Genomic DNA, 57,671 nt, shown 5'->3' on the forward strand with positions numbered 1-57,671 from the left:
GCAAAATACACGGAAGGTGCTGGCCAGCCATCGCTTTGAGGTACGTTTGGCAAGCCCGGAGACGGATATAAAATCCATTGTCCGATCATTCGGCTCTGCCTGTGACAAGCTGACACAGGAAATGACGGCGTGGACAATCCATATTCTGCAAAATCAACCTCGTGGTGATAACCATGATTGATCAGGTCACAGCACGTTTTATCCGCCGGATCATTATCAGCCTGTTGCTGGGCGGACTGGTTCTGCTTGGTTATATCGTCGTACAGCCATTTATCGTGCCTGTGGCCTGGGCAATGATCATTGCCTATGCGAGCTGGCCATTGCATGTGCTGGTCCGGCGGTATGTAAAACAGCGGACGACACTGAGCGCTTTGCTCACGACCTTGCTGCTGGCAACTGCTTTCATATTGCCTACGTTATGGATCATCTCTCTGCTGCGTACTGAAATCGGTTTTGCCTATACCCACTTCAGCGCACAAGTTGCGATGGGGCCGCCCAAACTCCCCGACTATATGCGTAACCTGCCGTGGCTGGGCGAGTGGCTGAATAATCTGATATTGCAAAGTAATGATAACCCTCAGGCCTTTCAGGATAAAATTACTCTCTGGCTGCAGGAGAGCTCGAATCAGCTGATTTCTGTTTTAGGCGATGTCGGACGCAATGCAGCCAAAATAGGTTTTTCGCTGATCACCCTGTTCTTCATGCTACGCGACGGTGATCGGCTGTTCCGGCAGGTTCACAAGGTATTATTCCGTTTTCTGGGTGCCCGCATTGATAACTACCTGACTGCCGTCGGCAATATGACCACCGCCGTGGTCTGGGGGTTGATTGTGACTGCACTGGCACAAGGCTTTGTTGCCGGATTAGGCTATTGGTGGGTGGGGCTGTCTGCGCCGATGCTGCTGGGGACGATTACTGCGTTAGTCGCCCTGATTCCGTTTGGTGCGCCATTTGCGTGGGGAAGTATTTCGCTGTTTCTGCTGGTCAACGAACAATATTTCAACGGCGTGATCCTGCTCCTATGGGGCGCGCTGGCAGTCAGTTCCGTCGATAATCTGGTCCGGCCAATCGTCATCAGCACGGCGACCCGGATCCCTTTCCTGCTGGTGATGTTTGGTGTACTGGGCGGATTAGCGGCATTTGGTCTGATCGGATTATTCCTGGGGCCGGTGATTCTTGCGATATTGATGGCAATCTGGCAGGAATGGCTGGAAGAGTCAGAACTGGAGTCACAAACTGAAAATGATACCGCCTCACAGGATGATCAATCTCCGTGAGCAGCATTTGTGACAGACAAAAATAAAAAAGGCCACTTTGTTAAGTGGCCTTTCTGATTTGGTTGCGGGAGCAGGATTTGAACCTACGACCTTCGGGTTATGAGCCCGACGAGCTACCGAGCTGCTCCATCCCGCGTCAATACATTACTTTTTCGAATCTGGTTGCGGGGGCAGGATTTGAACCTACGACCTTCGGGTTATGAGCCCGACGAGCTACCAAGCTGCTCCACCCCGCGTCAAAGTGGGCCGAATCATAGTCATAACCTGTTATACATGCAAGCTTTTTTTCTTCATCATGGTTCTATCGGCGACAAAATGAACTATAACCAATCAAACAGCGATGACTCACTGCCCTACAGTCAAGGAACTCATTTCGGCTTGGACAAGTCGCAGAACAGATGGGATCATGACTTCCTACTTTCATCCCCGAGATAAGGCACATTATGAGCTACGAACTGACTGAACTGGAACGCAATGCCGCACTGAGATTAAATGCTGATTATCGTTATGACCACTTTGTCAGCAAAGTCGCGCGCAGTGGCGAATTATGGGCACTGAAAGATGAGAACGGACTGCTATTCTTAAATTCAGACAGTGATGAAAATTGTCTGCCAGTGTGGCCGCATCCTGATTATGCAAAACTGTGGGCCGTTGGCGATTTAGAACGTTATCAGCCACAAGCAATCACGCTGAAGATCTGGCTGGAACGCTGGATTGACGGACTGACACAAGACGGTATTGATGTCGCGGTGTTCCCTGTGCAGGGGGAAGAAAATATGGTGGAAACCCCGTCTGCGCTGGCTGAATCACTGACTAAAAAGCTGGAACAGTACGCGCAGGAAGTCTGATCCGAGATAAGACTGGCCATGCATAACCCCCGATAAGAGGAGTTAATATGATGAACCTGCTGGAAATAAACGATGCGCTGACAGAAATTCGTCAGCAGGAAGAATCTCTGCAATGGCCGGTATTTAATGAAGCGCTGGCCTGGGAACTCGGTTGCACCTTACAACGGGCGGCGGAACTGAATCAGGCCGCAGTGCATATTGAAATCGAAGCATTCGGCCGGACCCTGTTTGTCTGTGCGATGCCCGGTAGCGCCCCCAGTAATGCCGACTGGGCACGCCGTAAACGGAACGTCACCCAGCTGTTACAACGCAGCTCGCTCGCCATCGGTTTGGGTCTGAAACGTGATGAAACCGATCTGCAGCTGAAGATGGGCCTGCCTGACCGTGACTATGCCGCTGCCGGTGGCAGCTTCCCGTTACGGATTGCCGGTTCAGGTTGTATCGGTTCAATTACGGTTTCCGGTATGCCGGAATTTGATGACCATGCCATGATCGTGAATGTACTGGAAACCTGGCAGGAGAACGGCTGGGAAAAACCGACACTGGTGATGGAATAACAGCAGATAAAAAAAGACCGCCCCGGGGGGCGGTCAGGATTACACAGGGGGTGAATCATTTCTGTTTCAGCCACAGGAACTGGAATGGTTCCAGTGTCACGACGCCGTTTTCCAGTGCCACATCCTGCTGCTGATACTGGTCGTAAACATAGTGACCAAAACCAGTCTGCTCCAGAATCGCCTGTGACACCGTTTGCGGTTGTGCAGACATATTCATCAGCACCAGTGTCTTGTGCCAGTCACGGGTACGCAGGAATGAGAACACATGCTGATTCTCGTTTTTAACCAGCTGATAATCGTTTTCGTTATAGAATTCAGGAATCGATTTACGCAGCGCAATCATGCGTTTTAATGCGCTGAAGACCCGGTGTTCAATCGTCCCTTCTTCATTACGTTTTGCGGCTTTCTTCCAGTCAATGACCGGGCGGTTCAGCCAGCGGTTATCATCGAATTTCGTTGGATCATTCAGGAAGGAATAATCATTGGTACAGGCAATTTCATCACCGTAATACACCAGTGGAATACCGCCGAACGACATGATGCCGCTATGCATCAGCAAAATTTTGCGTACCGCCATTTCGGTCAGCTTCGCATCACCTGCTTCCAGCCCTTTTTCCAGCCCCAGTAACGTCGCTGTTGCACCGGTAATACGGGCATCTTTGGTTTTCGGGTTATACATGAAGCGCTGGCCTTTGGCCGGGCTGCCCTCAAACTCACCCACATAGTAGGAGATCATGAATTGCTTATGATCGAACGGGTTGTAGCCGGCAGCCAGAATGTCCTGATCGGCATAACCTAACCCGATATCATCATGACAACGGATGTAGTTGATCCAGGTTGTGCCTTTCGGCAGCCGTGGAATATTCTGTAAGCCATGCTCCAGAATCCGCTTGTTCTGTGTCGCCATCGCATCCCACAGATACACCATGTACGACGCGTTATAGGCAATCTCGCATTCATCGACGACGCCACCGCCAAGGTATTTGACGATCTCAACCGGCTGCACGATCGCTTCGGCCTTGAAGACCGCACCCGGTGCAGCGATTTTGCTACAGGCCTTAAACAGCTGCAGCAGGATATGCGCCTCTTCCAGATTCTGGCTCTGTGTGCCCAGTTTCTTCCACATGAAAGCCACGGCATCCAGGCGCAGAATATCCACCCCCTGATTCGCCAGATTGAGCAGGATCTTGATCATCTCAATAAAGACTTTCGGGTTGGTGTAATTCAGATCCCACTGGTAGGTATTGAAAACCGTGAACACCCACTTATTGATCGATGGCAGAAAGGTGAAGTTGCCCGGCGCATTTTCCGGGAAGATTTCCGGCAGGGTCTGCTCAAACGCATCTGGCATCGAGCGATCATCATACATGTAATACATGTCCTGATACTCTTTCTCGCCTTTCAGTGCTTTTTGCGCCCACTCATGCTCGTTCGAGGTATGGTTCAGCACCAGATCCAGTTCCAACAGCATATTTTTCGCACGGAACGTTTTCGCGATCTTGCGGATATCCGCCATTGAACCAAAACGCTTTTCCACCGCCCGGTAGTCACTGACGGCATAACCGCCATCATTGGCTTCCTGCGGCATTTTTAACAGTGGCATCAGGTGTACGTAGTTGACACCCAGCTCTTCCAGATAGTCGATCTTCTGCATAAAGCCTTTCAGGTTTTTGCTGAAGCGATCGACATACAACATGGTGCCGACCCAGTTCGGGCTCATGAACCAGCCTTTGTCTTCCTCACGCTGGCGATCCAGTTCGCGCAGTTCAGGATCACGCGCCAGATACATTTCTGCCAGCGCCAGCACCAGTTCGGCAACGCGGTTGGAAAAATCCTCCCGCTCACCATACAGGCGGGTAAATTTGGCGAACACCTCGCCAAACTGCGCTCCCAGACGAACCATAAATTCCGATAAATCCTTACCGGGATGTTTTTTACTCAGAAGGCTTACTACATCATGCAGTAATTTATCTTTATTCACTGGCATTGATTACCTCTCTCTGAAACTTATGCCGCAGACAAAATTTTCGCCACGACAGGCGCTTTCTGTTGCTGTAACAGGCTGGTCGCAGTATTGGTGTCAAACAGATGCACATGCTCCAGATTGAAGCTGGCAGTAATAGTTTTTCCACGTGGGATAATGTGGCTGCCATCAGTCACAACCACGACCTGATCTTCCCCGGCGTATTGGGTATACGCGAACGTCGTACCACCCAGCGCTTCCACCACATCCACTTTCAGCGAAATATTCACATCCCCGGAGGTATCCACCTCAAGATGCTCAGGACGGATCCCCATCAGCAGCACATCACCCACAGAAACCGGACGATCCAGGGTCATGGAGAACTGCTCACCGCCGGTCAGTTCCAGCGAGACTTTATTGCCATCCATCTGCAGCACTTTGGCATTCAGGAAGTTCATCCGCGGTGAGCCGATGAAACCGGCAACAAACTGATTCACCGGGTTGTGATACAGCTCCAGCGGCGCACCCACCTGCTCTACCCGACCATCACGCAATACCACGATCTTGTCGGCCATAGTCATCGCTTCCACCTGATCGTGCGTAACATAGATCATGGTGTTACCCAGTTGCTCATGCAGCTTGGAAATTTCCACGCGCATCTGCACACGCAGTTCGGCATCAAGGTTGGACAGCGGTTCGTCGAACAGGAACACTTTCGGGTTACGCACGATGGTACGGCCAATCGCCACACGCTGACGCTGACCACCGGAAAGCTGTTTCGGCAGACGATCCAGCAAATGTTCCAGTTTCAGAACACGGGCCGCTTCGGCCACGCGTTGTTCGATCTCTTCTTTAGGTTTCTTGGCCAGACGCAGACCAAAGCTCATGTTTTCTTTGACCGTCATATGCGGATAAAGCGCATAGGACTGGAACACCATCGCGATGCCACGATCAGACGGAGATACGTCATTAACAGTCAGACCATCGATGATCACTTCCCCATCAGAGATGGTTTCCAGACCGGCAATCATACGCAGCAGCGTCGATTTACCACAGCCGGACGGTCCGACAAACACCACAAATTCGCCATGTTTGATATCCAGATCCACACCGTGGATAGTCTGAACATCACCGAAACGTTTAATGACTTTATTCAGTTTTAAATCAGCCATTCTGGTAATCCTTCTTTAAATTCTTTGCTAATCAACTCGTAACTAACCGGTTATTGGTGAATGATTTGCGCTTGGCGTCTTATCAACCTTTCACACCGGCACTTGCCATACTTCTGACGAATTTTTTCTGGAACAGCAGGAACACAATCAGTACCGGGATAGTCACCATGCTGGCATAAGCCATGATTTCACCCCACTCGGTAGTCGTACCGAAGAACTGCTGGATACCTGGTTGCAGCGGGCGCGCCGCTTCGCCCTGCACCACCATGATTGGCCACAGATACTGGTTCCACATGTTCAGGAATTGCAGGATGGCAACGGTGGCGAACACCGGACCGGACATCGGCACAATCACCTTCCAGTAGATCTGCCATGGGGTAGCACCATCAATCGCCGCCGCTTCATCAAAGTCTTTCGGAATATCACGGAAGAACTGATAGAACAGGAAGATCGAGAACGCATTGGCCACCATCGGCAGGATCTGCACATGCAGCGTATTCAGCCATGAGGTTTCCAGAATGAACTGACCGTTCTCCCAGCCGATCCATGGCAGATGAGCAACCAACATCAGCAGCGGAACAGAGATCGCTTCAAACGGAATAATCAGCAGTGCAATGATCGCAGCCAGCACCAGCCCTTGCCCTTTCCAGCGCAGGCGTGACAGAGAGAAAGCGGCCAGACTGTTGACCAGCAAACCGAGCAGCACTGTTGAACCAGTAATGAACATGGAGTTCACAAACATGGTTTCGATAGCACTCTTCTCAAACACCGAGATGTAGTTGTGCAGAGAGATCTCGCCCACCGGCAACAAAGCTCGGATAGAGAACAAATCAGTGAAGATCTGCTGTTCTGGTTTAAATGACGACATGATCATGAAAACCAGCGGGAACAGGAAGATATACGCCAGCAACAACAGGGCTGCATACGTCAGCAGACGTTTATAGATAAAGCGAGGATCAACCATATTAGATGAGGAAACCATGATTATCTCTCCCGCTTGTCGAAGTAGTATTTCTGACCCAGCGCAATCGCCAGAATCACCAGGAAGTACACCACACTGATGGTGGCGCCGTAGCCGATATCCTGCTCACGGAAGCCTTTACGCACCGCGTGATACATAACCGTAGTCGTTGAATCAGCCGGACCACCGGATGTCATGACATCCACCTGAGTAAACAGACCAAATGCGGCAATCGTGGTGGACATGATGACGAAGATCGTCGTATTACGCAGACCCGGTAAGGTCACATTGACAAACTTCTGCCAGCTGTTGGCACCATCCAGAGAAGCTGCTTCATAGAGGTCTTCCGGAATATTCTGCAAGCCAGCCAGGAAGATCAGCATCTGATAACCTGCACCTTGCCAGGCAGACATGATGACGATAGCGGGCATTGACCATGCCGGATCGCCCAGCCAGTTGATCTTGTCGATCAGACCGAATGAGGCTTTGTTGAGGAACTCGTTCACCAAACCGATATCTTTGTGATAGAGGAACGTCCAGACAATGGACACAACGACCATCGACGTTACAACCGGCGCGAAATAAGCCGTCCGGAAGAAATTGGTCCCCTTAAGCCCCAGGTTGACCAGCAATGCCAGTAACAATGCCGCACCACACTGCAGCGGTATCACCAGAAAGGCGAATTTGATGGTATTGATGAAAGATTTAATAAACAGCGGATCTTTCGCTACAAAAACCACCCGTGAATCACTGAACGTGAGCGTAGAGAGTTCGCTGTAACCTTTATACGATGGATCTTTACGCAACACCGTACGCAGACGCTCGAACTGAGGTTCCCCTTTTACGTCAAGAACGAGATTATTCTGTTCATCACGTTGTGCGTCCTGCGTTAACCAGCTCACCGCCAGCAGGCGATCATAGTTGCGCAGCCCGATGCCTTCGGTCGGATTTGGCGACAACAAACGCTGATCGGTGAATGACAAAACAATTGCCATTACAAATGGAATAAAAATAAACAGGATCAATCCCAGAAATGCAGGACTGCCCATGAGCCAGCCGTAAAACCGCTGACGCCGCATCAGGCTGTCTTTCTCTGGTTTCCGCACCGGCGGAGCGGGAATGAAATCTGAATCGGTCATCATTTACGTCCTATCTGAACATCAGGAAGGGCCCGCATTGCGCGGGCCGTCTTGCAGAATTGCTGATTATTTCTTGAAGCCGTAACCGTTGTTGTCTTCAATGTTACGCTCAATCGCTTCTACCGCTTTATCCAGCGCATCCTGAACATCGCCGCCATCCAGAATGTCATTCATCGATTTTTCGAAGCTGCTGGTAATTACCGGATAGGCTGGTGTTTCCGGACGCATCTTGGCGAATTTCTTGGAGAATTCGTAGAACACGCGCCATTTACCACCGGTCTTGTAATTTTCAGTCAGCGCGGCAGCCGCTTCCGTATTCGGGATCAGGCTGGTCGCATTAGACATCGCAGCAATTTCTTCCGGTTGCAGCAGGAAGCTCAGCCATTTGGCCGCGCCGGCTTTGTCCGGACAAGCCTTGCTGATACCCCAGTGCCATGAACCGCCACCAATCACCGGACCATTGCCGAAATCAGGTACCGGCATGATGGCCAGATCATCACCATATGCGGCCGTCATATCACCTACCGCCCAGGAGCCGTTGTAGTGGATAGCCACTTTGCCTTGCAGGAAGCCTTTATCGTCGGTTGGTTTACGATCGATGTATTTGTTTTTAACCAGTGATTGCATCCAGTTACCAAATGCCACCGCTTTCTCACCATTCAGCACGCCTTCAGATTCGACATAATTGTCGCGGTTGATCTGATCGCCACCGAAGCTCTGCAGGAACGGCGCAAAGCCATAGGAATACCACTCACCGCTCCAGCTGGTGTTCACATCGAACGGATAACGGAACTCACCGGACTGTTTCAGTTTTTCCAGGATCTGGTTGAACTCTTCCAGAGTGTAAGGTTTATCCAGGGTTGCGATACGGATACCGTGTTTTTCCAGAACGCTCTTACGGCTGAACAGAGTCAGTGATACGTCATACTGACCAACGGAATAGACTTTACCTTTATAAGTACCTTTACCAACGTTGTTCAGCTGTTGCAGCTGATCCGCAGGCAGCAAGCCATCCAGCTCGACCAGGTTGCCGGCCCAGGCAAAGTTAGGCACAACCGGTTGGTCCATATCCAGTGCGCAAGGCAATTTACCCGCCAGCGCCGCCGCGTTGATGGTTTCGGTATAGGCCCCTTCCGGGATCATTTCCATCACCACTTTGTAATCATTCTGACTCTTATTGAAACGTTCCACTGCAGCCTTGGAAGCGGCGATCTCTTTCTCGTTGGTATCGTGACGCCATACTTTAATTTCAACTGGTGCTGCCATTGCTTGTGCAGAAGCTGCTGCAATCAATGTAGCCAGAACAGAGAAGCTTACCGTTTTCATGTTCATTTGATCATCCTTTGTTGATTTCCGCTTACCTGGCAGTGGAACACTGCATTTTTACGGCTGAAAAAGCCTGCACCCTTAATGAAACAGAGGGAAACAAGTTAAAAAACACCGCTTTGTTTCAATGGCGCTAACTATGCCGCTAAAACGTTTTAGCGTGTGTGATCTATGCTGTGAATTTGTAACAAACGCAACAATGTAACTGTTACATCAATGAAACATGAGCTGCATCACAAAAGCTCAAAACACCCCTGCTTTACTTCTGTTCCTGCTTTGGTTTGATGGCACATCACATTGCAGTTACAGAAAGAAGTATGGTTCAACTTTTCAGCTCTGCACGCGCAGGAACCTCTTCAGAGGGTGAGTCAGAACGGATTTGTTATACAGACTGAACAGAGTGCGCAGCGGATCACAAACACACCGCCCGCACTTAGTGGACTATTATTAATAGTAGGAAAATCAATAACGCGCCGGAGTGCATTACCATGAAATATCTGGTTATAGATGTAGGTGGCTCAGCCATTAAATATGCATTAATGGATAAACAAGCCACGATACTGGAAAGTGGTCAGGTAACGACGCCATCCGATAGCTTTGATACTTTCCTGGCCGAAATTGCCGGGTTATATCAGCACTATTCGGAACGAATAGCAGGCATTGCGTTTAGTTTGCCCGGCGTCATCGACAGTGAACAAGGCAGAAGTGTCACCGGAGGGTCACTGACTTACAACAACAACCGGGATTTCGTTGCCGATATACAGGCTATCTGTCCTGTGCCTGTAACCATCGAAAACGATGCCAAATGTGCCGTCCTTGCCGAAGCCTGGAAAGGTAGCCTTACGAACTGCAAAAATGGTGTGGTGGTCGTGCTGGGAACCGGCGTCGGCGGGGGTATATTCCTGAACGGTCAGCTTTATAAAGGCTCTCATTTCGCAGCCGGAGAACTAAGCTTTTTACTCACCGATAGTTGGCATTGCAAAGGCGATCCTTACCACTACTGGGGGCATGACGGCGGCGTCCGGGGTTTATGCCGTGCGGTAGAACACATCAAGCGTTTACCCCCCAAGAGTATTAATGGGCATCAGGTATTTGAATGGGCGAATGAAGGCGATACTGAGGTTTGCGAGGCGCTGGATGCATACACCTATCGTCTCGCTATCCAGTTCTTCAATCTGCAATCGCTGTTTGACCCTGATGTGATTGCCGTTGGTGGCGGGATCAGCGCACAGCCGCTGTTATTCCAGTATATCGAACAGAATATGAACTATCTGGAAGAACATCTGCCGATGCATCTGACCATCCCGAAAGTCGTTCGCTGTCATTTTATGAATGATGCCAATCTGGTGGGCGCACTGCAGCATCATCTGCAAATGACAGAAACTCCAGTTCCTTGATACAAACAAGCCCTCTTCACTGAAGAGGGCTTTGTTCTTCTAACTCAGATCCCCGACTTCCAGCTGCGCCAGTTCCGTTAATTCCTCGGGTAATTCTTTTTGTACCGAAACCCCCAGATCCTTGAACTCAGCGGCCTGTTTGATCAGGTTGCCCTTGCCGGAATAAAGCTGGGAAAACGCTTTTTCATAACTACCTTTGGCCTTATCCAGCTGTTTTCCCACATCCTGCATACTGAGCAGAAAATTGTTCAGTTTGCTGTAGAAACGCTCAGCCCGGTTAGCCAGTTCCGCAGTATGTTTATTCTGATCTTCGAACCGCCACAATTGCCGCACAATGTTCAGACTGGTCAGTAACGTCGTCGGAGTTGCGACCAGCACATTGCGTTCGATAGCCCGTTGGTAAAGCGTATTATCGTATTTCAGTGCTTCGACATACGCCGATTCGATCGGAATAAACATGATCACCACTTCCGGCGAATTCAGCCCCGGCAATTTATAATAATCGCGATCAGCCAGCTCATTGATCCGGGCCGCCACCGCCTGCGCATGTTCTGTCAGCGCCTGCCGGGACTCAAGCTCGTTTTCCGCATTCACATAGCGGGTATAAGCAGCCAGTGAGGTTTTCGCATCGATGATCAGATGCTTGTTCTGCGGCAGATAGACAATCACGTCGGGCCGCTGACGCCCTTCGGCTGTCGTGAAACTGACTTCCCGCTCATAGTCCTCTCCGAGGCGCAGACCAGAATTATCCAGCACATTTTCCAGCATCAGCTCACCCCAGTTACCCTGCATTTTCTTTTGTCCCTGCAGGGCATTGGTGAGCCTGTCCGCCTGGTCGGTAATCTGCCGGTTGAGGTTCTGCAGATTGATTAACTCGGCACGCAGTTCACTGCGCTGTTTCAGTTCTTCAACATGGATACTTTCCACTTTCTGCCGGAATCCCTGCATTTCGGTCTGTACAGGTTTCAGCAGGTGATAAATACTTTCCTGATTCAGTTCTTTAAAGGCCTTGCCTTTACGTTCCAGAATTTCATTCGCCAGATTTTCGAATTCTTTTTTGAGCGCTTCCCGGCTATCAGAAAGTAACTGTAGTTGTTCATTAAAATGCAGCTGTTTTTCATCCAGTGATGTACTGAGCGCCGCATGCTGACGCAGCAGTTCCGTATGTTTACGCTGGATCTGATTAAATTCATCTTCCTGCTTGTTCCGCAACCGGTCATATTCATCCAGCCGGTCCAGCAGCAGTTCCCGTTCGGTTTCCAGTTTTCCCAGCTGGATATGTTGCCGGGTAACGATTTGCTGTGATCGGACATAAGCGATAAACCAGCCGGCCACGCAGGCCAGCAACACGGTCAAAATCAGGACCGGGAGCCCGAAAACCATATCTGCCATAATTCTTCCTGTCTTTCTAACTGAATGCGGAATGCATTATTAAAAAAAGAGCGTGATAAATCACGCTCTTAAATGTCAGGGCACCTTTCGGAAAAGATGGTACAGCTTGCGATCTTTTTTCAGCATATGACCTTTCACCAGATCATCAATGATGAAATCGATTAATTGCCCTACGGATAACTGACGAGTGGTTATCGCCTGATATAGTTTGTTTGCCCGCAGAACCAGTTCCCGATGTAATCTGACGTGTTCCTCCAGATCTTCATATTCATAGGCCGCCAGGATCTGCTCTTCTCCGGCAAAATGTTTGATTGCATGCGCAAGTAACGCCTGAAACGCCTGTGCAAACCTGTCCGGATGATCATCCTGTTCCATTGCTGTATTAATCAGAACACTGGCCAGACGAAACAGCTCTTTGTGTTCTTCATCAATCGACGGTTCGCCACTCTCATAGGATTTTCTCCAGTTCAGACGTAACAATATCTCGTCTGACATGGCGGAACCTGTGTTGCCATGGTAAATAAAAACTTTGTTTCTGCCGGACTCTTTTGCCTGATACATCGCTGTATCACCATTTTTCATCAGCTGTTTTTCAGTCAATCCATGTTCCGGATACAGGGCAATACCAATACAGGCGGAGATATTCAGCAATTGCCCGCTGAGCATATAGAATGGCTGATTCAGTATGTCCCTGATTTTTTCAGCTACCGTCAGCGCATCAGCGCTGTTATTGATCTCTGGTAGCAGCACGATAAATTCATCCCCGCCAATACGGGCCGCAGTATCCGATTCCCGCAGACAACATTGCATTCGGTGCGCAACAGCCTGCAGTAACCAGTCGCCGACTTCGTGTCCGTACAGATCATTTACCGGTTTGAATTTATCCAGGTCAATAAACAACAGGGCCAGTGATATGCCTTTTCTTTTTGCCTGGGCGATGGCCTGTTCCAGTCTGTCCAGCAGCAGACGCCGGTTTGGCAGCCGGGTCAGAGAATCATAGAAAGCCAGATTCCGGATCACTTCCTCCGATTTCTTCCGTTCGGTAATATCCCGACTGATGCCGATGATCGACGTCAGTTGTCCTTCTGCATTCGTGTGTAATGTCGTCACCACCTCGGTTGAAACAAGGTGTCCGTCCTTATGCGGCTGATCCACCTCGGTGACTCGCCGGGTGTCTCCCCGCTCTCCGGCACTCCAGCGTTCCATGGCGTGTGTTAGCGCCCCGAAAGCTCGTTCCGCCGATTCCGGTGTCATCAACTCTTCGCGCGACTGCGCCATGACTTCTTCTACGGTATAGCCACGCAGGTTATACACCGAAGGACTGACATAGGTGAACTTGCCGGTAGCGATATCCATCGTCCAGATAACATCCGCAGAATTTTCGGTGATAAACCGGAAGTTGCGTTCTTTTTCCTCAAGCTCGGCCAGCGCAACCTGCCGGGCATTACTCTCTTCTTTCAGCTTGCGGTATAAATGAATAAAAATAGCCGCCAGTGCAACACACAATCCGCTGATAACCAGCGTGACCACATTGAAAATATAAAGATGAATAATACCGCTCTGCCCTGTTGCCTGATGGGCAGGACGAATGGCTCCCTCAGGTATATCAGCCATGTTCGCGACGGAAAACAGGATCAGCGACAAGATCAGAATCAGAATAAGGTACAAAATCCGTCTGTTGACACGGCTCGGCCTGTCAGAATCTTCAGGGGGGATCTTTCGCATTGATAGACAAATCCTTCTGTCAAACAAGAAATATTATAGCAATGGGAATATTGGTCTCTGATTTCAGATTAGCATGCCAGTGACGCCATACCAGTAATAAGATTCGTTTATTCCCTGATTTTTCTAATAATATGAACTGTCACTAATTTAAGAGCCCGGAATCCGTTCCGAGGGCTCTTAAACCGGTATTTACTTAATAAAAATTAAGGCGTTACAGGTTTGGCTGTGATTTTTTTATCACCTTCTCCCCTGATTAATAAACTGCCATCCGGCAGAATGGAATAATCGGTTACGTTATGCAGAATGCCAAGAAACTGGCTCTGTAACCGCATCAAGGACGGCTCACACGCCATCTTGGTGCTGGCGATCTGCGAGATTTCCAGCTTTTTATCCACCAACTGATACTGTGTCATGTAGTTATTACAAAACGCCTTACCGGCTAATCGTCCGTCGGCAGAGAAGTTCAGCGTCGCTACAGCATCCGACGTCACAACGCTGTCATTCAGACTAATCACGGTCCAGTGACTGTCTGCTAACTGACGACGCTCTTCCGGTTGCGTAGCGGCACAGGCATTCAGCATCAGACTGATGAATAAAGAGACGAAAGTAGACCTGATGTACATTTTCATTTTGACTATATCCGGAGATTTATGATGAATTAAAGGTAGCGGTAACTTGCGCCTTATGCAAAGCAGAACAGACTCAAAAGTACTTTTCACGATCATTTAACTGACTGTCTGCAGTAAGTTTTTTGCGCTTCCTCTAATTATCCCCGCTTTAATAAGTTTTGTAATTTTTAACTGATTTCTTCCTGCTCCTGCCTTTGAAATATTGAGCGCGATCGTAAGATCTTTTTCATAGGGAGAGCGATGTGACTAATGTGATTTGGTACAACCAACTCAACATGCAGGATGTGTGTCGGGTAGGTGGAAAAAATGCGTCTTTGGGCGAAATGATCACTAATCTGACCTCATCAGGCGTATCCGTGCCAAACGGCTTTGCCACTACGGCACAGGCTTTTGATACTTTCCTGGAACAATCCGGCGTTAACCAGAAAATCTACCCGCTACTCGACAAGCTTGATCCCGACAATATCAGTGCATTAACTGAAGCAGGCAAACAGATCCGCCAGTGGATCATTGATACCCCTTTTCAGCCTGAGCTGGAACAGGCCATCCGTGATGCCTATAACGAGCTGGCTGATGGTCAGCCTGAGGCTTCATTCGCCGTGCGTTCTTCTGCCACTGCGGAAGATATGCCGGATGCCTCCTTTGCCGGTCAGCAGGAAACTTTCCTGAATGTGCAGGGCATTGATGCGGTCATGCTCGCTATCAGGCATGTTTTTGCGTCTCTGTTCAACGATCGGGCCATTTCTTACCGGGTTCATCAGGGATATGACCATCAGGGTGTCGCCATTTCTGCCGGCGTACAGCGTATGGTCCGCTCCGATCTGGCCTCGTCTGGTGTGATGTTCACGCTGGATACCGAATCCGGTTTTGATCAGGTGGTATTTATCACGTCTGCCTATGGCCTGGGTGAAATGGTGGTACAAGGCGCGGTCAATCCGGACGAGTTCTATGTACACAAACCCACACTGAACAATGGCAAGCCGGCGATTGTGCGCCGCACCATTGGTTCGAAGAAAATCCGGATGGTCTATGCCGCCAGTCAAGAACATGGCCGCCAGGTGCAGATTGAAGATGTACCGGCTGAACTTACCCGCCAATTCTCCCTGACCGACGATGAAGTGGAACAGCTGGCCCGGCAGGCACTGCTGATTGAACAGCACTATGGCCGTCCGATGGATATCGAATGGGCTAAAGATGGTCACACCGGCAAACTCTATATTGTACAGGCTCGTCCCGAAACGGTCCGTTCCAATGAACAGGTCATGGAGCGTTACCACCTGGCTTCACGGGGGAAAGTGCTGACAGAAGGCCGCGCGATTGGTCAGCGTATTGGTGCCGGTCCGGTAAAAATCATTCATAACCTCAGTGAAATGGATCGAATCAAACCCGATGATGTACTGGTCACCGACATGACCGATCCGGACTGGGAACCCATCATGAAACGCGCTGCCGCGATTGTTACTAACCGTGGCGGGCGAACCTGTCATGCGGCCATCATTGCCCGGGAGCTGGGTATTCCGGCGGTAGTCGGCTGCGGCGATGCGACCGGCATTCTGCAGGAAGGGCAAAATGTCACCGTTTCCTGTGCCGAAGGCGATACCGGCTTTGTCTATCAGGATCTGCAGGATTTCACCGTGCGTCGTCTGCAGGTTGATGAAATGCCCGCATTACCCACGAAAATCATGATGAATGTCGGCAATCCGGATCGGGCCTTTGATTTTGCCCGCTTACCGAATGATGGTGTGGGTCTGGCCCGGCTGGAATTTATCATTAACCGCATGATCGGTGTACATCCGAAAGCCTTACTGAAATTCAGCCAGCAGAAGCCGGCATTACAGCAACAGATCCGTGAGCTGATGACAGGTCATGATGATCCGGTCGAGTTTTACATCAGCCGTCTGGTGGAAGGTATATCTACCCTCGCCGCTGCATTCTGGCCGAAACGAGTGATCGTCCGTCTGTCTGATTTTAAATCCAACGAATATGCCAATCTGCTGGGAGGCGATCGCTACGAGCCGGAGGAAGAAAACCCGATGCTGGGTTTCCGTGGCGCTGGCCGTTATATTTCCCCCGCCTTCCATGACTGTTTTGCGTTGGAGTGTGAAGCGGTTAAACGCGTCCGCAACACCATGGGACTGACCAACATTGAGCTGATGATCCCGTTTGTGCGCACCGTTGCTCAGGCCAAAGCGGTCATAGCCCAACTGGAACAGGAAGGATTGAAACGCGGAGAAAATGGTCTGAAAGTGATCATGATGTGTGAAATTCCCGCCAATGCCTTACTGGCAGATCAATTTCTTGAGCATTTCGATGGTTTTTCGATCGGCTCGAACGATATGACGCAGCTGACCCTCGGACTGGATCGCGATTCAGGTCTGGTCTCGGCATTATTTGATGAACGCAATGACGCCGTTAAGCATTTGCTGACACTGGCTATTCAGGCTGCGAAACGCCATGGCAAGTACGTCGGAATTTGCGGACAAGGCCCGTCAGATCATGCGGATTTCGCCCGCTGGTTACAGCAACAGGGGATCGACAGCCTGTCGCTGAACCCTGACAGCGTCGTGCAAACCTGGCTTGATCTGGCCGATAACACAACCGTGAACTAATCAGGTTAGTCCGTTTGCCACCGTCTGAATTCAATATGTATCGTGAGCCTCTACATCCGGACGGTGGCTTTTTTCGGTGGTTTTATTTACCGCCAAGGCCACTCAGAACAATTTCTTCAGGCTTTCAGACAGCGCATCACCGGCTTTTTTCTCCAGCTTTTGCTGTACTTCCTGTTTCTTCTCTTCCAGTTTGGCGCCCGCGTTTTCCTTAATAGCAGCAGTCAGATCAAGCGAGTATTTCGGTGCAGACGTAGCCCCTTTTATACGGATCGGAACCGTTACACCATGCAACTGATCCCGCTCCTTACCCATCTGACCTTTACTGCTATCCACCAGCACCGCCCTCAACAGATAATTGATGTTGTCTGTTTTCAGGTTAACGTCACCCTCACCACTGACCCGCAGTAACGGCGATTTCATTACCAGATCCTTGTTCGTCGCTATTCCCTGATTAAACAGCAGTGAAGCCGTTAACTCAGTAAAATCCGTTTTCTCTACATTACTTGCCGTCACTGACTGTTCCCCGCCTTTCAGGCCGGAGATGGCTGCCTTGGCTTCGCGGATAGTTTTCGCGATATTAATACCCCGCCATGCGCCATCATTGACCCTAGTGTTCAGGTTACCGGTCAGGCTGTTTTTCAGTGCCGTCGTATCGCCGCCCTGCATGGTCAGACTGCCATTCACATTTGCTTTGCCCTCGATTTTTTCGAACCCAGCAAATTGTTTGAGCAGCGCGTAAATATCAACACCGGTGATATCCGGTTTCACCGTGATCCGGGGGCTGGCCGTCGTGGTTGCGGTTCCACTGGCAGCGATAGCGCCACCGAACGCTTTCAGGCTGAACGCCGGCACCGAGAGCAATCCTTTTTGCGCTTTGACTGCTAACCGGACATCTCCCGCATCGACCGTACCATATTTCAACTGACCAAGGCTCAGCTGACCGTCCATATTCAGCGCATCCAGACCGGAAAGATCGACTTTGGTTGCCGGCACTTTGCTGCCTGCGCCTGCACCGGAATCAGCTTGATTGCCACTACCGCCCGTCGATTTTCCGGAAACTATATAACGGTTCAGATCCAGCGACTGCGCTTTTACATCGAAACGAATAAACGGATTTTTGAACCCTTTAACATCAGCACTGAAATCAAGCGGGTTACGATCCAGTGCCCCCTTCATCACCGTATTAACCTGCTGAGCCTTCAGATTCGCATTCAGTTTGCCCGACAGATCCACCGGCACTGCCTTCATCCCGCCACTGGTAACGTCACCTCTGATCGCCAGTTGCGCCAGGTTGATGGTCTGGGTAGCCAGATTGACGTTAACCGGGCTGTTTATGGTCATTTTTACTGCCTGATCAGCCTGATTCGCCGTCAAATCCAGTTTCAATGCCCTTGCTTTGATTTGCTGGCTATCACCTGAAACGCCGTCCAATTTGAAAATGGCATCGACCTTACGGGCTGTGCCGCTCAGTAGCGTGGAAACAGCCATCGTATCTGCCGTGGCAGTATTCCCTTTGATATATAGCTTAGGTGCCGTCAGTGTCAGTTTCAGTGCATCTTTATCTGCTTTGCCATCCAGCACATTATGCAATCCGTCCAATAGCCATTGACCGGTTTTCTGATCGAAATTCAGGCGATCCAGTTTCGTATTGAGAAGCAAATCCAGTGCTGGAGACGGGCTTTGCAGACGGGAGCTGAAATCAATATGCTCGGCTCCGGAAACCGTGATCCCATCGCCAAACAGAGACAAATCACTCAGTTTCAGCTGTTGCCCGGATTGCAGATCGCTGTAACTGACACTGCTCCCGGCAATATTAAATTGTGACAACTGAAAGCCCGGAACCGGAGAAGAGCCGGAAGTGGTTTCGGAATCTGTCAGAATTTCAGGCGTACTCTCTTTTGTTGCGGATGTGTTCTTTGTTTCCATCAGATCCGCAAAGTTGTATTGCCCAGTTTTATCTTTCGTCAGCTTAATCGTGGCGCCCTGTATATCCACTTCATCAATAACAAGCTGCTTCGATAACAGTGGCCAGAACTGCATCACCAGGCGGGCATCATTGATATGAGCGAACTGCACATCCGAATTTCGCTCAGACAAACTGACATCGGAAAGCGTAATACCCGGTTTAGGGAAGAGGGACAAACTGAGGGGGCCGTTGAATTTAAGCGTTCTCTGCTTTTCTGATTTAACCAGTGCTTCTAACCGCGGTTTCAGTGTATTGGCATCAAATGTCGCTGATACATACACGGCCCCTCCTGCAATCAGGGCAATAACCGCACCGATCGAATAGAGAGAATACTTTGTAATTTTATCCATATTTCAGCTCCCGTTTGGCAGCGCCCTGCACGGGAAAACTCAGCCTGAACCGGAGAAAACATCCTGCAATACCCGATCGGACAGGAGACATGCAAATGGCGCTGAATGAGTTATTACCTACAGTATTGATTTATACGGCATAAATCGCCAGTAAATAACGCATGCTATTGTTTCCATTCCTTCCGCATGCTTGGAGTCAGACTGAAATTCGCATCGCCGGCACTGATAAACAGTTGCCCTTCACTGATGGTCACCTGCCACTGCATATTACGTTCAGCCAGTGCAACCAGCGGCGTCAGTTCATCTTCCGGAAAATCAATGATGCGCAGATTGTCATGTTTACCGAGCAACGCCTCATTCTGCTGCCACCAGAGATCCACGTTCCGTCCGCCATAGGTATAAAGTGAAACCTGTTCTGAACGGTTACAGGCTTTTTTCAGACGACGCTCATCCGGCAGTCCGACGTCAATCCAGTGTTCAATGCCGCCATGCAGATTCTTCAGCCATAATTCAGGCTCATCATCCGCGCACAGTCCTTTGGTAAACGTCAGCGCTTCATCGGCATTCAGTACCCAGGCCAGTAAGCGGACAATCAGACGTTGATCCGTTTCAGAAGGGTGCCGGGCCAGTGTAAGGCTGGTATCAAGATAGACCGCCCGATCAATGTCGGCAATGTTCAGCGTTGCCTTGAAAATAGTGGCTTTAAGTGCCATGAAGAACCCTGATAATAATGATTAGGAAAGACAATAGTTTAAAACACCTGAACCTGATTTCGCCCGTTTTCTTTTGCCCGGTACATGGCCATATCCGCGTTTTTGGTCAATGTCCGCTCATCGGTAGCGTGCTCAGGATATAGCGCAATGCCAACACAGCAGGAAATGTTCATCTGATAACCCGCCAGTTCAAACGGCTGATTCAGTGCCAGACGTATTTTCTCGGCAACATGGAAAGCACTATTGGCATCAGCGACATCCTGCAGCAGGATCACAAACTCATCGCCGCCAATCCGGCTGACGGTATCGGAAGCCCGGACGCAGCTTTGCATCCGCACTGCCACTTCTTTCAGTAACAAATCCCCCACCGCATGCCCGAAGGAATCATTGACCGGTTTGAATTTGTCCAGGTCCAGAAACATCAGCGCCAGATTCTTCTTGTTCCGTTTTGCAGACCGGATGCTCTGTTTCAGACGATCGGAAAACAGCACCCGGGTCGGCAAGCCGGTCAGGACATCATAATGCGCCAGCCGACGATGCTTCTCTTCGCTTTGCCGTAAAGCCTCTGCGGCGTGATAACGTTCGATGGCGATTGCCGCCAGATTGGCCGAGGCTTCAATCAGACTGATATCTTCGGGCTCGGGCGAATGCCGGTCACGATGATAAATGGCAAAGGTACCTAATACTTTATTGGCCGAGCCATAGATGGGTTGCGACCAGCAGGAACCTAATCCGGCCCGGGTCGTCACTTCAAGATAAGATGCCCAGTACGGATGGGAGGCGATATCTTCCACAATGACACGCTCACCGGTAAATGCGGCTGTTCCGCAGGAGCCCGCACCGATACCGATCTCAATGCCATCGATCGCCTCATTATAAAAATCCGGCAAACTACGGGATGCGCCGGAATGCAGATGCTTCCCTTCTTTATCGAGCAGCAGGATTGAACACATCATCTCCGGATATTCGGTTTCAACGCTCTCGACAATAGCCAGCAGAATGACATCCAGTGACGCGCCGCGGGACAACAGCTCCAGCACCCGGTTATGAACCCGTTCATGCTGCTCACGCCGTTTTCGATCCGTAATATCCAGTTTGACGGCGACATATTGGGTAACCTTACCCTCAGTATTCAATATTGGGGAGATATGTGCCTGTTCCCAGTATATTTCCCCGTTCTTGCGCCGGTTAACAAACTCTCCCGACCAGTTTTCCCCGCGACTTAATTTTTCCCACATCGCGTCATAAAGTTCCGAACCGGTTAAACCCGAATGCAAAAGCCTGGGATTATGACCCAGCACTTCATTCAGCGTATAACCAGTCACCTCAGTAAAACGGGGATTCACATAACTGATATTCGCGTCCGCATCGGCGATAACAACCGAAGCCGGACTTTGCTCTATCGCGGTATAAAGCGTACGCAGCCGATCTTCATGCTCCCGGCTTTTCTGCAGACGCCTTTTTAATTTCCTGTTCTGAAAGAAAAAGTAGATTGCGGAGATCACCGCCAGAACAAATAACGCCCCCATAATCTGTGCGAATGCATGTAACCAGCTGACTAGGGATTGTTCCGTTTCCGGGATCAGACTGATCTCGGCACGAACATGCTCACTGAGAAAAGCCAGAGACAAAAAAATGAATAACAAGTGTGGACGACTATTATTTGTCTTGTTTTGCATTCGCCACCTCTCACACTACGGGGCTAATTTTCTCGCAATCTTTGCGCTGTATTAAAGTATGACCGATATCAGACAATGTTCATTATCTGTTTATTTTTTAAATAGAAACGGGACGTACACATCAACTAAACACAAAATATTCATCTAATGCAAGCAACCGGATAATCTCATCAACTAAAATCCCTCCAGCCTGTCCAAAGTGATATGATTCACTCTCATCTGTTATGTATCACTGATTGTCAAAGAGACCCGCATATGATCCAACTTGGCCGCATGAACTCCCTTCCTGTAATTAAAATCGATGAAAAAGGTGCCTGGTTGGATGCAGACGACTTGGGACAAGCTTTTGTTCCGCAAAGTCAGCTACCGGAACACATCAAAGAGGGCGACGTTCTGCCTGTATTCCCTTATCTGGATGGTGACGGAGAGCTGGTAGTCAGCACCGACAAACCTCTGGCGCAAGTAGGCGAATTCGCTGGAATGAAAGTGGTTTCTGCCAGCCGTATTGGCGCCTTCCTTGACTGGGGGATGAAGAAAGATCTGTTTGTTCCTGCCAATGAACAGGCCAAACCAATGCAGTCAGGCCACACCTATGTGGTTTACGTCTATCTGGATCGTGAAAGCCGCCCTACTGCTACCAGCCGTCTGGATCATTACCTGAGCATTGAAATGCCACGTTATGAGCCATGGGAAGAAGTTGATTTGCTGATCTGCGAACAGACCGATCTCGGCTATAAAGTGATCGTGAACAAGAAGTTCTGGGGTCTGATCTTCCGTAATGAAATTTTCGCTAACATCAAAATCGGTCAGCGTACCAAGGGCTACATCAAAAAAATCCATGACGATGGCAAACTGGATGTCACGCTGAACAAGCCCGGCCTCGCCCGCAAAGACGAAGCCGGTGAAAAAATTCTGGTCCGTCTGCAAAAAGCCGGCGGCTTCCTACCTGTTGGCGATAAAAGCTCACCGGAACTGATCTACTCGCAATTCAGCATGAGCAAGGGCACCTTCAAAAAGGCGATCGGCGGTCTGTATAAACAAGGGCTGATCACCATTGAAAACGATGGTATCAGACTGAATTAAAAGTATTTTTACTAAAATAGATTAGATTCCGGAACTTGCTTAAATGAGAACATTCCTGCTTACCGCGCTTGTTGCGCTCACATTTTCTTCGTTCAGCTTCAGCAGCACCGACATGTATCTCGCATCTAATGACGATTATGATGTGGGTGGCGGTGGTACTTATCATTCGCCTGACGGCCTGGCCCCTCAGAAGGAATGCACAACAGAATGCACCTCTGAATATCATGCTTGTACAGCTGATTGTTTCAGAGACGATATCCTGCTAATGGGAGGATGTATCGCTGGCTGCAAGATGAACAACTGCTCCACTCATTGTGAATAATCCAGTTCCGCCTTGAAACAGGGACACGATGTGCAGTTATTTATGATGAGAGCCGGTGTGGAAGCATAAGATGATGATCAGAACGCTTTATTTCTGATCGTTATCTTCGTCTTTTGTCTCGTTCTCTTTCTCATCTTCATCAAGTTTAGCAAGCTCCGCTCGCAGTCTATCCAGTTCATCACGGTAAGTCTCGGCATCACCGTAATCAACAAATCCATCATAGTATGGATGCGCCTGCATGACCCGGCGGGCATGTTTGATCGGACACCAGTATTGCTCGGTTCGTCCGACAATTTCCTTAATATAGGAAATTAACCCGTTCCCATAGGAACAATATGCGCAATTGATTTTTTCAATAATATTGAGATAGCCAAGATAAGCCCGGTCAAACACAAAATAATCCCGCCGGCGTACCCGGGGAATACCGTACAACGGAAAGCAGATGTATTGATAAATAGTGACGAAAAGATCCAGCAGCAACATGGGAACAAGCACTGAATAGATAATCGGTGCAGAGATAACATTACGAAATCGTGCCTGGCGCAGATATTTAAACAGCCCCATTTTGAACCGGCGTTGCTGCTCCAGCACTTCCCGTTCAAAACGAACACGCCTGTTTTCAAAATCGGTATGGAGCTCGGCACGCCGGCGTGCCATTTCCTGCTCGATTTCATCTTGTATCTGACGAATACGCTCCAGCAACTCTTTTATTTTCGGGTTCATAGTATCCCTTGTTATCTGTCTGGCGCTGTTTCTTTAAACGTATCAATGTTTTCTGTGGTTGTCGTTGCCTGCTGCAGATTCTGTTATGCCGATGTGAGCATTATCTGATTATTTTCTCCCCGGACAGCGTTTCCCGAATTTAACCTCTTGCACCAAACCGGTACTTGTCGCTGACTTCATCATTGGCATCTATTGTGGTTTTGTTCATCGCGCGGAGGAAATAGGCATGTTTTTCATTAAAGTAGGTCAATAGCTCCCGCAGTTGTAATGCATTATCAGGTTCGACTGATATGGACATCCACTCGGCAATACAAGCCAGCATGATCCGCTCCGTCCACGGATTCGAAATCGGAGTGGTCATTGCCTGTTCTCTAATGATCCGGGTGATAGCTTCATTTTTGCTCAGAATTTCAATCAATTGTTCTGTTGAATAATTATCTGAACGGGTCAGCGTTTTGACAGTCGCAACCGGCTTCTGTGCCAGAAATGACAGAAAATGAGCGGAAAGTTGATACTCCTCCGCGTATTCCAGAAAAAAACGGATTTGTGTTTCTTTATCCCATGCCCGAAGAGCAATCAACTCGTCATATTGTTGTTTTGCACCACTCATGCGCATTCTCCCTGATTATGCACATTAATAATACATGCATCAGTATCTATGCATCCGAGATAGTGCAAATGCAAATCCGGTGCCGTTCCGGCCTTAGGACAGGTTTACTTTTGCGGCATACCTACAATATGCGCATAGCGGGCGTACATGTTATCCAGATAATCATCCGGATTCTGCTTGTCATTCACCCCGGCCGTCGCATCATCATCTGGCTGGCTAAAAAAGGCATGCTTCAGATTAAAATAAGCCAGCAGTTCCTGAACCAGTTGTTTATTTTCCGGATCAATCGCAATTGACATGCAGGAAGCGACGCACTTAATCACATCCTGCACCGACCAGGGATGCATATCACGGGTAACCAGCGAGTTATCCTTAATCGCGTTCGTCACTGCTTCATCCTTGATGACCAGCCGTATGAGCTGTTCAAAAGAGTAGTGATCAGAGGCGGTCAGCACTTTAAGACCAGGAGCAGGTTTCAGGCCAAGATAAGATAAAAAATGTTCCCCGAGTTTATATTCCTGCGCATACTCCAGGAAAAAACGGATCTGGGTGTCTTTATCCCATGAACGGGCAACGACCATCTTTTCATACTGCTGCTTCAGATCACTCACAACCACTCTCCAAAATACAACTCGCCAATGTACAGCTTGCGTAAACGCAAACATTGCGCGTTATTATATTCCGTTCGACCCAAGCGCATCTATTAAGCCTGTCACATGCCCGCCATATTTTTACGATATAACTGTCCGATTTTGCTTCGGTTATTTCCCCGGTAGCGAAAGATTCTCGGATTCGGTATTCGCAATCCGGGTCACCAGCAGCTGATCTATCTTGTAACTGTCGATATCGACCACTTCAAATTTATAGCCAGCATAGGTCACAGAGTCGGTCCGCTTAGGTATTTTACGCAGCATAAACATCATAAAGCCGGCAATCGTTTCGTAATTCTCATATTCCGGAAACGTTTCAATATCCAGTACCCGCATGACATCATCAATAGGTGCGATACCGTCAATCAGCCAGGAGTGATCATCACGCTGGATGATCTGCTCTTCCTGATGCTGGTTCACCAAATCACCCATCAGGGTATTCATGATGTCATTCAGCGTGATGATCCCTACCACCAGCGCATATTCATTCAGGATCACCGCGAAATCTTCCCGGGACCCTTTGAACCCTTCCAGCGCTTCGGTCAGCGTTAAAGTATCCGGAATGATTAATGGCGTATGAATCAGCTTCTCATCAGTCAGCGATATTGGTTGTTTGTTCAGTACCCGCAGCAGAATATCTTTGGAATCCACATACCCCAGTACGGTATCAATGTTGTTATCACAGACCAGAAATTTGGAATGCGGATGTTCCGCTATCTTCTGTCTGATCTCCTCTTCTGTTTCCCTGCGATCAAAATAAATAATGCCGTCCCGGGATGTCATCGTGGATGGAACAGTTTTTGAATCCAGCTCGAACACATTTTCTATCAGATGATGCTCCTGTTCCCGTAATACCCCCGCCTGCGCCCCCGCCGACATCATGGCGTAAATATCATCCGGCGTGATCACTTCCTTATGTGTCGTCGGTAATTTGAACAGGCGAAACAACAGGTTGGCTAATCCGTTAAAGATAAAGACCAGCGGCTTGAAAACGGCCACGCAGAACAGCATTGGATTGACGATATGAATAGCAATCTGCTCCGGTGCCATCATGGCCAGTCGTTTCGGAATCAGGTCTGCAAAAAGAATAAACAGCGAAGTCACCAGCATGAACGATATCGCAAAACTGATGGTGTCCAGCAAAGGGGATGCAATCCAGTACTGCAGGACGTCGGAAACATAAGGCGTCAGCGCCGATTCACCGATAATACCGCCGAGAATCGCCACGGCATTCAAACCGATCTGCACGACGGTAAAGTAATGTCCCGGTTGCTCCTGTAAAGCAATCACCTTATTGGCCTGCTCACTCCCGGATTCAGCCAACTGCTGTAATTTCAGTCTGCGGGAGGCCGCCAGCGCAATTTCCGAGACAGAAAAAAAAGCACTGGCAATAATTAATACCGCTATAGAGAAGATACTGTTTGTCATGATGAGAACTCTGAAAAGAAAATTATGTCAGCCAGGCATGACATCTGTACCACAGTATGCCACTAAAGCACTGTTTTGTGACAGGTTTACCATCATGAGTCCGGTATTCCTGCCAAATTACAAGTGTAGTTCAGCTTTAGATACCGAGATCGGATAAGAAGGATGTTATCGATGATAGCCCGTATTTATGCCCTGCTCGCCGACATCACAACCTTACATGTGGATGCCATTGTTAACGCTGCAAATTCATCGTTATTGCCCGGTGGCGGGGTGTGTGGCGCCATTCATCGTGCCGCCGGCCCGGAATTACAGCATGAATGTCACATGCTGAAAGGCTGTGCAGCCGGCGACGCCAGACTCACGAAAGGATACCGGTTGCCCGCTAAATACGTTATTCATACAGTCGGTCCGGTCTGGTACGGCGGCACTCGTCAGGAACCGGAGCAACTCGCGTCCTGTTATCAGCGCAGTCTGCAAATCGCTGCTGAAAACGGGATTACTTCTATCGCTTTTCCCTGCATTAGTACCGGCATTTTTGGCTATCCGCCGGATCTGGCAGCACAAACGGCAGTGACCACCGTTCGTCAGGTTGCCCGTCAGTCCGATACACTGGAAGAAATTATATTTTGCTGTTTTTCACAGACAGATTTTGAGCTTTATCAGCAACTGTTATCACCGGCGGAGACGCCCTGATCACAGGTTCCGCCGGGAAGCACAGGAGTCAGTTTGCGAACTGTTGTTTCAGATAGCTGATAATATCCATTGATTCATACATCCAGTGGCTGTTGCCCTGCTCATCAATGATTCGCAGACAAGGAACCTGGCGTTTTCCGCCACCGGTCATTAACGCTTCCAGATGTGCGCCTTCAGCAATATTCCGGTTTTCCAGAGTAATACCTGCCTGTTGGCAGTAATCACTGACCCGGACACAATATGGACAGGACGGACGAATATACAGCGCCAGACGATTAAGATCAGATACCGCAGGAAATGACATAAGAAAACCCTCAGTCAGGAAACAAATATTCTATATATATTATTGTTTACGCTGGATATATGCCATCCATTAACAACATATATACCCACTTATTTTATGTGATACCTATCATAGGATGAGCATGCGTCATGCTTTTTATACATCCCTTATCTTAAGATGAATTTAGTCTCCTTATTTTCTTTTCAGGAAATGCTATGGCGCCGCGCAAAAATAATAATGATCAGATATGGGAAAAAGAAAATATTGAACAACTGATCACCGAGCTTTCCGTATTACAGGAAACCGTAATAGAAGCGCCGGCAGTCGCCCAGGAGTATCTGAAAGCCGTTCATCCTGATTTTTATGAAAGTGCGGTCAATCTGCTGCACTATCTGGCATTGCGCCGCCATGATTTACGCCCGCTGCAATGCAGACTGTCAGAGTTGGGGCTCTCTTCGCTTGGCCGGGCCGAAGCACATGTTCTCGCGTCTCTCGAAAAAGTACTCTATTTGCTGCATAACCTGAATCAGGACGCTCATTCGCCCCGGGAAAAACATTCCCGCCTTGATTTTTCAAAGGGACAAAAACTGCTTAAAGAGCATACCGATGCCCTGCTTGGACAGACTAATTCCGGTCGGGATGTACGAATCATGGTCACTATGCCCTCTGAAGCCGCAGACGACTACACGTTAGTCCATAGTCTGCTGAAACAGGGCATGGATTGCATGCGTATCAACTGTGCGCATGACAGTGCCGGTGTCTGGCTGAAAATGATCGAGAACCTGAAAATGGCACAGCAGGCGCTGGATATGCGCTGCCGAATAGTGATGGATCTGGCCGGTCCTAAATTGCGGACAGGTCCGATGGAAGCGGGTCCGGCAGTTGTGCATATCCGGCCTAAACGCGATGCTTATGGCAGAGTTGTGGCACCAGCCCGGATCTGGCTGACGGTTGATCCGGCTGTGACTCCGTCCCCTTCCCTGGCCGATGCTACACTCCCTGTACCGGCAAAATGGCTGCAACGGCTGCATAAAGGAGACATCGTCTCGTTCCGTGACACCCGCGAGTCAAAACGGCACCTTCTTATCATGGATGTCACCCAAAATGGCTGTTGGGCCGAAATAACGCAGTCGGCCTACATCGTCTCTGGTACCGTACTGCAGCTTGAGAAAAAAGGAAGCCGCGAAGATCGCAAGGCCGCCGTCGGTTTTTTACCGCACACAGAAAATACCATTACCTTGTTCCCCGGCGATTTGCTGCTATTAACCCGGGACCTTAAACCCGGGCGTCCGGCTACGCGGGATAGCGTTGGGCTGATTCTGACGCCGGCACATATTGGCTGTACCTTGCCGGAAGTGTTTGATGATATCCGTTCGGGAGAATCCATCCGTTTTGATGATGGTAAAATCGGTGGCATCATTGAAAAAGTAGAACCGGAGCAGGTGTATGTGCGGATCACGCATGCCCGTATGCAAGGTGAAAAGCTCCGCAGCGATAAAGGCATCAACCTGCCTGACAGTCAGCTGCATTTAACTGCATTAACTCAGCAGGATCTGGATGACTTGCCCTTCGTCATAAAGCATGCCGACGTGGTTGAGTTATCCTTTGCCAACAGCGCTGCCGATGTCGAACTGCTACAGAATCACATGAAAAGCCTGGGCGAGCAACAACCCGCTATAGTGCTGAAAATCGAAACGCGTCGCGGTTTTGAAAACCTCCCGGACATGCTATTAACCGCCATGCGGGCACCTAAATGCGGCGTCATGATCGCGCGCGGTGATTTGGCCGTCGAATGTGGTTTTGAACGGCTGGCTGAAGTGCAGGAAGAGATCCTCTGGATCTGCGAAGCAGCACATATCCCGGTTATCTGGGCCACCCAGGTTCTGGAAACGTTGGCCAAGGAAGGTATGCCTTCACGAGCTGAAATCACGGATGCGGCAATGGGACACCGTTCGGAATGTGTGATGCTGAACAAGGGACCATATGTCCTGAATGCAGTCCAGGTGCTGAATGATATTTTACGCCGGATGCAGACTCATCAATCGAAAAAACAGTCCATGCTGCGCGAACTGCATTTGGCCCATATCTTCCCGGATTAGTGGCACCCTCCGGTTCTGAACTTAGTGCTTGTGTGAACTGGCATACTCATCAATGTAATGCCAGATAGTCAGGATCGGATGATAAATCATCATGCGGGGACCGGAGAAACGCATGACTTTACGGATTTTCTCCCGCATTTTGCTCTGATAGCAGTGGATCGGACATTTGGCACAGGTCGGCTTATCTGCCTTGAAGCGGCATTTATCAATACGATTCATCGCATAATCCGTCAATGTCTGACAGTCCGGGCAAAGCGGCTGGCCGGCATGCTGACTTCTGCAATAGATACCAATCATAAAACGGATGGTTTTACGTTCCCGATCCAAGCGATTCTGCTTATTAGACATCCTGATTCCTCATTTCCTGCCCGGATGCCATTATGCAATAGTCTCGCAGCTGGCACCAATCCCCTGTCCACTGCTATTGTTTCTATAAGACACTATTCACATTATCCATGTCACGGAGTCTTGTTATGAGCATGCTTGTCTATCAGGAAACAGAACCTTCTCTTGCCGAAGCAGAATCCTGGTCCGGCCCGGTTGTGATTGAATTCGGTAACGCCTGGTGTGGCTTCTGCCAGGAAGCTCAGCCTTTCATTTCAGCCGCCATGGCTGAACATCCGGAAATAAAGCACCTGCATATCGCCGATGGCCGGGGTAAGCCGCTCGGGCGGGCATTCAAGGTGAAATTATGGCCAACGCTGATATGTCTTCTCAATGGTAAAGAAGTCGCCAGAGTAGTACGTCCGGACGATACCGATACCGTCAGGGAAGCATTAGCCAAAATCAGTACTGTTAATTAACATCTGAACTATAAGTTATTAACAGCACAAAGATAATGTTAAAATAGACGGCTAATTTGCTGTCGGAGTACTGTTTTGTTTCGTTTTCATTGTGAAGGGTTTAATGGCGAACGGGCTGATGTTTCGGTACTTGCGGTGGATTGGTCAATCCCGGGTGATGTGACATTTTCCTGTAACGACGATACGTTTGCCTGCCTGCTTCTGAGCGGATGCAAGAGCGATAGTGGTGGTTTTTTCAACCTGCTGGCCGGAACCAAGCCCATGTATGTGGAACAATGGCTGGAATATCTGCAGGAACAACAGAAGATCCGCCAGGTTAGTCTGAAAATCACGTTGCCGGATGATGAAGCCTACAACGAAGCGCTGGGTTTGACCGAAGAAAAGATACAGCAACTTTTGCCGCTGATTTTTAAGGTTGGCGGTTTCAATCGCCTGCAATTAAACCGTTACCTGAAACAACGCAGCAATCCGGCCACATTATCTACCCGATACGGGCCGGCCGAATTGCAGCGTTACCGGATCCTGAATGACATTATCCGTTTACTGAACAAGCTGCGCCGCTGAACTATTTACAATTGGGACGTGCAGTGTGGGCAACGGGTTGCCTCGAGAGCAATCTCAGAACAGCAATGCGGGCATTTTTTAGTGGTAACGGGTGCCGGTGCCTCTTCAGCACGCAGTTTATTCATCGCTTTTACAATCATAAACAGGGCAAAGGCGACAATAGTAAAGCTGATGATGGCATTTACGAACAAACCGAAGTTGATTGTGACCGCTCCCGCGGCTTTCGCTTCAGCCAGAGTATGATACGGCGCAGCTGCTTTCGCGCCCTCTTTCAGTACAACAAAAAAATCGGAAAAATCCACGCCCCCCAGCAACAAACCGATTGGTGGCATCAGTACATCATCCACCAGACTTTTCACTATCGCCCCAAACGCCGCACCGATAACAATACCGACGGCCATATCAACCACATTGCCCCTCATGGCAAATTTTTTAAATTCATTGAACATATGGTTTCTCCTGTCACTGCCGATATAACACTTAACAAATGAATCCCTTATAAGAGTAAACTAGATTCAGATATTTGTATGGGAGATAACAAATGAAAGCCGGTGTTATAGGCACAAACTGGGGCCGCGTCCATGTTCAGGGGTTACGGAAAGCGGGCTGTGAAGTCACCGCCATGATGGCACATGATGCGGATCTGGTTGCCAGAATAGCTGCGGAGGAAGACATCCCCCGGCACGGAACCGAGCTCGCCGTATTACAGGACTGCGATGTTGTTGCGATAGCGACACCTACCGCCAGCCACCTCGGTTATCTGCAGGCTCTGCAGGACAAAATCATACTCTGTGAGAAACCACTAGGCCTGACGCCTGATAATCTGCCGCAATTTCAGGCTCTCAACGCCGAACGCAGTTATATCAGTTTCCCGTTTCCTTTCCTCGACTCTGCCAGACAATTACAGCAACTGATCAATGGCGGTGATTTTGGCGAACTGATGCGGATCACAGTGGTAACCGGAGTTAATCTGCCCTATCCCAAGACGCCGGTTGAATGGTTCATGGAGGACATGATCCATCCATTTTCCCTGTTGACACATTTGTTTGGTGATATGACGTTTCTGGGAGCCTGTCAGGGAACTGGCTGCAATATCTCCGCACAGTTGCAATGCCATCATGCGCTGGTTGATCTGCTGCTTTGTCCCTGGCCCCATCCCGGGCTGCACTTTGACATTACACTAATCGGCAGTAAAAATGCCTACCAGCTACGCGGCGGATTCCGTCCTGACCGTCAGTGGTGGATGGAGCCATTAATGATCGATGATATTGCTCAGGGTACCGGAGAGGAAGCAAAAGACGCCATCTGGATTCGCGCCAATCATCGTGTCGCCAACACATTGATTAAATTGCAAAAAGGTGAGATCAGCTCACAGCAGGCACAGGAACTTGGTTTATTCCCGCTGCAACGTGCTTTGGCGATGGAGCAAAGCCTGTTACCCTTGTGGCAAGCACTGTCTCAGTATGACCAGCGTCCGACATTAGCCGGAAATATGGTCTGGCAAACAACGTAATATTTGCAGGAATGTTTAGCTGTTATGTATCAATGGATTTTAGTCGCCGCCATGAGTAATCCATGGGCACAGCAGGTTACACCCAGTCATGGTTCAGCAGAAGCAATCGGCGGCTACGCTGCCGGTTGCCTGCAAGGCGCCGTCGCACTGCCTGAAAACGGCACCGGATACCAGATTCTGCGTCCTCGTCAGAAACGTTTCTATAGCCATCCGGTGATGGAACAATACGTTCTCGATTTAGCCCGGCAATCGAAAAAGGTCGGTCTGCCCGACATTCTGGTAGGTGATATGGCCATGGCCAAAGGTGGCCCATTCAGCACCGGACACCGCAGCCATCAGAGCGGACTGGATACCGATATCTGGTTCCGGTTCGCCGGCAAACCGCTAAGTGCTGCGGCACGTAATAACATCAAAGCGCAGGAAATGGTCGATTTCCGACGGAACAGAGTAAATAAAAACTTTAGCTCTCAGCAAATGACATTACTGAAGCTGGCCGCACAGGATCCCCGTGTAGAGCGTATTTTTGTCAATCCGCCGATCAAAAAAGCCATGTGCGAGCAATTTGCTGCCAGCGGCCCCTCCTGGTTGGGTAAATTACGTCCCTGGTTTGGCCACAGCGCACATTTCCATGTCCGTTTACATTGTCCGGTCGGCAGCAGAGATTGCGAACCCCAGAAACCATTCCCGCCGGGCGATGGCTGCGGAGCAGAACTGGATTCATGGCTGACCAAACCAGCCAGGGTAAGCAGCAAACCGGTGCCCAACCGGATGCCTCAGTTGCCAGAACGCTGTGAACTATTGCTCTCGGGCAAACAGCGATGACGCTAATCTGGCAATTAGCCTGGTTTTTCCGCGCTCACTGGCAGCGATATCTGCTGACCGTGAGCGTACTTTGCATTATCGCGGTTATTCAGACCAAAGTGCCCGCGCTGATTGGTTCCATGATCGATACCGTTGTTCACCCCGCCCCCGGCTCCACGATCTGGTCCGGATTTCAGCCGTTGCTCATCTCTCTTCTTGCTATCGGCTTTCTGGTGTATGCACTGCGCTATATCTGGCGGGTCGCGTTATATGGTGCCGCCTACAGACTCGGCTATTTACTGAGGCAGCAGCTATACCGGCATTATCTGGCGATGGATCCGGATTTTTTCCGGCAACACCGGACCGGTGAGCTGATAGCGCATGTCAGTAATGATATTCAGGCCGTAGAAATGACGGCCGGTGAAGGCATTCTGACGTTGGTGGATTCGTTGTTTATCGGTTGCCTGGTGCTCTGGATCATGGTGACACAATACTCGTTACCGCTGACCCTGCTGGCATTGCTCCCGTTGCCCATCATGGCATTTCTGGTCGCCCGGATCGGCAGAGAAATCCACCAGGCCTTCGGTAAGGCTCAGGCTGCTTTCGGGGATGTGAATAACATTGCACACGAAAATATGAGTGGTTTACGGACATTGCGGTTATTCGCGGCAGAACACTATGCCGAGCAGCAGATGCAGCAAAGTGCTGAATCCGCTAATCAGGCCAATATGCAGGTAGCCCGGGTTGATGCCAAATTTGATCCGGTAATCTATCTCTGTATCGGCAGTGCCTATCTGCTGGCGATTGCCGGAGGCAGCTGGCTCGTCATGCGGCAGGAATTGACTATCGGTCAGTTAACCAGTTTCAGTCTTTATCTGGGTCAGTTGATCTGGCCGATGTTTGCTATCGCCTGGCTGTTCAACATCCTGGAACGCGGTAATGCCGCTTATCAGCGAATCCGTTCCGTGCTTGCGACCAAACCACAGTTAACTTCAGGCCAGATGGTCTCGCCACCCTCTTCTGCCGGTCAGCATGCGCTCGGAATCCGGCTGGCGCGGTTTGAAAATGAAAACGGCGTAGCATTGCTGCAACATATCAGCCTGCAGATTCAGACGGGCGATTTTATTGGTATTGTCGGACCAACTGGTGCCGGGAAAAGTACTTTGCTGAAACTGTTGCAGCGATTTGCCGATCCTCAGCAAGGCACGATTCACCTCTATGACAAGGCATTACCCGACTGGCCGTTGCAGGAATTACGTCAGCAATTCGCCTATGTGCCGCAGGAACCCTATCTGTTCTCATTGTCGGTGGCAGAAAATATTGCGTTAGGCTGTCCGGAAGCAACGGAAGAGCAGATCATTGCCGCCGCCAAGCTTGCCGAATTACACCGGGATATTACCGCCCTGCCGGAAGGATATCAGACCGCAGTCGGTGAACGGGGGATCACGCTGTCTGGCGGTCAGAAACAGCGCCTTGCGCTGGCCCGTGCCTGGCTCACTCAGCGGCCGTTCTTATTACTGGACGACGCCCTCTCTGCCGTTGATGCCAAAACCGCGTCCCGGATTCTGAAAAACCTGCTTTCCGCGTCAAATACCGTCACTGTGCTGATGGTGACCCATCGCCTGCAGGAAATAGAACAGGCTGATCAGATTATTGTGCTGGAACAGGGTGAACAGCGGGAGTCCGGTACACATCTTTCGTTACTGGCACAGGATGGCTGGTATGCCCGGACATGGCATTACCAACAACTTGAACAAGCATTGACAGAGGAAGTGAATGAATAACACCCTGCTGCGTCTGCTCGCCTATTGCCGGCCTCACGTGAAGATTATTCTGGCCGGGTTGTTTTTCCTGTTTCTGTCAGCACTGGCGGAAATCAGTGGTCCGCTGCTCATCAAGCATTTCATCGATACCCGCCTGGCCGCTGGTCTCTGGTTCGTCAATGAAATCAGCCTGTTCGTTCTGACTTATTTGTCCCTGCAGATCATCGCCGCCTTCAGCAGTTACAAACAATCTCTGCTGTTTAGCAAAGCGGCTCAGGCGATCATCAAGGGGCTCAGACAGCAAACCTTCTGTGCCGCACTCCGTCTGCCAGCCAGCTACCTTGACCGGCATCAGACCGGGCATCTGATCTCAACCATCGGGAACGATACTGAAACCCTGCTGCAACTTTATATTCAGGTGATCGGCCAATCCATTCAGAAGATCGTCTTACTGACCGGCATTCTGGGAGGCATGTTCTGGCTTAACTGGCAGTTGGCCTGTGCGGTTGCGTTAATGATGCTGGTTACCACGGGGATCATGCAGATTTATCAGCGCTGCTCCATGCCATGGTCACGGCAAGCCCGGCAATGTCTGTCAGACCTCAATCACCAGCTCAGCGAAACCCTGCAAGGGATCCCGATCATCCAGTCGCTGGTACAGGAAGCCCGTTTCGCTGATAAATTTGCCGCCACGAATGAGCAGCATCAGCAAGCCCGGATGAAAGTGTTGCAGCTTAACGGGCTATTACTGCGTCCGATGATTGACCTGCTTTATATCATTACGCTGGGATCACTGCTGAGCTGGTTTGCCCTGCAGGGCACCTCTCAGATCCAGGTCGGGGTTATCTATGCGTTTGTCAGCTATATGGGTCGCATGATCGAACCATTGAATGAACTCACCAATCAGCTGACACAAATCCAGCAATCGTTAATTGCCGGAGAACGTATTTTTAACCTGCTTGATACGGAGAAAGAATCATCAGGAACATACCAGCAGCGAATTCAGGGTCACGTCAGCTTCCGGGAGGTCTGTTTCCGTTACCAGGATGACGGCGGACTGGTGCTACAGGATATCAACCTGGAGCTGCAGCGCGGCAAAATGATGGCGCTGGTTGGTCATACCGGCAGCGGCAAATCGACCATACTGCATCTGCTGAGCGGCATGTACCCACCGGTGTCCGGCGACATCCTCATTGAACAGCACCCGCTCAGAGACTGGGACATCAAACAACTGCGTTCACAGATCGGTGTTATTCAGCAGGATCCGTTTATCTTTGCCGGGACAGTGGCAGAAAACATTCGCTTCGGACGCGCTCAGATCAGTGATGATGACATCAGACAGGTGTTAACGCATGTACAATGGTTTGAGAGCATGAATGCGCAGGATGCGTTATCAATGCCACTCCAGGAGGGAGGCAAGAATCTCTCGGCCGGACAGCGACAATTGCTCTCTTTTGCCAGAGCACTGGTGACTCATCCGCCTATCCTGATTCTGGATGAAGCGACCGCCAACGTAGACTCTCAGACAGAGCATCATCTGCAGCAGGCTATCGCTTCTATTCGCCACCAGCACGCCTGGCTGATTGTCGCTCATCGTTTGTCTACCATAGTAGACGCTGACGAAATTCTGGTGTTGCAACATGGCAAGGTGATTGAACGTGGCAATCATAATGCGTTGCTGGCAGCCAACCAGCATTATGCGACGTTATATCAGTTACAGCAGATGAAAATCAGCTGACACGGCAGCCCGGAATCACCTCGTCACTATCTGGATCTGAAGTCATCCGGTTTTGCGAGAGCAAAAAAAAAGCGCCTTAAGGCGCTTTTTCTATCTGTTGCTGTATAAATTACAGTACAGTTACGTTTTCAGCCTGTGGGCCTTTCTGGCCTTGAGTCACAGTGAACTGAACGCGTTGGCCTTCAGCCAGGGTTTTGAAACCGGTAGAGTTGATAGCGCGGAAGTGAACGAACACATCCGGACCTTCGTCCTGCTGAATAAAACCAAAACCTTTAGCTTCGTTGAACCACTTTACTTTGCCAGTACGTACGGACATAACACATTTCCTAACACAAAATACTTGAGCCTTTCGGCCATTAACGCTGAAAGGGGTTTACTTAAATGGACAACGATGACTTTCTTGTAGGAAATGACGCCGTATGTCACGTAAGCGCTACCGCACTATCAGTTGGTAACCAATCTAAAGCATTCCAAGCCGAAGTCAATTAAAAACAGTAATGAAAAAAATAATATTTCTTTTACAATTGACTAGCATTTAATTTTTATACCCCATTCAGGATAACAAACATGAAAAACGGGATTTTATATGCAGCGATCGCGTCTGCTATCGCTGTCGGGGCTTACTATGCCGTTCAGCAAAAAAACGATAATACTTCAGCCAGTCTGACCTACGTTCCTGCTGACACTCTGGTATTTATGGGCGATCTTGAGCCCACATCATGGCAGGACACCATTTCTCCGCTACAGGCCCGTTTTTCTCAGTTGTTCACTGGCGGAACAGCCGCATCCGTTCAGGAAATAGAGCGTCTGCAACAAGAAATTGAAACAAAACCTGAAGAATGGAATAACGGTTTAAAAATTATCTTCGGACTTTATGCCGAATATGTGACCATGCTCACTAAAGGAACAATTAATCCTCAAAGTTTTGGTTTTGCTGATAAATCAGACGCCGCTTTTTATACCGTTGGCGCCTTACCGGTATTACGTTTTAAATTAGAAAACGAAGCTAATTTCGACAAATTAATTGCGGCGGCTGAATTACGTTCAAAGGCCAAGCCTGAAACAGCAAAATTTAAAGAATTTACATATAAACGCTATTTCTTTAACCAGGGCAACCAGCCGGTCGCCTTTGCCATCGGTAAAAAAGACGGCTTTGCCATCCTCACACTGGATCTGGGAAATATGGTGCCGGAAGAAGATATGGCAATCGCTTTCGGTATCACCAAACCGGCTCAATCGCTCAAACAGGCCGGCACACTCGACAAGCTGGTACAGGACTACGGTTTCCGTAAAAACGCGCTCGGCTTTATTAACAATGAAATGCTGGTCAAAACCCTGACCCGCGCAGACAGCTCGCTGGCCAGATTACTGGATAAGCTCACCGAAGGTGAAAGCACAAAGAATCTGGCTGAATACCGCACCCCCGAATGTCAGAAAGATATTGAAGGCATTGCAGCGCTCTGGCCCAAAGAAGTATTCGGCTATACCAATCTGGATACCAAAAGTAATCCGAACCGTTTTGACAGTGTGTTTAAAATCGAATCCAAAGATGCGGCAACAATGACCTCGCTGCAAAAACTGCGTGGATTTATACCTGACTATGCGGCAGATAATAAATCGCTGGTCAAAATCGGCATTGGTCTTAACGTCGACGAACTGGCACCCGTGATTACCGATTTATGGACACGGGCAACACAGGCTGAAGTCACCTGTGCCGCATTAAAGGATGTGCAAAGCAGCCTGAAGATGAGCAATCCGTCAATGCTGGCGATGGGGACCGCTCTGGTCCAGGGCCTGCAGGGAGCCAGCTTTAGCCTGCAGGAACTGAAACTGAAAGATGACACGGCAGACATGCCGGCCACCATTGAAAAACTGTCCTTTGTGGCTTCTGTTTCCGGGAAACAGCCTCAACAATTATGGGGCATGCTGAGCATGGTAGATCCGGAGCTGGCAAATATGGTGAAACTGCCAGCCGATGGTCAGAGTGTCGACTTGCCAGTGCTCCCGTTGCTGCCGTTACCGGAGAAAATAAAGCTGGGTTTATATGGTCAGCACATTACTGTCTTTACCGGCGAGTCAGGTGCTAAACTGGCCGCTTCGCTGACTAAACAGCCTCTGGCTGCTAACGGATTCTACCAGTTAGGTCTGGATTACAGTCTGCTGGCGGACATGGCACAGATCGGACGCAATCAGTTTGAACAGACTGTGACAGAGAATGCAGAACAGCCAGAAACAGCGACCTCTGCTGCTGAAATGACTGCAGAACCATCTACCGCTGCATCCGGCAGCATGACCGATGAACAGGAAGAAGTGCAGCAAGTAGTTAATATGCTGGAAGAAATGCGTGGGGTTCGTCTGTTTACCTCTCTCGACTTCGAACCAAACGGCATTACCGTGAAAGGCAATATGGAATTGCCGCAGAAGAAATAAGCATTCATGTATAGAAAATTGGCCTCGTTATTGAGGCCAATTTTTACATACCAGATCCCATCTGCAAGATTAAATTTTAATCGCCTCGATCGCCTGCAATACCCGCTTGTCAGACACCGCATATGGTGTTCCCAGAACCTGAGCAAAATAAGAGATCCGTAACTCTTCAATCATCCAGCGGACATTACGAACCTCTTCCGGTATCGCCTGCCCTCTTGGCAGCTTACCCAGTAATTGCTGATAAGCCTGTTCCACATGCTGGACCTTCAGCATATACATACGATCCCGGTTGGCATCGACCGGAATTTTCTCCATACGCCGCTCAATCCCTTTCATGTAGCGCAGCAGATCCGGTAAACGCGCCGCACCGGTTTCCGTCACAAATCCTTTGTGAATCAGGCGATCCAGCTGTATCTGAATATCCGAATGGGCAAATGCCAGCTCCAGCGTCATCTTGCCTTTGAAATGTTTGCGGATGCCGTGTGCCGCAGTCAGGATCTGTTCCACCTGCGCCGCAATTTTTACCACAGCTTCATTAAGCTCACCCCGGATGACCTCCTTTTGCGCCTGGAAGGCATCGCCATCCCATGACAGGCCACCGTGCTGTTGCATCAGCTGATCGCAGCCACAGGCAATACAATCGTCTATCAGGTCCGTCACCTTGCCAAACGGCGTAAAATACAGCCCCAGCTTGGCTTTATTCGGCAGTTTTTCCTGCAGATATTTAATTGGGGACGGCACATTCAACAACACCAGTCGGCGCTGCCCCTCCCACATAGCCGTCTGCTGTGCGGCCGGAGAGTCAAACAGCTGAATCGCCACGGAGTCTTTCTGATCCACCAGCGCCGGATAGGCTTTAACTTCAAAGCCGCCCCGTTTCTGACTGTATTGCTGCGGTAGCGGACCGAAGCTCCACAGCGTCAGGCCTTCCTGCTCGATATCATCATCTGCCACCTGAGATAATGTCTGCTGCACCTGCTCCCGCAGTTGTTCTTTCAGCAGCAGTAAATCCTTGCTCTCCGCCACTTTGCGCCGTTTGTCATCAATAACACGGAACGTCATTTTCAGGTGATCGGGTATCGCATTCCAGTCCCAGCATTCACGGGGAACGGTCAGCCCACTCATTCGTTTCAGTTGCCGTTCTATCGCATCCAGCAAGGGGCCCTGCTCCGGAGAAACAGACGCCATCAGCGCATCCGCATAATTTGGTGCCGGAACAAAGTTCTTACGCCACTGCTTGGGTAATGATTTGATCAAGGCAACCAGTAACTCGTGCCGCATACCGGGGATCAGCCAGTCAAAGCCCACCGGTTCGACTTGGTTCAGCAGAGGCAACGGAATATGGACCGTCACACCATCCGCCTCTTCGCCCGGTTCAAACTGATAGGAAAGACGGAACTTCAGGCGTCCCTGTGTCCACTGGTTCGGATAATCATGTTCATTGATGTGTGAGGCATCGCCTTGCAGCAACATTTCCCGCTCAAAATTGAGCAGCTCAGGATTCTTTTTACTGGCCTCTTTCCACCAGCTATCGAAATGACGGGCAGAAACCACGTCGACCGGGATATGCGAGTCATAAAACTGATAGAGCGTTTCATCATCGACCAGAATATCGCGGCGGCGGGATTTGGCTTCCAGTGCTTCGACTTCAGCCAGCAACTTGCGGTTTTCCGCAAAGAAGCGGTGGCGGGTATCAAAATCCCCTTCCACCAACGCACGGCGGATAAACAGCTCCCGGCTCACGACCGGATCAATCGTGCCATATTGCACCTCGCGATCCGCCACCAGCGTAATGCCATATAAGGTCACTTTCTCGGAGGCCAGCACCGCGCCCGCTTTTTTCGACCAGCGGGGATCACTGTAACTCTTCTTGATCAGATGGCCGGCCAGCGGCTCGATCCATTCCGGCTGAATACGGGCCACAATACGACCATACAGCCGCGACGTTTCCGTCAGTTCGGCTACCATGCTCCATTTCGGCGGTTTTTTGAATAAACCAGAACCCGGGAAAATCATGAACCGGGCGTTACGCGCACCGATATATTCTGATTTATCACCATCTTTAACACCGATATGACTCAGCAAACCGGTCAGAATGGCACTGTGAATCGCCTGCTCCGCCGCTGGAGTCTGATTGATGATGAGCCCTAATTCACGGGTGGACTGACGAACCTGATAATGAATATCCTGCCATTCACGCAGGCGCAGATAGGAAAGAAACTCTTTCTGACACTGTTTACGGAACTGGTTCTGACTCAGCTCGTTCTGCTGTTCCTGCACATAGTTCCACAGATTGATAAAGGCCTGAAAATCAGAGTCTTTATCCTCAAAACGCTTATGCTTTTCATCCGATGCCTGCTGTTTCTCCATCGGACGTTCACGCGGATCCTGAATACTTAACGCCGAGGTAATAATCAGGATCTCATCCAGACAGTCAAATTTAGGCGCAGCCAGCACCATACGGGCAAGACGCGGATCGAGCGGAATACGGGACAGCTGACGCCCCAGTGGCGTTAATCGTAACGGTTGTTTGCCTTCAATCGAACCGCTGACTGCTCCCAATTCCTCAAGCAGACGCAAACCATCTTTGATATGGCGACTGTCCGGCGCTTCGACAAACGGGAACCGGCTCATATCACCCAGCCCCAGCGCGAGCATCTGCAGAATAACGGACGCCAGGTTGGTACGCAGAATTTCCGGATCGGTGAATTCCGGACGGCCTAAAAAGTCCAGCTCAGAGTAAAGACGAATACAGATACCCGCCGCAACACGGCCACAACGACCTTTACGCTGATTTGCGCTGGCCTGAGAAACCGGTTCTATCGGCAGGCGCTGAACCTTGGTACGGTAGGAATAACGGCTGATACGGGCGGTACCCGGATCGATGACATAACGGATACCAGGCACGGTTAATGACGTTTCCGCGACGTTGGTCGCCAGAACGATACGGCGCCCGGCATGTGGTGAAAAAATCCGGTTTTGTTCTGCGTTGGATAAACGCGAATACAACGGCAGGATTTCTGTATCGCGCAGATTTCGCTTCCGCAAGGCATCGGCGGTATCCCTGATCTCGCGTTCACCGTTCATGAAGATCAGGATGTCACCCAGCCCTTCCTCGCATAACTCATCAACGGCATTAAACAGCCCCTGCAGCGGATCGCCGTCTTCCTCTTCCTGCCATGGGCGATAGCGCACCTCGACCGGATAAGTCCGGCCAGATACCTCAATAATTGGTGCATTGCCGAAATGGCGGGAAAAACGCTGCGGATCGATCGTCGCTGACGTAATGATCAGTTTCAGATCCGGACGTTTCGGCAGCAGCTGTTTCAGATACCCGAGAATGAAATCAATATTCAGACTGCGCTCATGCGCTTCATCGATGATCAGCGTGTCATACTGCATCAGCATGCGATCATTCTGAATCTCCGCCAGCAGAATACCGTCGGTCATCAGTTTGATATAGGAGTTCTCATTAACCTGATCATGGAAACGGACTTTGTAACCGACATGAGAACCCAGCTCACAGTGCAGCTCTTCCGCAATACGGGCGGCAACCGTTCTCGCTGCCAGCCGACGGGGCTGAGTATGACCAATCATGCCCTGATGGCCCCGGCCAGCCTCAAGACAGATTTTAGGTAATTGGGTGGTTTTACCGGAACCCGTTTCCCCCGCGACGATGACAACCTGATGCTTGCGAATCGCGTCAGCAATGTCGTGACGTTTATCCGTAACCGGGAGATCGGGATAATGCAGCTGCGGAATATTTTGCTGACGCAATACGGCCCGTTGACGGGCTTTTTCAAGCTCCTGCTCAATAATGGCTAAAACGGCGGTTTGCTTATTAGCCGGCAACCGCTGCACACCTTGTAAACGGCGCTGTAACTGAACTTTATCGGCAGGCAGACATTCAGACAGTTGGTTTTGCAGCGAATGAAGAATTGCATCAGACAAAACATGACTCCAGATCGGTTAACACAGTCAGACACTTAGTCAGCTTGGTTTTATACTGCAAATGCTAACAGGTCAGGCCCGATCCAGAAACAACAGAAACCAATATTCCCGGATTCTCTATTCAGACGCAGGACTGATATTTAACATTTTTTCGATAACCGCCCAGGCATGCGACACATCAAACGGTTTGATTAACGCATAAGTAAACCTTAGTCCGGGTGTCGCGTGCAGTGATAAAGACATGATCTCATCCGTTATGGCAATCACAGGCGTAGCCCGGTTCCTCTCGGTACCGCGCAGATGCCGGAGCAACGTATAAGCGTTCATATCCGTCCGCTGAATATCCGCCAGTATCAGATGGATATCATTCTGATTGAGCATGCGTAATGCGTCTGCCACTGATGTAACAGAAGAAATAACCACAGGCCCCTTCCCGGATAACAATGTCAATTGCCGGACTGATTCCGGTTCACAACCAATGCATAGTATGTTGTATGTCGCAGCCGCCATCCGCTCAGACTCATCCCCCTGCACAGTTTTCACCGTATCAACAGATTCAGGTACCCGCTCTGATTCAGATACGGTGGCGGGCTGGTCAGCTAATGGCAGCTCAATCCAGAACACGGATCCCTTATCCATACGACTGCTGAACCCAATCCGGCCATTCATGGATTCCATCAGTTGCCTTGAAATGGACAATCCGATTCCTGTGCCTTTTATTCCCGACGTCTCGTGTCCCAGGCGATTAAATGGCGTAAACAGTTCTTTTTGTTTCTCCGGCGCAATACCTTTGCCGGTATCATGCACATTGACACGCAAATAGTTATCGCTGATTTCAGCAGAAATATTGATTGCACCATGCGGACGATTATATTTAATCGCGTTGGAAAGCAAATTAATCAGTACCTGACGCAGACGCGTACTATCCGCCAATATCAGAACAGGATCTGCCGGTAAGTCTGCCGATAATATGAGTTGTTCTTTTACTGCGATAGGCCGCAGCATTTCGCTGCATTCCTTGATCACGCTGACTGCATCCAGTAATTCTATTTTTAACAGCGTGTTATTATTTTCTATCTGTGAAAAGTTAAGTACATCATCAATAAGCTTAAGCAGATGATCACCAGCGGTCATCATTTCATTGATGTAATTCTGACGCTCCCTGAATGACAGATTGTTATCATCTTTTTGCAATAACTGTCCAAAGCCGAGAATCGCATTGAGTGGCGTTCTGAGCTCGTGACTCATGCTGGACAGAAACAGGCTTTTGGTTTTATTCGCAGAGTCCGCCTCTTCTTTGGCCTGCTGGAGAGCACAGGTGATCTCATTCAGTTTTTGTCCCATGTTCACAATGGCAGTCGCTGTATCCTGCAGTTCCGCAATCCTGAATGCCGGTTTTTCCAGCTGGTATTCACCCTTGCCGATTTGATCCACCATCGCTTTCATGTGCAGTAATGGCTGTGAAACGGATTGACTCATAGAGCGCGAGCGCAGCCAGATAAAGAAAATAAAGATCATATAAAACAGACACAAACCCGCGATCATCAGATAGCCGATCCGCTCAAAATGCTTGGCCAGGGTATTCGTTTCGGTATAGACCTGATTCTCATCAGCAATCGTGATCAGCTTCCAGTGCGTTTCGGGAATGGTATCCCAGGCGATCAGTTTTTTGTTTCCTTTCAGAACAAGAAAACCTTTGCCGTTATGACTGTTTTTTATATCGCTAATGATCTGCTGTGAATCTTTGCGCAGGAAAAGATTAAACTGTTCCGGTTTGAATATTTCCTGTTTGATCGCTTCCTGATAGCTGTGGGTGGTTAACTCGTTTAATCCGAAATCCTCTTCCCCTTCCGGCGGCATCGCCATGATATTGCCATTCCCGTTCACCAGAATGGCATATCCTCCCCAGGGAATATCCAGACTCTGAATTTTCTCAATGATCGTGCCAACGGTAATATCCAGCCCGACGACACCTTCCAGAAAATCACCGTTATAAACGGGCGCAATACAGGATGCCATCCAGCCATGGCCCGCCGGATCGATATAAACATCTGTCCAGATTTCTGTACGTGACGGGTTATTTTTACCATCAGCCAGATAATAAAAATTGTAATTGGGAATCACCATATCAACAGGATACTGATCCGGCGTAAAAAACCAGGGATAAATCCGGTTATAGGAATCCCAACTATTAAAATAGAGAGAAGCTATCAGCGGATTGTTTTCTTTGATCTGTTTCATTAAGGGATCAAGCTGGGATAAGCGCCATACCTTCTCATGATCCTGTTTTGACGCAGGTGTTGACGCTGAATAGAAGGAAGCTGCGCCTCCCGTATCTTTTATCGAATGAAACACACCCTGCGGTGATACTGCATGATTTGATTTTTCTGCCTCAGAAACAAAATAATGCGCTTCTGTTAAAACCCGTTGTGTCTCTGCTCTGTATATTGCCGTCTGACGGGATACAGCCAGCACTTGTTCACGGATAATCCCCGATTCCCGCAACGCCGATATCTGCAATTCGTTATCGGCCTTCTGGTACAGGTAATCCATATTGGCTTCCCGAATCAGATTATTACTGATCAGATAAACGGCTATCAGCACGGTTTCAACGAGGACCAGCGGCACCAAAGCACTACGCACCATTGCCTGCCAGACCCATTTCTGAGCAGAAACGCCTGTTGAACGCCGCATAACCATCTCCCTAATATGAACCGCGGTGAGATTAACGTATTTTGCCATTAATTGCTCCGTATCCGGCAACAGCAAGCCCCGCCTAGGAGCTGAATCACACTAATGCTTTCCGGATGGCGAACTTTAAGGATGTCTTAACCCAACTCACGTATCATACCTGCACTTCGTTTTTTGCAGGTTTAGGTCGTTTGTGAAACCAGGCAGTTCAATCAGTCGTTACCACTTCGCTATTTGGTTAAGTTTTCTGTTTCTTGTGACCAATACCGTCAGCCGTATTGTGCTGACAGTCATGGCAACACAGAAAAATACATTGTCATTCATTGATCTCGGCTTCTCTTTCATCAGTGGCGTTGTCTATGATCTCGCCACCCTGAGTTACCTGCTGATCCCGGTGCTGCTCTGGCTGACAGTGATCCCGTTACGCTGGCGGCACAATAAAATATGGATCATCGCCGGCCGGATTTTCAGTCTCGTCACCGCCTATGCGCTGGTTGTATTAGCCGTCAGTGAATGGGTTTTCTGGGAGGAGTTTGAAAGCCGCTTTAACTTCATCGCGGTGGATTACCTGGTTTATACCAATGAAGTCATTGGGAATATACAGGAGTCTTATCCTCTGCTGACGTGGCTAAGTCTGTCTGCGCTGACGAGCGTCATACTCGTTGTCGCGATCAACCGTTTATCATTCCTGGCTCAATGGGGGCATACGCCACGCAGATACATGCTGTCCGGTCTGATCATCGTGCAGTTGCTGGTGAATGTTGCCTTGTCCGGACAGGCCAAAGATCTGCGGGAAAACCGTTATGCTAATGAACTGGCAGGCAGCGGGCTTTATTCTCTGTTTTATGCCTTCAATAATAATGAACTGAACTACCGTCATTTTTATCCAACAGAAAATGATATTTCTGCTGCATCGGTTGTTCGTGAACAGCTCGCAACACCAGAAGCACAGTTCGTCTCGACTCAGCCCAATGACATACAACGCAATATCCAACATGCAGGAACAGAACGTCGTTTGAATGTGGTTCTGATCTCTGTGGAAAGTCTTTCAGCCGACTATCTGGGTAAATTTGGCAATGCCAAAGGCCTGACGCCCAATCTGGATCGACTGGCAGATTCAGGAATGTTGTTCACCCGTCTTTATGCGACAGGAAACCGAACCGTCCGGGGGCTAGAGGCCTTATCACTGGCCGTGCCACCGACACCGGGGCAATCCATTGTCCGCCGTCCTGATAATGAATCCCTGTTTTCCCTGGCCAGCGTCTTCAACAGTAAAGGCTATGATTCTTCCTTCCTTTATGGCGGCTACGGTACGTTCGATAATATGAACTACTTCTTTGCGCATAACGGTTATAACGTCAAAGACCGTCTTGAGCTGAACAGTAACCAGATCACCCATGAGAACATCTGGGGGGTGGCAGATGAAGACTTGTATGCCATGGCATTGCGCGAGTTTGATGAGACCAGCCAGAAAGGGAAACCATTCTTTGCGCACATCATGACGACCAGTAACCATCGTCCATATACTTTCCCGGAAAACCGGATTGATCTCCCCACCGGCAGCCGACAGGCCGCCGTGAAATATACCGACTGGGCGATTGGCCATTTTATTAAACAGGCAAGTGAGCACAGTTGGTATAAAGACACCGTATTTGTGATCGTGGCTGATCACTGTTCATCCAGCGCCGGTAAAACCGATCTGCCGGCAGAGCGTTACCATATTCCGCTGATTGTCTGGTCCCCGGCCCATATACCGGCACAAAAAGTTGTTCGGTTAATGAGCCAGATCGATGTTGCCCCGACTCTGCTTGGTTTGCTGAATTTCTCTTATAAGTCGAATTTTATGGGAACCGATGTGTTTGCGACGCCAGATGGCCCGCAACGGGCATTCATCGCGACTTACCAGGGGCTTGGCTATATGACGTCGGATCGACTGGTGATCCTGCGACCACGCAAAGAACCTGAAGTTCAGCAACTGGACAAGGCTTTTGCCAAAACAGCAAAAAGCGATGACCAGCTGATAAAAGAGGCGATCGCCTGGTATCAATTCAGCAGTGATGCCTTTAGCCAGGGGCGAATGAAACTGAGTCACTGAAGATTTATAGCGGTGACAACCAGAGCCGGATTGCATCCAGAGAATCCGGCGTAAATTCTGACTCCCGGGCCAGCATTTCCTGTGGCGTCATCAATAATACATACTCGACTTCTTCCGCCTGCAGCGTCAACTCACCGTCATACTGACAGCTGAAAAGCGCGCCCCAGACTTTCCCCTCGGAATTGATATGCAAAAATGAACCATGCGGTGTCAGTGATACATCCCGGATCCCCATCTCTTCAGCCAGTTCCCGGTAAGCCGAAGACAGAATGTCTTCTCCCGCTGCTACCACGCCGCCGCAGCAGGCATCCAGCATAGAGGGGCAATAATCTTTTGTTGCAGTACGGCGCTGTACATACACTTGTCCCAGCTTATTAGTGATCACAATATATGATGCCCTGTGCAGTAATTTCTGCCGGCGCATCTCGGAACGCGGTGCGGTACCGATGACATTATTATTTTCATCGACGATATCAACCCACTCTTCGCTCACTATTCTTTCCTCGCTGATTCAGTCGTATCGACGTAAACTACACGTCTTGTAAAATAATGCTTAGTTTAATGATTATCCGCGCAATTAAAGAGACTGACTGGCCGGCAATCCTCCGTATCCAGAATGAAGTCTATCCGGACATTGTTCCCGAATCCGAAGCTGTCTTACGTTCAAAAACAAAACTGGGCCCGACAACCTGTCTGACTATCTGTGATCGGCAGAATAATGTGGCAGGTTATTGCCTGGCACATCCCTGGACACAAGACCCTGCAAGTCTGCACAGCATTTATGAAATGCCCTCAGCGCCACAATTACTCTACATCCACGATATGGCGATTGCACCCAGCTATGCAGGAAAGCGCCTTGGTAACAGGACGCTTCAATACCTGCAGTCATGGGCTAAAAAACATGGCTATACGACGCTGTCACTGGTGTCACTTGGTCAGGCTGTTTCATACTGGCAACAACATGGATTTCTGCACACCGGACTCCAGGTCGATACCGATCAGTATGGTGAAGGTGCCAGTTATATGCTGAAGCAGATATGACAAAGGCCGACAGTTCAGAACTGCCGGCCTTTTGTATTTACCCTTCAGGAACCGATTAATCAGTTCACAAAAATATAGGTACCTGCCCAGAACAGGCCCGCAGATAAGCCGATAGAAACAGGAAGTGTTAATATCCAGGCTAAAACGATGCTTTTCACTGTGCCGGACTGCAGGCCGGAACGGTTAGCCAACATGGTACCCGCAACAGCTGATGACAGAACATGCGTTGTAGATACCGGTAATCCGCTGATACTGGCAATACCGATAGCTGATGCAGCGGTAATCTGTGCCGCCATACCTTGTGAATAAGTCATGCCTTTCTGGCCGATCTTTTCACCTACGGTATAGACAATACGGCGCCAGCCGATCATGGTTCCGCCGCCCAGCGCTAACGCAACAGCGAAAATAACCCAAGTCGGCGCATACTCGGTGGTCTGAGTCAGATCTTTACGCAGCTTGTTCAGATCGGCGATTTCAGAAGCCGGGATACCTGGTAATTTACTTACCTTCTTCGCGGTATCATCCAGACACAGCAATAAACGACGAACTTCTCTGCGTTTCTCAATATCCAGCTGGTTGTAATGCTCGGTGGTACTCAGCATATTTGCAACTGTGGCAATAGAAGACATTGAGTCTTTTGTATCGCACTTAAAGACCTGCGGCATTTCAGCATTAGGCACTTTTTTAAGATCGATCATCTGATCCAGGTAAGCGCTGTTACGCTTATAGAAATCACCCATATGCAACGCGGCATCTTTAGTGCGACCAATCTGGTAGCTGGTACTTTCCATGTTCAGCACAAACTGGCCGGGAACAATACCAATCAGCACCAGCATGATCATACCGATACCTTTCTGGCCATCATTAGAACCATGCACAAAACTGACACCCATTGCAGAGGCAATCAGTGTGAAACGAGTCCAGAACGGCGGACGTTTTTTACCGTCCCATGTCTGTCGCTCTTCCGGTGTTTTGTGAATTTTGGAACCGGAAAAATACTTCTTCATCAGAAGTAATAATGCGCCGGCAATCATCAGACCCACCAGAGGAGATACGATCAATGACAGCATGATATCAATGGCTTTCTGCACATTGATGCCCTTGCTGACTTCAACTCCGGTCATCAGTGAGTTTGCCAGACCTACGCCCAGAATAGCGCCAATCAGGGTATGAGAACTGGAGGCAGGAATACCGAAATACCACGTACCCAGGTTCCACAGAATTGCAGAGCTCAGTAGGGCAAACACCATCACCAGACCATGTGCCGATGCCACATTGAGCAACAAATCAACAGGCAACAAGTGAACAATGGCGTAGGCAACCCCCAGCCCACCGGCTAATACACCGGCACAGTTAAAAATACCGGAAGCAACAACAGCCATATGCGGCGGCATTGCCTTGGTATAAATAACGGTTGCTACAGCATTCGCTGTATCATGGAAACCATTGATAAATTCATAGGCAAGAACAAATATCAAAGCCACAGCTAAACCGAGACCCAGTTCAAAGCTGAGTCCATTAAACATTTCTAGCATATATTTTAATCATCAGTGGATAGACGCGGCGCATTATGACAGAAAGATGACCAATCGACAGTCTTGACAAAAAAAAAGCCGAAATTTTTCACACGAAAGAGACTCTAACAAATCCCAACACTGAGTTATTTTTAACCATTTTTGGTGTCAGTCAGAAACTTCATGAAATCATTACTTTTATGTAACAAAAAAGACACTCACTGATGAAACCATAGCGTGGTCAAACAAGACCGGAGTTATGCTATGAAACGTTCATTTCGTGAACATCAGGCTTTAAAGATTGCCCAATACATTCGCAGCTATTATCGGGGCAGTTTTTACATTGAGCAGTCAGGTCCATTCCATTTCGAAGCCGGCAAAGCATGTTATGACAATGTCGATAACGTTAAATGGAGAAAACTGCTGTCCCAGATCAACAAAGAAATCAAAAATATGAACCCGCTGAAAGTCATTTCAGCCGGCTAACCCCGGGGACCATCAACAATGCGTGTAATGATGCCACCTTCTACTGTCACCATCTGTAAAAAGTGATCGGGTCCCATATACATAGTCCAGACTTCGCCGGTTCGGACAACCTGTCTGTGACCATACTCGTCAATGACAACCCTGCTTGTATCATCAACGGTCAGCGGACGACCGCACTTAATCAGCAATACCGCCGCCGGATCGCCCTCAGAGATCAACGCATTTCCACACCGGAATGAACCGTCTGCCCACGAAGATGGGGAGACTGCCAGCGCAATGAACGCCAGCACGGCAAAAACTGCTTTTTTCATGACTCACCTGAACCTTATCGGATGTGGAAGCCTTTATACACTTCTTATATTAATTTTACATCTCTGATAAAAAACAGGTCATTCTTTTCGAACGATACACTGAAACAAATTGAATTATTCTTAATTGCAGTTGCCAGTATCAGCAACAATCGTCACAATCGGAAAGAACCTATATGAAGCAGAGAGGAAGTCCATGAGCAGTGTATCTCTGGTCGCTAGTGCCCAATTACCTACCCCGTGGGGCGTCTTTACTATGACCGGATTCAAAGAAGAAGCGACGGGTAAAGATCATGTAGCCTTATCCATGGGTGATTTGACCACTGATGCTCCGGTATTAGCGCGTATTCATTCAGAATGTCTCACTGGTGATGCCTTATTCAGCTTGCGTTGTGATTGCGGATTCCAGTTGCAAGCAGCATTGCAGCGGATCGCGAAAGAAGAACGCGGTGTTTTACTGTATGTGCGTCAGGAAGGCCGTGGTATTGGTTTGCTGAACAAAATCCATGCCTACCATTTGCAGGATCAGGGGGCAGATACAGTAGAAGCGAACGAAGCACTTGGTTTTGCTCCGGATTTACGAGATTACACGATCTGTGCCGACATGCTGAAAGCGCTGGGTGTTAAATCATTACGTTTAATGACCAATAACCCGCGCAAGATTAAAGCCATGGAGCAATTCGGCGTCCATGTCGCGGAACGTATTCCGCTGGAAGAAGGTCGCAATGCCTACAATGAATTTTATCTCGCCACCAAGGCAGGCAAATTAGGTCATATGCTGCACGATTAACCTGATCTTCACGCAATAAAAAAGGGCTTACTGATTATCAGGCAAGCCCTTCTGAATATCCCTGATCGCATCATCCATGCTGACCATTACCACCCGCATTATAAAAATGCAGGGCGTCCAGTGGATCAGATACCCCTGAATTAATATAAACGCTTTCGAAATCAGCCGGCATGACACCCGTCTCCGGAGTATTCGCCACCGGTTGTGTCTCACCGATATTCTGCAATACCAGATCCAGCGTCGTATCTCCCTCATCCAGCAACATTGCCGGTGCAATATAATCATACTGATGATGAAATTCGTCTGGAGCCGGACTCTCAGAATGAACCTGCGAGATCGTGGCCAGAGACGACCAGAGCTCAGTATCGTCCTCCGGTGCCATCACATCATACAGTGTGGTGACACGTGGCAGTTGCGATAACTCGGCCACCGTCTCGGTTCCATCCACCGAATAATACACTGCCCCCCCGGAGATCTCGTCGTCCAGAGGTTCAAACGCCAGTGTCCCGGCAGCAAAATCAACAAATAGCCGTCCGGAAACATTATCCGCACTGCCATTTATTTCCAAACCATCCAGGTGATTGCCTTCCATCCTTGTTGAATAGCCAACACCGGTTTCACAGACAATTTCTTGTCCGTCCCACCGATAAAGCACTTCATCCACAGAGATCCAGTCAATCATTTGCGTAATTACCCGGTTAAAAATAAACAGGGAGCAGACATGCTGCTCCCGCCCGTTGTTTTAGTGGATAACTCCAGTTCCGGTCTGCAGATAGGTTTGTAATTCAGCCAAAGTATCTGTTGGATTCTGAATAACAATGGTCATGTCTGTAATGTTAATGTCTCCGGATGCATGAACAGAGACCTCAACACCATTGCTGGTAGTAGTAAATGTCAGATAGTTACTCAGATCATTTGCAGGTTCATTTGTCAGTACGTCGGTTAAATCCAGCATATCATGCTGATCTATAGAGAAATCAGTAATGGTATCCTCGAACGGAGCACCCGATGATGTGATATCGGCAGCCGTCCATTTGAAGATATCCGCACCACTACCACCCGTCAGGATGTCATCGCCCAGACCGCCGGTGAGCGTATCCGCACCGGCACCACCATTAAGCACATTGATGCCGTCATTTCCTGTCAGACTATCGTCGAAATTAGAACCGGTGATATTCTCAATATTCGAGAGAATATCAGTACCGTCACCACCAGTCGCTGAATTGGTGCTCAGGTTCACCGTCACTCCAGCAGTCGCATCTGCGTACATCGCAGTATCCGTGCCATCTCCGCCATTCAGGATATCGTTACTTGGACCACCCAGCAGAATATCATTACCGGCATCACCATATAACATATCGTTGCCATAACCGCCCACCAGGGTGTCATTTCCATCACCGCCATATAACTGATCGTTACCTGCTCGGCCGGCAATAAAGTCATGATCGTTGCCACCAGACAGAATGTCATGCCCGGTAGTACCGTAGACGATATCATCGCCACCATAGTAATGCTGAGTTACACCAGTCTGGAGTTCAATAGTACCGGTAGAGAATTCACCACCATTGACATTAGTGTCATCCATTGCGTAAGGACTCAGCCAATCCTGATCAGCCACAGTGTTATTTACAGTGACAGCGCCAGTATCAAAGACTAATGGACTGAGATAGTTTGTATTGTAGTTGTTGTGAGGACGGATAAACTCATCGGAGTTAAGCAGTACAATTGTTGGTCGTAGCCCATCCGTCCCATCAGCATCCACATTATGAAAATAGATATCAAACTGGTCAGACGGAGTGACCGTTGTACTTGCTGTCGCAGTTAAATAGACCCTGAATACCACGGTGCCATCCGCATTATACAGCTTGGTATAGCTAGGTATGATTGTATCCGGTAATTTACCAGTGCCAAATGTGATTGTTGCGTTATTGTCAGCATCTCTCACCAGAAAATCCCAGTAAATCACCCCGTTGGTAGCAAGTGTTACATTCCCGCCTTTCACTTTCATATCGAAGGAGTCAGAGCTGTCAATCTCATTCATGAGCCACCCAGTATCTGCATCCTGATAAGAGATCGGGGAAATATAGACAGTATCCGTACCGCTACTACCCGGATTTCCTGCCAGATCAGCGTAGCTCAGGCTATTGACTGTTACTTCGGCAGCACCTGAGTAACCAGGTGTAGGAGTGAAAGTGGCTGTCCAGTGGATCCCATCCCCGCTATCCACCGGCATAGAAACAGTACCACCGGTCACTGTCAGGTCTGTCTGAGTAAAACCGGTCACAGCTTCACTGAAGGTAAAGGTCACCTGACTGGTCTGATCGTCCGACATCATGTCCGAAACAATGTTGACATTAACATATGGATTTATGTCAATCGTTGTTGTGGCATGATTAGAATCAACATCACCGTCATTAACCACTACGTCAATGGTGCGGTTAATGGATGACAAATCATCCTCTGTGTTAGAGAAGGTGACCGCAGCAATTGCCTGCTCATAAGCATCCCGGCTGGCGCTGCCGGTAAGAGTAACTATCCAGCCATCCGGACTGATGCTGTAGTCAATGCCAGCAGGCAAAGTACCCACAGCCAGTACGTCGCCACTCTGAGGATTAGTCAATGTAATCGTTGCGCTAGTTATATCATCAGATACATCAGGATCTGTGATCACGATGTCATTGAAGTCACCAATTGATATTGGGGCACTGCCTGCAACATAGTGAGTATTGTAATTAAACCCTGTGGCTGTGGAGTCGTTTCCGTCAAGATCCAGTACTGGCGGGTCATTGTCCGGAGTGATGGTGATGGTTACTGTCGCGGTATCTGTACCACCCTTACCATCACTTACCTCGTAGACAAAGCTGTCGGTACCGTTATAGTTATCGTCCGGGGTGTAGGTAAATGTACCGTTTTCATTCAGAACCAGCGTTCCGTGTGCCACATCCGTCACCGGTGTGGTATTGACGGTCAGGGTATCTCCATCAATGTCACTGTCATTCAACAGCAGACTATCAAAGACGTTTCCGTCAACCGTCAGTGTATGATCCTCAAGCACACTGTAGTTATCTGCCAACGCGACCGGCGGGTCATTATCCGGAGTGATGGTGATGGTTACTGTCGCGGTATCTGTACCACCCTTACCATCACTCACCTCGTAGACAAAGCTGTCGGTACCGTTATAGTTATCGTCCGGGGTGTAGGTAAATGTACCGTTTCCATTCAGAACCAGCGTTCCGTGTGCCACATCCGTCACCGGTGTGGTATTGACGGTCAGGGTATCTCCATCAATGTCACTGTCATTCAACAGCAGACTATCAAAGACGTTTCCGTCAACCGTCAGTGTATGATCCTCAAGCACACTGTAGTTATCTGCCAACGCGACCGGCGGGTCATTATCCGGAGTGATGGTGATGGTTACTGTCGCGGTATCTGTACCACCCTTACCATCACTCACCTCGTAGACAAAGCTGTCGGTACCGTTATAGTTATCGTCCGGGGTGTAGGTAAATGTACCGTTTTCATTCAGAACCAGCGTTCCGTGTGCCACATCCGTCACCGGTGTGGTATTGACGGTCAGGGTATCTCCATCAATGTCACTGTCATTCAACAGCAGACTATCAAAGACGTTTCCGTCAACCGTCAGTGTATGATCCTCAAGCACACTGTAGTTATCTGCCAACGCGACCGGCGGATCATTATCCGGAGTGATGGTGATGGTTACTGTCGCGGTATCTGTCCCCCCCTTACCATCACTGATGGTGTAGGTGAAACTGGCAGGACCGTTATAGTCTGTGGCCGGCGTGAACACCACATTGCCATTGACCAGCGACACAGCGCCATTCACTGCATTCTGCACACTGACAATACTCAACGGATCGCCATCAATATCCGAATCATTCGCCAGTAAAGTCGCTGGCAGAATGGTCAGCGGAACGTCTTCTTTGGTGGTTAATGCATCAGGATTTGCCTCAGGATCATCGTTCACCGCATCCGGATCATCATTCACCGGAGTGACATCAATACTGACCGTCGCAGTGTCTGTCCCTCCCGCACCATCGCTGATGGTGTAGGTGAAGCTGGCTGGGCCGTTGTAGTCTGCGGTCGGCGTGAACACCACATTGCCATTGACCAGTGACACGGAGCCATTCACTGCATTCTGCACACTGAGAATACTCAGCGGATCACCATCAATATCCGAATCATTTGCCAGTAAGATACCAGGCAGAATGGTCAGCGGAACGTCTTCTTTGGTGGTTAACGCATCAGGATTTGCCTCAGGATCATCGTTCACCGCATCCGGGTTATCATTCACCGGTGTGACATTAATATCTAACGTTGAACTAGCACCGGTATTAGTGGTGTAAGTAACTTGAGGAACATCCCCATTCCAATCAGATACTGGAGTGAATGTATAACTACCATCTACATTAATTATTAATGAACCGATACCATCTAACGAAGCAGTGCTACCTGCTAAGAAATTTTGTCCATTAATAACAAAGTTAGCGACAGATAATGCATCATCCGGATCGCTGTCGTTAGCCAGCACATTACCGGTGGCCGGGGTGTCTTCCTTAACGGTATTGGTATCCGGAGCAACGAGTGTCGGACGGTTTTCCTCTTCCGGAATCAGTGCTGCAGGCTCATCAAAGTGAGCTTGCGGTGCAGCATGCTGTGCCGCTGTGTCATATCCGGCAGCTGCAATAGTTGCATTACCGACACGATCGATAGAGACAAACCCGCTATTACCACTACCCGGACCTCTGCCACCTGCATCGGCGGCCACACCGGCCGCGGCAGCTTCGAATGCCTCGGTCGGATCAGCCCCGGCCAGAATGGCTTGCTGTAATTGATTGATCTGGGCCAGCGTCTGATCATCCGCACTTCCCATTTCCGGACTGGCTGGTTGTTGATCGGCAGGAAGATCGCCCGCCGCAACGGCTTCTGGCGGCATTTGCGCACCCGTCGCTTCAGGCGCAGTCGCTTCCACAACGAAAACGGAGGCATCGGCCAGTATTACTTCCGTGCCTGGTTGCAGAATGTCTCCCACCTTCAGATCGTGTACCTCGCCATCAGGTGTGCGGACTTTTGCGACACCGGAGATAAACGTCACACGAGAGACTTCTGTGATTGTCTGATTATTCATAACCCACCCCCAACAGCGGAACACGAAGTTACAACTTTGTTGATTAAATTTTAGTAACCAAATGGATTATGTACGTTGAAAAGAATGCGCAAAGCGTGCGCCAAATGAAGATAATTGATGCAGAAAATCGAACAAAAAATGCAGCAGCAATGAAAAAGGGTGCCATTATGCACCCTTTTATCAGTGTTAAGCCCTGATAATCAGATCTCGCGGGCCGGATGGACAATCCCCTGATAGGCATCGACAAACAGCTGATTAATTATTTCCATCTGCTGTTCATTCTCGACCCGGGTCACCACAGTGATGACACCCGCGTTATGTGCTGTACGGCATACTGCGGCCAGAACACTTTGCGCATTTTCATCTTTACTGATAATGCTCATATATCCTTGATCAACCTTCACATATACGGGTGACAATTCCGTCAGATACTCCAGCGACTG

General features: G+C 49.3%; 47 protein-coding genes and 2 tRNA genes (2 of these 49 running past the window's edge). 20 read left to right on the forward strand and 29 right to left on the reverse strand.

The window, feature by feature from the left end; translation table 11 throughout:
• Positions 1-181, forward strand: partial view of an ABC-type transport auxiliary lipoprotein family protein gene (locus HNR75_RS08220; protein ID WP_188026500.1) — the end only. Its footprint begins 458 nt before the window's first position; the window shows 181 of its 639 coding nt (coding positions 459-639); the start codon falls outside the window, past its left edge; it ends in the stop codon at positions 179-181.
• The gene (locus HNR75_RS08225) at positions 174-1,277 is read left to right on the forward strand and encodes an AI-2E family transporter (protein ID WP_188026501.1); all 1,104 of its coding nucleotides are present in this window, start codon (positions 174-176) and stop codon (positions 1,275-1,277) included. The genes HNR75_RS08220 and HNR75_RS08225 overlap by 8 nt, the downstream gene beginning before the upstream one ends.
• Before the next feature lie 59 nt (positions 1,278-1,336).
• On the opposite strand, the gene HNR75_RS08230 is transcribed toward HNR75_RS08225, so the two are convergent.
• Together HNR75_RS08230 and HNR75_RS08235 are read right to left on the reverse strand one after the other, a co-directional pair.
• Positions 1,337-1,413: transfer RNA gene (locus tag HNR75_RS08230), tRNA-Met, on the reverse strand.
• Between the two features lie 23 nt (positions 1,414-1,436).
• Positions 1,437-1,513 (reverse strand) — tRNA-Met (locus tag HNR75_RS08235).
• Between the two features lie 207 nt (positions 1,514-1,720).
• Here HNR75_RS08235 and HNR75_RS08240 point away from each other — a divergent pair.
• Complete coding sequence (locus HNR75_RS08240; RefSeq protein ID WP_188026502.1) at positions 1,721-2,125, forward strand: DUF2750 domain-containing protein; 405 nt, start codon at positions 1,721-1,723, stop codon at positions 2,123-2,125.
• A 47-nt stretch (positions 2,126-2,172) separates the two neighbouring features.
• The gene (locus HNR75_RS08245; RefSeq protein WP_246358820.1) at positions 2,173-2,682 is read left to right on the forward strand and encodes a heme-degrading domain-containing protein; all 510 of its coding nucleotides are present in this window, start codon (positions 2,173-2,175) and stop codon (positions 2,680-2,682) included.
• Positions 2,683-2,737: 55 nt separating this feature from the next.
• Here HNR75_RS08245 and HNR75_RS08250 read toward each other — a convergent pair whose 3' ends face one another.
• From HNR75_RS08250 to HNR75_RS08270, 5 genes are all read right to left on the reverse strand, one after another.
• Complete coding sequence (locus HNR75_RS08250; RefSeq protein ID WP_188026503.1) at positions 2,738-4,669, reverse strand: amylosucrase; 1,932 nt, start codon at positions 4,667-4,669, stop codon at positions 2,738-2,740.
• Positions 4,670-4,689: 20 nt separating this feature from the next.
• The gene (locus HNR75_RS08255) at positions 4,690-5,817 is read right to left on the reverse strand and encodes an ABC transporter ATP-binding protein (protein ID WP_188026504.1); all 1,128 of its coding nucleotides are present in this window, start codon (positions 5,815-5,817) and stop codon (positions 4,690-4,692) included.
• An 82-nt stretch (positions 5,818-5,899) separates the two neighbouring features.
• On the reverse strand, positions 5,900-6,799 hold the full coding sequence (locus tag HNR75_RS08260) for a carbohydrate ABC transporter permease (RefSeq protein ID WP_188026505.1): 900 nt from the start codon (positions 6,797-6,799) through the stop codon (positions 5,900-5,902).
• A 2-nt stretch (positions 6,800-6,801) separates the two neighbouring features.
• Positions 6,802-7,920 carry a carbohydrate ABC transporter permease gene (locus tag HNR75_RS08265; RefSeq protein ID WP_188026506.1) on the reverse strand — a complete coding sequence of 373 codons (1,119 nt, stop codon included), beginning with the start codon at positions 7,918-7,920 and terminating at the stop codon, positions 6,802-6,804.
• A gap of 63 nt (positions 7,921-7,983) precedes the next feature.
• On the reverse strand, positions 7,984-9,249 hold the full coding sequence (locus HNR75_RS08270) for an ABC transporter substrate-binding protein (protein ID WP_188026507.1): 1,266 nt from the start codon (positions 9,247-9,249) through the stop codon (positions 7,984-7,986).
• Positions 9,250-9,731: 482 nt separating this feature from the next.
• Here HNR75_RS08270 and HNR75_RS08275 point away from each other — a divergent pair, with 482 nt between their 5' ends.
• Positions 9,732-10,640: an ROK family protein gene (locus HNR75_RS08275; protein WP_188026508.1), complete on the forward strand. Its 909-nt coding sequence runs from the start codon at positions 9,732-9,734 to the stop codon at positions 10,638-10,640.
• Positions 10,641-10,679: 39 nt separating this feature from the next.
• Here HNR75_RS08275 and HNR75_RS08280 read toward each other — a convergent pair whose 3' ends face one another.
• The 3 genes from HNR75_RS08280 to HNR75_RS08290 all read right to left on the reverse strand — a co-directional run bounded on the left by HNR75_RS08280 (position 10,680) and on the right by HNR75_RS08290 (position 14,386).
• Complete coding sequence (locus HNR75_RS08280; RefSeq protein WP_188026509.1) at positions 10,680-12,032, reverse strand: DNA recombination protein RmuC; 1,353 nt, start codon at positions 12,030-12,032, stop codon at positions 10,680-10,682.
• Positions 12,033-12,107: 75 nt separating this feature from the next.
• Positions 12,108-13,700: a diguanylate cyclase domain-containing protein gene (locus HNR75_RS08285; RefSeq protein ID WP_188026510.1), complete on the reverse strand. Its 1,593-nt coding sequence runs from the start codon at positions 13,698-13,700 to the stop codon at positions 12,108-12,110.
• A gap of 260 nt (positions 13,701-13,960) precedes the next feature.
• Complete coding sequence (locus HNR75_RS08290) at positions 13,961-14,386, reverse strand: META domain-containing protein (RefSeq protein WP_188026511.1); 426 nt, start codon at positions 14,384-14,386, stop codon at positions 13,961-13,963.
• Positions 14,387-14,628: 242 nt separating this feature from the next.
• Between HNR75_RS08290 and ppsA the strand changes: the two genes are divergently transcribed.
• Complete coding sequence (gene ppsA / locus HNR75_RS08295) at positions 14,629-16,995, forward strand: phosphoenolpyruvate synthase (RefSeq protein WP_188026512.1); 2,367 nt, start codon at positions 14,629-14,631, stop codon at positions 16,993-16,995.
• Between the two features lie 102 nt (positions 16,996-17,097).
• Here the strand turns inward: ppsA and HNR75_RS08300 are convergent, their stop codons facing one another.
• The 3 genes from HNR75_RS08300 to HNR75_RS08310 all read right to left on the reverse strand — a co-directional run bounded on the left by HNR75_RS08300 (position 17,098) and on the right by HNR75_RS08310 (position 21,703).
• Positions 17,098-19,311 (reverse strand): AsmA family protein, encoded by a 2,214-nt coding sequence (locus tag HNR75_RS08300; protein ID WP_188026513.1) that lies wholly within the window; start codon positions 19,309-19,311, stop codon positions 17,098-17,100.
• A gap of 164 nt (positions 19,312-19,475) precedes the next feature.
• A complete protein-coding gene (locus HNR75_RS08305) occupies positions 19,476-20,024 on the reverse strand; it encodes a YaeQ family protein (protein ID WP_188026514.1) in 549 nt (182 codons plus the stop codon).
• A 38-nt stretch (positions 20,025-20,062) separates the two neighbouring features.
• Positions 20,063-21,703 (reverse strand): diguanylate cyclase domain-containing protein, encoded by a 1,641-nt coding sequence (locus HNR75_RS08310; RefSeq protein ID WP_223157830.1) that lies wholly within the window; start codon positions 21,701-21,703, stop codon positions 20,063-20,065.
• Positions 21,704-21,958: 255 nt separating this feature from the next.
• On the opposite strand from HNR75_RS08310, the gene HNR75_RS08315 reads away from it, so the two are divergent.
• Complete coding sequence (locus HNR75_RS08315) at positions 21,959-22,786, forward strand: CvfB family protein (RefSeq protein WP_188026515.1); 828 nt, start codon at positions 21,959-21,961, stop codon at positions 22,784-22,786.
• A gap of 409 nt (positions 22,787-23,195) precedes the next feature.
• Here the strand turns inward: HNR75_RS08315 and HNR75_RS08320 are convergent, their stop codons facing one another.
• The 4 genes from HNR75_RS08320 to paeA all read right to left on the reverse strand — a co-directional run bounded on the left by HNR75_RS08320 (position 23,196) and on the right by paeA (position 26,519).
• Positions 23,196-23,831 carry a hypothetical protein gene (locus HNR75_RS08320; protein ID WP_188026516.1) on the reverse strand — a complete coding sequence of 212 codons (636 nt, stop codon included), beginning with the start codon at positions 23,829-23,831 and terminating at the stop codon, positions 23,196-23,198.
• Between the two features lie 139 nt (positions 23,832-23,970).
• On the reverse strand, positions 23,971-24,441 hold the full coding sequence (locus tag HNR75_RS08325; RefSeq protein ID WP_188026517.1) for a hypothetical protein: 471 nt from the start codon (positions 24,439-24,441) through the stop codon (positions 23,971-23,973).
• Positions 24,442-24,545: 104 nt separating this feature from the next.
• Positions 24,546-25,052 carry a hypothetical protein gene (locus HNR75_RS08330; protein WP_188026518.1) on the reverse strand — a complete coding sequence of 169 codons (507 nt, stop codon included), beginning with the start codon at positions 25,050-25,052 and terminating at the stop codon, positions 24,546-24,548.
• 150 nt (positions 25,053-25,202) lie between these two features.
• Entirely contained in the window at positions 25,203-26,519 is a 1,317-nt protein-coding gene (paeA, locus tag HNR75_RS08335) for a polyamine export protein PaeA (protein WP_188026519.1), read from the reverse strand.
• Positions 26,520-26,690: 171 nt separating this feature from the next.
• On the opposite strand from paeA, the gene HNR75_RS08340 reads away from it, so the two are divergent.
• Positions 26,691-27,212, forward strand: a complete 522-nt coding sequence (locus HNR75_RS08340) for an O-acetyl-ADP-ribose deacetylase (RefSeq protein WP_188026520.1) — start codon at positions 26,691-26,693, stop codon at positions 27,210-27,212.
• 28 nt (positions 27,213-27,240) lie between these two features.
• On the opposite strand, the gene HNR75_RS08345 is transcribed toward HNR75_RS08340, so the two are convergent.
• Positions 27,241-27,516, reverse strand: a complete 276-nt coding sequence (locus HNR75_RS08345) for a glutaredoxin family protein (protein ID WP_188026521.1) — start codon at positions 27,514-27,516, stop codon at positions 27,241-27,243.
• A 194-nt stretch (positions 27,517-27,710) separates the two neighbouring features.
• On the opposite strand from HNR75_RS08345, the gene HNR75_RS08350 reads away from it, so the two are divergent.
• Positions 27,711-29,594, forward strand: a complete 1,884-nt coding sequence (locus tag HNR75_RS08350) for a pyruvate kinase (RefSeq protein ID WP_188026522.1) — start codon at positions 27,711-27,713, stop codon at positions 29,592-29,594.
• A gap of 21 nt (positions 29,595-29,615) precedes the next feature.
• Here HNR75_RS08350 and HNR75_RS08355 read toward each other — a convergent pair whose 3' ends face one another.
• The gene (locus HNR75_RS08355; RefSeq protein ID WP_188026523.1) at positions 29,616-29,942 is read right to left on the reverse strand and encodes a nitrous oxide-stimulated promoter family protein; all 327 of its coding nucleotides are present in this window, start codon (positions 29,940-29,942) and stop codon (positions 29,616-29,618) included.
• A 125-nt stretch (positions 29,943-30,067) separates the two neighbouring features.
• Here HNR75_RS08355 and HNR75_RS08360 point away from each other — a divergent pair, with 125 nt between their 5' ends.
• Entirely contained in the window at positions 30,068-30,397 is a 330-nt protein-coding gene (locus tag HNR75_RS08360; protein WP_188026524.1) for a thioredoxin family protein, read from the forward strand.
• 75 nt (positions 30,398-30,472) lie between these two features.
• Complete coding sequence (locus HNR75_RS08365) at positions 30,473-30,961, forward strand: hypothetical protein (RefSeq protein WP_188026525.1); 489 nt, start codon at positions 30,473-30,475, stop codon at positions 30,959-30,961.
• A gap of 5 nt (positions 30,962-30,966) precedes the next feature.
• Here the strand turns inward: HNR75_RS08365 and mscL are convergent, their stop codons facing one another.
• Entirely contained in the window at positions 30,967-31,410 is a 444-nt protein-coding gene (mscL, locus tag HNR75_RS08370; RefSeq protein ID WP_188026526.1) for a large-conductance mechanosensitive channel protein MscL, read from the reverse strand.
• A 92-nt stretch (positions 31,411-31,502) separates the two neighbouring features.
• On the opposite strand from mscL, the gene HNR75_RS08375 reads away from it, so the two are divergent.
• The 4 genes from HNR75_RS08375 to HNR75_RS08390 are packed head-to-tail and all read left to right on the forward strand — an operon-like array spanning position 31,503 to position 36,776.
• Positions 31,503-32,474, forward strand: coding sequence for a Gfo/Idh/MocA family protein (locus HNR75_RS08375; RefSeq protein ID WP_188026527.1), 972 nt, complete (start codon positions 31,503-31,505; stop codon positions 32,472-32,474).
• A 24-nt stretch (positions 32,475-32,498) separates the two neighbouring features.
• Positions 32,499-33,296, forward strand: coding sequence for a penicillin-insensitive murein endopeptidase (mepA, locus tag HNR75_RS08380; RefSeq protein WP_188026528.1), 798 nt, complete (start codon positions 32,499-32,501; stop codon positions 33,294-33,296).
• Entirely contained in the window at positions 33,293-35,059 is a 1,767-nt protein-coding gene (locus HNR75_RS08385) for an ABC transporter transmembrane domain-containing protein (RefSeq protein WP_188026529.1), read from the forward strand. The genes mepA and HNR75_RS08385 overlap by 4 nt, the downstream gene beginning before the upstream one ends.
• Positions 35,052-36,776, forward strand: a complete 1,725-nt coding sequence (locus HNR75_RS08390) for an ABC transporter ATP-binding protein (RefSeq protein ID WP_188026530.1) — start codon at positions 35,052-35,054, stop codon at positions 36,774-36,776. The genes HNR75_RS08385 and HNR75_RS08390 overlap by 8 nt, the downstream gene beginning before the upstream one ends.
• A gap of 109 nt (positions 36,777-36,885) precedes the next feature.
• Here HNR75_RS08390 and HNR75_RS08395 read toward each other — a convergent pair whose 3' ends face one another.
• Positions 36,886-37,092, reverse strand: a complete 207-nt coding sequence (locus tag HNR75_RS08395; protein WP_012729494.1) for a cold-shock protein — start codon at positions 37,090-37,092, stop codon at positions 36,886-36,888.
• Positions 37,093-37,343: 251 nt separating this feature from the next.
• Between HNR75_RS08395 and HNR75_RS08400 the strand changes: the two genes are divergently transcribed.
• Positions 37,344-39,206 carry a hypothetical protein gene (locus HNR75_RS08400; protein WP_188026531.1) on the forward strand — a complete coding sequence of 621 codons (1,863 nt, stop codon included), beginning with the start codon at positions 37,344-37,346 and terminating at the stop codon, positions 39,204-39,206.
• A 69-nt stretch (positions 39,207-39,275) separates the two neighbouring features.
• On the opposite strand, the gene hrpA is transcribed toward HNR75_RS08400, so the two are convergent.
• Both hrpA and HNR75_RS08410 read right to left on the reverse strand, forming a co-directional pair.
• Positions 39,276-43,157: an ATP-dependent RNA helicase HrpA gene (hrpA, locus tag HNR75_RS08405; protein WP_223157831.1), complete on the reverse strand. Its 3,882-nt coding sequence runs from the start codon at positions 43,155-43,157 to the stop codon at positions 39,276-39,278.
• Between the two features lie 117 nt (positions 43,158-43,274).
• Positions 43,275-45,851, reverse strand: a complete 2,577-nt coding sequence (locus tag HNR75_RS08410) for a hybrid sensor histidine kinase/response regulator (protein ID WP_188026532.1) — start codon at positions 45,849-45,851, stop codon at positions 43,275-43,277.
• A 190-nt stretch (positions 45,852-46,041) separates the two neighbouring features.
• On the opposite strand from HNR75_RS08410, the gene HNR75_RS08415 reads away from it, so the two are divergent.
• Complete coding sequence (locus tag HNR75_RS08415) at positions 46,042-47,943, forward strand: sulfatase-like hydrolase/transferase (protein ID WP_188026533.1); 1,902 nt, start codon at positions 46,042-46,044, stop codon at positions 47,941-47,943.
• Between the two features lie 4 nt (positions 47,944-47,947).
• On the opposite strand, the gene yfcD is transcribed toward HNR75_RS08415, so the two are convergent.
• On the reverse strand, positions 47,948-48,439 hold the full coding sequence (yfcD, locus tag HNR75_RS08420; RefSeq protein ID WP_188026666.1) for an NUDIX hydrolase YfcD: 492 nt from the start codon (positions 48,437-48,439) through the stop codon (positions 47,948-47,950).
• A 65-nt stretch (positions 48,440-48,504) separates the two neighbouring features.
• Between yfcD and HNR75_RS08425 the strand changes: the two genes are divergently transcribed.
• Entirely contained in the window at positions 48,505-48,984 is a 480-nt protein-coding gene (locus tag HNR75_RS08425; RefSeq protein WP_188026534.1) for a GNAT family N-acetyltransferase, read from the forward strand.
• 59 nt (positions 48,985-49,043) lie between these two features.
• Here the strand turns inward: HNR75_RS08425 and HNR75_RS08430 are convergent, their stop codons facing one another.
• The gene (locus tag HNR75_RS08430; protein ID WP_188026535.1) at positions 49,044-50,519 is read right to left on the reverse strand and encodes an inorganic phosphate transporter; all 1,476 of its coding nucleotides are present in this window, start codon (positions 50,517-50,519) and stop codon (positions 49,044-49,046) included.
• Between the two features lie 243 nt (positions 50,520-50,762).
• On the opposite strand from HNR75_RS08430, the gene HNR75_RS08435 reads away from it, so the two are divergent.
• Positions 50,763-50,984: a DUF1107 family protein gene (locus tag HNR75_RS08435; protein ID WP_188026536.1), complete on the forward strand. Its 222-nt coding sequence runs from the start codon at positions 50,763-50,765 to the stop codon at positions 50,982-50,984.
• On the opposite strand, the gene HNR75_RS08440 is transcribed toward HNR75_RS08435, so the two are convergent.
• Positions 50,981-51,295, reverse strand: coding sequence for a DUF2845 domain-containing protein (locus HNR75_RS08440; RefSeq protein ID WP_188026537.1), 315 nt, complete (start codon positions 51,293-51,295; stop codon positions 50,981-50,983). The two genes, HNR75_RS08435 and HNR75_RS08440, sit on opposite strands and share 4 nt — an antisense overlap.
• 193 nt (positions 51,296-51,488) lie before the next feature.
• Between HNR75_RS08440 and ribA the strand changes: the two genes are divergently transcribed.
• Positions 51,489-52,082, forward strand: a complete 594-nt coding sequence (gene ribA / locus HNR75_RS08445) for a GTP cyclohydrolase II (protein WP_188026538.1) — start codon at positions 51,489-51,491, stop codon at positions 52,080-52,082.
• A 70-nt stretch (positions 52,083-52,152) separates the two neighbouring features.
• Here the strand turns inward: ribA and HNR75_RS08450 are convergent, their stop codons facing one another.
• From HNR75_RS08450 to HNR75_RS08460, 3 genes are all read right to left on the reverse strand, one after another.
• Positions 52,153-52,764, reverse strand: a complete 612-nt coding sequence (locus HNR75_RS08450; RefSeq protein WP_188026539.1) for a hypothetical protein — start codon at positions 52,762-52,764, stop codon at positions 52,153-52,155.
• A gap of 60 nt (positions 52,765-52,824) precedes the next feature.
• Positions 52,825-57,228: a retention module-containing protein gene (locus HNR75_RS08455; RefSeq protein WP_188026540.1), complete on the reverse strand. Its 4,404-nt coding sequence runs from the start codon at positions 57,226-57,228 to the stop codon at positions 52,825-52,827.
• Positions 57,229-57,428: 200 nt separating this feature from the next.
• Positions 57,429-57,671 carry the end of a bifunctional diguanylate cyclase/phosphodiesterase gene (locus tag HNR75_RS08460; RefSeq protein WP_188026541.1) on the reverse strand. The gene runs 1,680 nt beyond the window's last position, so the window shows 243 of its 1,923 coding nt (coding positions 1,681-1,923); its start codon lies off the right edge, out of view; it ends in the stop codon at positions 57,429-57,431.

Origin of the sequence: Tolumonas osonensis, assembly GCF_014202415.1 — a bacterium.
GTDB classification, from domain to species: domain Bacteria; phylum Pseudomonadota; class Gammaproteobacteria; order Enterobacterales; family Aeromonadaceae; genus Tolumonas; species Tolumonas osonensis.

What these genes read in the sequence shown, in the direction of transcription:
- mepA (WP_188026528.1), top strand. Translation starts at nt 32,499, where the DNA reads ATGTATCAATGGATTTTAGTCGCCGCCATGAGTAATCCATGGGCACAG.
- HNR75_RS08340 (WP_188026520.1), top strand. Translation starts at nt 26,691, where the DNA reads ATGATAGCCCGTATTTATGCCCTGCTCGCCGACATCACAACCTTACAT.
- HNR75_RS08360 (WP_188026524.1), top strand. Translation starts at nt 30,068, where the DNA reads ATGAGCATGCTTGTCTATCAGGAAACAGAACCTTCTCTTGCCGAAGCA.
- HNR75_RS08240 (WP_188026502.1), top strand. Translation starts at nt 1,721, where the DNA reads ATGAGCTACGAACTGACTGAACTGGAACGCAATGCCGCACTGAGATTA.
- HNR75_RS08320 (WP_188026516.1), bottom strand. Translation starts at nt 23,831, where the DNA reads ATGAACCCGAAAATAAAAGAGTTGCTGGAGCGTATTCGTCAGATACAA.
- HNR75_RS08430 (WP_188026535.1), bottom strand. Translation starts at nt 50,519, where the DNA reads ATGCTAGAAATGTTTAATGGACTCAGCTTTGAACTGGGTCTCGGTTTA.
- HNR75_RS08375 (WP_188026527.1), top strand. Translation starts at nt 31,503, where the DNA reads ATGAAAGCCGGTGTTATAGGCACAAACTGGGGCCGCGTCCATGTTCAG.
- HNR75_RS08290 (WP_188026511.1), bottom strand. Translation starts at nt 14,386, where the DNA reads ATGAAAATGTACATCAGGTCTACTTTCGTCTCTTTATTCATCAGTCTG.
- HNR75_RS08425 (WP_188026534.1), top strand. Translation starts at nt 48,505, where the DNA reads ATGATTATCCGCGCAATTAAAGAGACTGACTGGCCGGCAATCCTCCGT.
- HNR75_RS08385 (WP_188026529.1), top strand. Translation starts at nt 33,293, where the DNA reads ATGACGCTAATCTGGCAATTAGCCTGGTTTTTCCGCGCTCACTGGCAG.
- HNR75_RS08345 (WP_188026521.1), bottom strand. Translation starts at nt 27,516, where the DNA reads ATGTCATTTCCTGCGGTATCTGATCTTAATCGTCTGGCGCTGTATATT.
- HNR75_RS08440 (WP_188026537.1), bottom strand. Translation starts at nt 51,295, where the DNA reads ATGAAAAAAGCAGTTTTTGCCGTGCTGGCGTTCATTGCGCTGGCAGTC.
- HNR75_RS08455 (WP_188026540.1), bottom strand. Translation starts at nt 57,228, where the DNA reads ATGAATAATCAGACAATCACAGAAGTCTCTCGTGTGACGTTTATCTCC.
- HNR75_RS08225 (WP_188026501.1), top strand. Translation starts at nt 174, where the DNA reads ATGATTGATCAGGTCACAGCACGTTTTATCCGCCGGATCATTATCAGC.
- HNR75_RS08410 (WP_188026532.1), bottom strand. Translation starts at nt 45,851, where the DNA reads ATGCGGCGTTCAACAGGCGTTTCTGCTCAGAAATGGGTCTGGCAGGCA.
- HNR75_RS08450 (WP_188026539.1), bottom strand. Translation starts at nt 52,764, where the DNA reads ATGATTGACTGGATCTCTGTGGATGAAGTGCTTTATCGGTGGGACGGA.
- HNR75_RS08275 (WP_188026508.1), top strand. Translation starts at nt 9,732, where the DNA reads ATGAAATATCTGGTTATAGATGTAGGTGGCTCAGCCATTAAATATGCA.
- HNR75_RS08255 (WP_188026504.1), bottom strand. Translation starts at nt 5,817, where the DNA reads ATGGCTGATTTAAAACTGAATAAAGTCATTAAACGTTTCGGTGATGTT.
- HNR75_RS08395 (WP_012729494.1), bottom strand. Translation starts at nt 37,092, where the DNA reads ATGTCCGTACGTACTGGCAAAGTAAAGTGGTTCAACGAAGCTAAAGGT.
- HNR75_RS08315 (WP_188026515.1), top strand. Translation starts at nt 21,959, where the DNA reads ATGATCCAACTTGGCCGCATGAACTCCCTTCCTGTAATTAAAATCGAT.
- HNR75_RS08270 (WP_188026507.1), bottom strand. Translation starts at nt 9,249, where the DNA reads ATGAACATGAAAACGGTAAGCTTCTCTGTTCTGGCTACATTGATTGCA.
- HNR75_RS08300 (WP_188026513.1), bottom strand. Translation starts at nt 19,311, where the DNA reads ATGGATAAAATTACAAAGTATTCTCTCTATTCGATCGGTGCGGTTATT.
- paeA (WP_188026519.1), bottom strand. Translation starts at nt 26,519, where the DNA reads ATGACAAACAGTATCTTCTCTATAGCGGTATTAATTATTGCCAGTGCT.
- HNR75_RS08310 (WP_223157830.1), bottom strand. Translation starts at nt 21,703, where the DNA reads ATGCAAAACAAGACAAATAATAGTCGTCCACACTTGTTATTCATTTTT.
- HNR75_RS08280 (WP_188026509.1), bottom strand. Translation starts at nt 12,032, where the DNA reads ATGGCAGATATGGTTTTCGGGCTCCCGGTCCTGATTTTGACCGTGTTG.
- HNR75_RS08355 (WP_188026523.1), bottom strand. Translation starts at nt 29,942, where the DNA reads ATGTCTAATAAGCAGAATCGCTTGGATCGGGAACGTAAAACCATCCGT.
- HNR75_RS08245 (WP_246358820.1), top strand. Translation starts at nt 2,173, where the DNA reads ATGATGAACCTGCTGGAAATAAACGATGCGCTGACAGAAATTCGTCAG.
- HNR75_RS08325 (WP_188026517.1), bottom strand. Translation starts at nt 24,441, where the DNA reads ATGAGTGGTGCAAAACAACAATATGACGAGTTGATTGCTCTTCGGGCA.
- mscL (WP_188026526.1), bottom strand. Translation starts at nt 31,410, where the DNA reads ATGTTCAATGAATTTAAAAAATTTGCCATGAGGGGCAATGTGGTTGAT.
- HNR75_RS08250 (WP_188026503.1), bottom strand. Translation starts at nt 4,669, where the DNA reads ATGCCAGTGAATAAAGATAAATTACTGCATGATGTAGTAAGCCTTCTG.
- HNR75_RS08260 (WP_188026505.1), bottom strand. Translation starts at nt 6,799, where the DNA reads ATGGTTTCCTCATCTAATATGGTTGATCCTCGCTTTATCTATAAACGT.
- HNR75_RS08390 (WP_188026530.1), top strand. Translation starts at nt 35,052, where the DNA reads ATGAATAACACCCTGCTGCGTCTGCTCGCCTATTGCCGGCCTCACGTG.
- HNR75_RS08305 (WP_188026514.1), bottom strand. Translation starts at nt 20,024, where the DNA reads ATGGCACTTAAAGCCACTATTTTCAAGGCAACGCTGAACATTGCCGAC.
- HNR75_RS08435 (WP_188026536.1), top strand. Translation starts at nt 50,763, where the DNA reads ATGAAACGTTCATTTCGTGAACATCAGGCTTTAAAGATTGCCCAATAC.
- HNR75_RS08400 (WP_188026531.1), top strand. Translation starts at nt 37,344, where the DNA reads ATGAAAAACGGGATTTTATATGCAGCGATCGCGTCTGCTATCGCTGTC.
- HNR75_RS08350 (WP_188026522.1), top strand. Translation starts at nt 27,711, where the DNA reads ATGGCGCCGCGCAAAAATAATAATGATCAGATATGGGAAAAAGAAAAT.
- ribA (WP_188026538.1), top strand. Translation starts at nt 51,489, where the DNA reads ATGAGCAGTGTATCTCTGGTCGCTAGTGCCCAATTACCTACCCCGTGG.
- HNR75_RS08265 (WP_188026506.1), bottom strand. Translation starts at nt 7,920, where the DNA reads ATGATGACCGATTCAGATTTCATTCCCGCTCCGCCGGTGCGGAAACCA.